Origin of the sequence: Yoonia rosea (assembly GCF_900156505.1) — a bacterium.
Taxonomy (GTDB): Bacteria; Pseudomonadota; Alphaproteobacteria; order Rhodobacterales; family Rhodobacteraceae; genus Yoonia; species Yoonia rosea.
The window spans coordinates 568439-624157 of the sequence record NZ_FTPR01000002.1 but is presented as its reverse complement, the minus strand read 5'-3'; the positions used below and the strand labels follow the sequence as shown (position 1 = coordinate 624157).

Genomic DNA, 55719 nt, shown 5'->3' with positions numbered 1-55719 from the left:
CGTGCGCGTTGGTGGTACCGACTTTGACCGCGCGATCAGTATTGCACAAGTCATGCCGCTATTGGGACGCGGTGCCGAGGTCCGCAATGCGATGGGCCAAGGCCGCCACACGGCCCCGAACGCAATTTTCAACGACCTTGCCACGTGGCAGAAAATTCCTTTTCTCTATACCCCCGAAAACCGGCGGATGGCGGCGGATTTTGCAAAGCTTGGCGTTGATCCCGCGCTATTCGCACGGCTCGATACGGTCCTTGAAATGGAGTTGGGCCATGACATTGCCTTTGCTGTCGAGGCGGGGAAAATCCAGCTCAACCAACCGGATCGCGCGGATGTGGGGATTGATCTGCGCGTGATCGAACCTGCGCTCTGGGCGCGTTTGACCCAAGAGGCGATGGAGAATGTGCTGGCAGATCAGGCCGCACAAATTGGGACCTGCGCGCGCGAAACGCTGGCAATGGCCGATATCGGGCCTGACCGGATTACCAAAATCGTCTTTGTGGGCGGGTCCAGCCTTCTGACGGTGGTCGAGGATACGATGACCGCAGTTTTCCCGCAGGCCGCGCATGAAAGGGCCGAGGCCTTTACCGCCGTTGCGGATGGTCTGGCGATTGCAGCATCCCGCGACTTGCCCCTTTCGGCGGACAGGCGTATCTGAGTCCCCATGTATACTGTCGCTGCGCTCTATCACTTTACCCGCTTTGATGATCCTGCCGCCCTGCGCGGCCCATTGTTGCATTTGTGCAAGTCCGGTGGGATCATGGGGACCCTGCTTTTGGCGAAAGAGGGGATCAACGGCACGATTGCAGGACCGCGCGCCGGCATTGACGCCGTGATTGCGCATATCCGTGCCCTGCCCGGCTGCGCCGATCTGGAGTGGAAGGAAAGCACGGCGTCCACACCGCCCTTCCACCGCATGAAAGTGCGGTTAAAAAAGGAAATTGTGACGATGGGCCAGCCCGATGTCGATCCGGTGGCGCGGGTTGGCAACTACGTGGACCCTGCCGATTGGAACGATCTGATCAGCGCGCCAGACGTGGCCGTCATTGATACACGTAACGATTACGAAGTGGCGATTGGCACCTTTGAAGGCGCCGTTGACCCCGAAACCAAAAGCTTTGGTGAATTCCCCGAATGGTGGGAAAAGAACAAGCACCGGTTCCATAACAAACGGATCGCGATGTTCTGCACCGGCGGGATTCGGTGCGAAAAATCAACAAATTATCTGATCGGTCAGGGTGTTGAAGATGTGTATCACCTAAAGGGCGGCATCCTCAAATACCTCGAAGAAGTCCCCCAAGAGCAAAGCAAATGGGACGGTGAATGTTTCGTTTTCGATGCGCGGGTGAGCGTCGGACATGGGCTGACGGAAGGTCCGCATGTCCTTTGCCACGCCTGCCGTCGTCCACTGCGCCCCGAAGACCGCGATAATCCGGCGTTCGAGCAAGGCGTGTCCTGCCACCAATGCATTCACGAGACATCAGAGGCGGATAAGGGCCGGTTCCGCGAGCGGCAGAAGCAAATGCAATTGGCCAAGGCGCGCGGCACGCATCATATCGGCGGAGTATAGATCCTCAGTATGCGCGTTTCCCACCCACTCATGCCGCAGGTGCTGGCGCTGACGATTGGGCTGTGCGGTGGATTGGCTGCTTATTTTTCGGGCCTGCCCTTGCCATGGATGCTGGGGCCGATGGTAGCAAACACAGTGGCCGCGATGCTGCGGGCGCCAATCGCTGGCCCCGACAGGCTCCGCCCTTATGTGATCCCTGTGATCGGCGTGATGCTGGGGTCCGGTGTATCGGCGGATGTGCTGGGCCTTTTGGGAAGCTGGCTGATCACTCTGCTTTTGCTGCCGCTGTTTTTGATTTGTGCAGCCGCAATTTCATATACCGTTTACCGCAGGCTTGGCCGCTATGATCCGGTCACCGCTTTCTATTCCGCGATGCCTGGGGGGATCAACGAAATGCTGATCCTCGGTGCAGCCGCAGGCGGAGACGAGCGCCGGATCGCTTTGGCCCATGCGGCGCGCGTGTTGATTATCATCGTATTCGTGGCGTTGTTCTTTGGTTTGGTGCTGGGCGTGACAAGTGGTGGGCGCGGTGCCGCACAGTGGATCGGGCTTTATCAGATTACCGCGCTTGATTACGTGATCCTTGGCATTTGCGCTGTACTGGGCGCGCTGTTGGGCAAGTGGCTGGGCCTGCCTGCCGCACCCATTTTCGGCCCGATGATCCTGAGCGGTGTGGCCCATGTCGCGGGCTGGGTGACGGTGGCGCCGCCGACGGTTTTTGTGATCGCCGCACAGGTGACGATTGGAACGATCATCGGCACACGGTTTGTCGGGGCAACTTTGCGGGAGGTCAGAACCGACATCGGGCTGTCCGCAGTCGCGTCATTGCTGATGCTGGTCGCCGCGGTCGGGTTTGCGGAGTTGATTGTCATCATCAGCGGAATCCCCCTTGCGCAGGCCTTTCTGGCCTTTTCGCCCGGTGGTTTGACCGAAATGTCTTTGCTGACGCTCGCGATGGGCCAGGACGTGGCCTATGTCTCGGTGATGCATATCATCCGCATTACCATGGTCATCGCGCTGGCGCCTTTCCTGTTCACACTGACGCGGAGCAGAAAAGGCTAGCAGACGCTAGAAATCCAGGTTTTCGACGTTCAGTGCGTTGTTCTGGATAAATTCGCGGCGCGGTTCGACGACGTCGCCCATCAGCTTGGTGAACAGGTCGTCCGCTTCGGAAAGATCCTCGACCTTAACCTGCAGCAGCGTGCGCGCGTCAGGGTCCAGCGTGGTTTCCCAAAGCTGATCCGGGTTCATTTCGCCCAACCCTTTGTAGCGCTGATAGGAGAGACCTTTTTCGCCCTCTTCAAGGATCGCCTTGAGCAGATCAAGGGGGCCGTGAATCGCTTGGCTGCGGTCCTTGCGGATCAGTGTGGCGGGCAGATTGTAGACGTCTTGCAGGCTTTGCGTGAAAGTACCTGTGCGCCGTGCTTCGCCACCGCGCAGCATCGGGCCATCAAGCGTGCGCACCTCTTCGACACCGCGCAGCATACGGGCAAGCCGCATCCCGTGGTCTTGCGTGATGCGCCCTTGCCAGCCGCGTTCCCATTCCAGCGCAATCAGGTTCAACCGTTCGGCCACGCGATCGGCGGTGCCTTGCAGGTCATTTTCAACAACACCGGGTACAAACGCGCCGGCGATGGCGGCCTGTTCAAGGATGTGGCGCGGGTAATGCGTCGGGAAGGCTTCCAGCACACGTCTGAGTTGGCGGGCCTCTTCCACGACACGGCGCAAATCAGCACCGGCGATTTCCTCGCCGTTGCCTTGGCGCAGCATCGCACCATCAATGCCCTGTTCGATCAGGTACTCATCCATCGCCTGCTGATCCTTGAGGTAAACCTCGGACCTGCCGCGCGAGACTTTGTAAAGCGGGGGCTGCGCGATGTAGAGGTAGCCACCTTCGATGAGCTGCGGCATCTGCCGGAAGAAGAAGGTCAGCAGCAAAGTACGGATGTGCGCGCCGTCAACGTCCGCGTCAGTCATGATGATGACTTTGTGGTAACGCAGCTTTTCGATGTTGAATTCGTCGCGGCCAATGCCGGTGCCCAGCGCCATGACAAGGTTGCCGATTTCCTGACTGCCAAGCATGCGGTCAAAACGGGCGCGTTCGACGTTCAGGATTTTACCCTTCAGCGGCAGGATTGCCTGTGTGCTGCGGTCGCGCCCTGTCTGGGCGGAACCGCCAGCCGAGTCACCCTCGACAAGGAAGACTTCGGTCTTGGAGGGGTCTTTTTCCGAGCAGTCCTTCAGCTTGGAAGCGTTGAAGTTCACGTCCATCGCCGATTTGCGGCGGATTTCGCGGGCCTTGCGCGCGGCTTCGCGGGCAGCGGCAGCTTCAACGATCTTCGAGATGATCGACTTGGCCATTTGCGGGTTCTCTTCGAACCATTCGTTGAGCTTTTCACCCATCAAATTCTCGACGGCGGGGCGGACCTCCGAACTGACCAGCTTGTCTTTCGTCTGGCTGGAGAACTTTGGATCAGGCACTTTCACGGACAAAACGCAGGTCAGACCTTCGCGCGCGTCGTCACCCGTAAGAGACACCTTTTCCTTTTTCGAAATCCCCGTCTCGGTCGCATATTTCGCAATGGCACGGGTCAGCGCGCCGCGGAAACCGGCCAAATGGGTGCCGCCATCACGCTGCGGGATGTTGTTTGTGAAGGGCAGCACCATTTCGTTATAGCTGTCGTTCCACCACATCGCGACTTCGACACCGATGTCATCGCGTTCACCAGTCACATAGATAGGTTCTTCCATCAGCGGGGTCTTGGAACGATCAAGGTATTTGACAAATTCCTTCACACCACCCTCATAAAACAGATCCGTTTTGAGCGGTTCGGCAGGGCGGAGGTCCTCAAGGATGATCCGCACGCCAGAGTTCAGAAACGCCAGTTCGCGCAGACGCTTTTCCAGAATGCTGAATTCAAAGTCACGGTTGCTGAAAGTTTCGGTCGAAGCAAGGAACGTCACCTCGGTGCCTTTGCGCCCGTTTGCGTCACCCACAACGCGCAGGTGTTCGGTGGTAAAGCCACCTTCGAAGCGTGCATAGTGTTCTTTGCCATCGCGCCAGATGCGCAGCTCAAGGAAATCCGAAAGCGCATTCACAACCGACACACCAACACCGTGCAGGCCGCCCGAAACCTTATAGGAGTTCTGGTCGAATTTACCACCCGCATGCAGCTGGGTCATGATGACCTCGGCCGCCGAAACGCCTTCGCCCTCGTGGATACCCACAGGAATACCGCGCCCGTTGTCGCCGACAGTGACCGATCCGTCAGCATTGATTTTCACATAGACATGATCGGCATGACCGGCCAGCGCCTCATCAATCCCGTTATCGACGACCTCATAAACCATGTGGTGCAGACCGGACCCATCATCGGTATCACCGATATACATGCCCGGCCGCTTGCGAACCGCCTCTAAGCCCTTAAGAACTTTGATAGAATCTGCGCCGTAGTCTTCTTGCTTCTGGGGCTCAATGGCCATGTCGAAAATCCTGTATTCTTCTGCCCAAAATATACGCTTTTGAGGGGCGCTTGTCACGCAAATGGCACAAGATTTTGTGGTTTTCGACCGACTTTCGTATCCACCCCCTATGCGGCCCTCTGGCCCAGTTTCGAGACCGTGTTACCCCATTTCAGGATCGTTGGCGCCGTCGCGTCGGAGGCGCCTGAAAAATAGGTGTAGCGCACCGGTTTGATACCCACAAAACCAAGGATTTGTTTGTCCAGCTGGCGCATGATTGCGTTGCGGTAAATCAGCCGCTCAAACCAGCGCGGCGTATCTGACGTCATGATCACGCGGGCCGTTTTTCCTGTCAGCATCGGGGTGGGCATACCCATTTTCAGAACCTTGGTATTGAAGGTACGGTTGGGCAAGAATGCGCGATCGAACAAGCCTTTCAATTTCGCTGGAAGACCACCCCACCACATCGGCGTCAACATCACGAAATGCTCGGCCCATTCCAGATCAGACAGGAATGCTTCGAGGACAGGTTCCAATGGCTTGAACTGGGAGTAATTGCCCTGACCAAAATCCATATCAAACACCATTTCCGGCAGATGATGAACGCGGACATCTGCGCCGGATTGCGCGGCGGATTGTACATACCGTTCCGCAAAGTGCCGCGAGAGAGAGGTTTCACCAGGATGTCCGTTCAGGACGAGGATGCGTTTCTGTGACATGTCGATTCCTTTAAATTGACCATGGTCATTTTTATATGCGGTGAAAGTGACCGTGGTCAATTGCTAAATTTGACCACGGTCACAAAACCTGCGAAATTGGTCACTATGGAAACGTACACCCCCCAGAAGCGTCGCCTCGCGACGCGCCAAAAACTGATTGATGCTGCCACGCAGATTATCGATGAACGTGGCTATGCCAGCCTGCGCGTCGAAGATGTCGTTTCGCGGGCCGCCGTGGCAAAGGGTACTTTCTTTTCGCATTTCGATGACAAGGACCGCCTGATGGCTTTGCTGATCGGGCAAGAGCTTGGGCGTATCCTCGACAAGATCGCCAAAGGACCGCCGCCTGCATCCATTCCAGAGTTTGCATCAAGATTGCAGCCGCTCATGGACGTCATGAGACAGGACCGCATTGTGTTTGACATCGTCTTACGGTTTTCGGGGGCAGCGTTGATTGAAACGACCGAACTGATATCGCTCAACTTTCTTCATCAGGTCGAATTGTATGCGGGCTGGATCAAGGCCCTTCAGGGAACGGTTGTGCGCGACGATGTGGACGCGATGCTTTTGGCCGAAGGCGTACAGGCCTTTGTCATTCAGGTGATCGCACTGGATTTCTGCGCCCTGCACAATACTGTCACGACACAGCAACGCCTTGTCCCCTATCTGGAACCATGGCTGGGCCCGGTCAGGTCAGTCCGATAACCACACCGACACCGATCAAGAGACAGCCCGCAATGATGTTCATCCGGCGCACCGCAGCGGGCGATTTCAGCACACCACGCACACGGTCTACAAAGGCGGCAAGAACCAGGTTTCCGACCAAGGGCACCAGGAAACTCAGCGTGCAAATTGCGACCATATCAAACGGCGTGATCCTGCTCAGATCAAAGAAACCGGGCAGGATGCCCATATAGAACAGTGCGGCTTTAGGGTTACCAACGATGACGGCGACACCGGCCAGAAACCCGGCCCATCTGCCTGGCCGCATTAGCCTGCTGTTGGCATCCAGCGCATGGTCGGCGTTGCGGATCAGTGCTGCGCCCATCAGCATAAAGACAAGGACGGCAACGTATTTCAGGACATCCATGAAGCCTGCAAATTCCGACACCAGCCAGGCCACCCCCAACACCGCGACCAGCGGCCAGAGGATATCGCCAATGGCCACACCGATTGCGAGCGGCCAAGCCGCTTGAAACCCGCCCGACAGTGATCGAGCGAGAAGCGCGACCCATACCGGGCCGGGTGTCATGAACAAGATGATCAGCGCTCCTGCGTAGAGCAGGAGTTCATAGCCTGTGATTGTCATGCGGTGGCCAGTGTCAGACTGCCATCCGCATTCAGCGTCCAGAACGGGTTTTGCGCCACTTCCCAGACGTGACCGTCCGGGTCGGCGTAGTAACCCGAGTAGCCACCCCAAAAGACCTTTTCCGGTGCTTTGAGCGGGGTTGCACCTGCTGCAAGGGCAGCGGCATAGGCAGCATCAACATCGGCATCTGTCGTGAAGTTTTGCGCCAGCGTGATAGCACCGGTGCCCAGTGTTGCATCAGGGCGGCCCTGATCTTTCGCCAAGGGAGCAAGACCAAACAGACCAAGCACCATGCCATTGATCTGGTAAAACACAACTTCGCCTTCGTCATTGGTTGGGGTCCAGCCAAGAGCCGCGTAGAAGGCTTTGGAACGGTCCAGATCAGCCACCCCGAGGGTGATCAGCGTGACGCGTTGTGGTGTCATGGGGCATTCCTTTGCATGACGGTCGATTGTCCATCTGTATCAGTGACTTCCGCGTATTGCGCGCGGGTGCCGAGTTCAGCAAACAGTTCGGGGCCCGTGCCGGTCATGAAAGCCTGCGCGCCCAAACTGCAGATTTCATCATAGAGGGCTGCGCGGCGGTCTGCGTCAAGATGCGCGGCAACCTCATCCAGCAAAAGGATGGGCGGCGCACCGAAATCGCGGGCAAGCGCACGACCATTGGCAAGGATCAGGCTGATCAGCAGCGCTTTTTGTTCACCGGTCGAGCAATCCTTGGCCGGCACGCCTTTGTCCGCGAAGACAGCGTCCAGATCGGCGCGGTGTGGGCCGATCAATGTCCGGCCCGCCGCCATGTCGCGGGCGCGATTGTCGGCAAGCGCGGACTGCAGGTCGTCCGGCACGGGGTCAGGCGACGTCAGCGCGAGCGTGGCGGTGGGAAACACCGTGGTCGCTGAGGCTTGTGCCGTCATCAGTGCGTCAATCGCATCATGGCGGTTGCGCTGGATGGTGGCGCCCGCCTCGGCCATTTGCGCCTCGATCGCGGTATACCAATGGGCGTCGCGCACCATGTCTTTGAGCAGGCGGTTGCGTTCGCGCATGGCTTTTTCATAGGTCAGGACGGCCTCTGCATGGGAGGGCTCGAAACTGAGCGTCGCACGATCCAGAAAGCGTCTGCGCCCTTCAGCTCCTTCAATCCAGAGCCTGTCCATTGAGGGTACCAACCACAAGACACGCCCGATCCGCCCCAATGCAGTTTGCGGGGCCGCCTTGCCGTCAATGCGCAACTGGCGCGGATTGCCCGCCTCGGCCCATGTTTCAACCTCGTGGGTTTGATGCAGGGATTTCAGGATACCGGTGATCTTCCAACCCAGAGCCTCTGGCCTGCGGGGCAGATCATCGGCCCCTGCGCGGCGCAGGCCACGCCCCGGCGAAAGAAGTGAGACCGCTTCAATGATATTGGTCTTGCCTGCGCCATTCGGTCCAAAAATCGCGATGGGGCGCGGATCAAGCGCGAGCGACGCGCGTTTGTGCGAGCGGAAATGCGACAGCGTCAGTTCTTGCAGCGCAAGCGTGGTCACGGGCGGTTGTCAGGATTTTGCAAAATCCTGCCTCCAAAATTTTGGAAAATTTTGGGCCCTGTCACACGCGCATCGGCATAACAACATAGACCGCCGAGGTGTCGTTGCCTTCGCGCATCAAGGTCGGGTCACCTGCGGTGTTGAACATGAACACTGCGTTTTCGCGGTCCACCTGACTTGCGATTTCCAGCAGGTATTTCGCGTTGAATCCGATCTCCAACCGCTCGTCGCTATAGGCAACAGCAAGCTCTTCTTCGGCGGCACCGCTGTCAGGAGCATTGACCGAAAGGATCAAGCGATCCTCATCTAGTGACAGCTTCACGGCGCGCGAACGCTCGGATGACACGGTCGCAACGCGGTCCACGGCGCGGGCAAACTCGCTGGCATCCACTTCAAGCTTGCGGGTGTTTCCTTGCGGGATAACACGGGTGTAATCGGGGAACGTCCCGTCAATCACCTTCGAGGTCAGCGTGATATCGGGTGTCGCAAAGCGTACTTTGGTTTCCGACACGGATACCGCGATTTGCATATCGTCATCGTCAAGCAGCTTGCGCAATTCGCCCACAGTCTTGCGTGGCACGATCACACCGGCCATTTCGGCTGCACCTGCGGGAAGATCGGCGTCGATCCGGGCAAGACGGTGGCCGTCAGTGGCCACACACCGCAGCACCTTGCCGCCTTCGCTATCGGCGACATGCATGTAGACGCCATTGAGGTAATACCGGGTTTCTTCGGTCGAGATCGCAAATTTGGATTTGTCGAACAGCCGGCGCAGCACGGGGGCAGGCGCCGAGAAATTGGCGGCATAATCAGAAGAGGCCATCACAGGGAAATCTTCTTTCGGCAATGTCGCCAGAGAGAAATTTGACCGCCCTGCCTCAATGCTCAACCGTCCGGATGCGCCATCTTCGGTCAAGGTGACCAATGCCCCATCAGGCAGCTTTCGCACGATTTCATTCAGGGTAACCGCAGCAACTGTTGTCGCCCCTGCGCGTTCCACCTTGGCAGGCGCGCGGTCGACGATCTCGATATCGAGATCGGTCGCGCGGAACTGCACAGTGTCGCCTTCTGCTTCGATCAGGACGTTGGCCAAAATCGGGATCGTGTTGCGCCGCTCGACCACGGACTGGGCTTGCGCCACAGCCTTAAGAAGCACCGCACGTTCAATGCTGAATTTCATATCCCAATCTCCGCATATCTTGGCATCCGACGCCATCGGGACGCAAAATGTACTCTATTTTGCGCCACCCTCAAGCATTTTCTGGACTGTTGACGATGGGGGTGTCCGCGTCAAGCTTCGGGCCTGTTTTGCAGGCTTATTCCTGCAGCGCGCGGCGCAAAAGTTCCAGATCATCGGCGATCTGGCTATCAAGCGCCTTGAGCTCTTCAATCCGCTTAACCCCGTGCATGACCGTTGTGTGATCACGCCCGCCGAAACGCCGCCCGATCTCAGGTAGTGACCGGCTGGTCATCTGCTTGGCCAGATACATCGCGATCTGGCGTGGGCGGGCATAGTTGCGTACGCGCTTGGGGCCGATCATGTCGGACAGGCGGATGTTGTAATGCTCGGACACTTTGCGCTGGATCTCTTCGACCGTCACCTTGCGGTCCGACGCCTTGAGCACGTCAGACAGACAATCCTGTGTCAGGTCCAGCGTAATTTCGCGGCCCACAAGCGACGCGAATGCGAAAAGACGTGTCAGCGCACCCTCGAGAACGCGCACGTTGGTGGAAATGCGGTGCGCGAGGAATTCCAGAACACCGTCGGCGATCTGAAGTTCGGGGTATTGGGCGGAGTAGACCTCAACCTTGGACTGCAGAATGCCGAGGCGCAGTTCATAATCTGTCGGGTGCAGGTCCACCACTAGACCGCATTGCAGGCGGGATTTGATCCGCTCTTCAAGGTCCTTGATCTCACCCGGTGCGCGATCAGCAGAAATAATGATCTGTTTCTGACCATCGACCAGCGCGTTGAAGGTGTGAAAAAACTCTTCCTGCGTGCTGTCTTTACCGCCGATAAATTGCACGTCGTCCACCATCAGCACATCGACCGAGCGGAACAGCTGTTTGAAGTCCATCATCTTGCGTTCACGCAAAGCAGTGATGAAGCGGTACATGAACTGTTCAGCCGAGAGATAAAGCACGTTCAATTCGGGCGAACGCAATTTCAGCTCATGCGCGATCGCATGCATCAGGTGCGTTTTCCCCAACCCGACGCCGCCATAAAGAAACAGCGGGTTGAAGGTAACAGGGCCACCTTCAGCGACACGGCGGGCGGCCGCATGGGCCAACTCATTTGGTTTGCCGACAACGAAGGTGTCAAAAGTGAAACGGCTATCAAGAGGTGCACCTGATCCGGCTTCCGGCTCTGCGGCCTTGCTGGTCGCTTTCGCCTTGGCCGTCGGGCGCGTTTGCGACGGGACGCGGAATTGCAGGCGCTGCACCTCTTGGCCCAGATTATTCATGTGGTAGAGAATCTGGTCGCCAAAGTTCTGTGAGACATAGTTCCCGATAAAGTTCGTGGGCACGTCAAATACAGCCACGCCATCTACCAGTTCCTTGAATTCGAGCGGCTCAATCCAGCTTGAAAAACTGTTCTTGCCCAATGCACTTTTCAGAGCAGCCAAAACCGTTGCCCAAATTTCATTCGTCATTTTATACCTTTGTCCCACATTCACAGCTACCACGTGAGACGCGAAAATCGCGCCTGCGCCACAATGCCCAGGACAAAAAAGATCGACTAGATCAAGTTGCCCAACCTGATCCCAGCGCCTTTTACCCAAAACCATAGACCGAGACGCGCACCTGCATCGCAACGATACAGACAGACGCCAAACGGCAGCTCAACGGGCCACGAACAGCGACCAGAAACCAAAGAGCAGACCTTGGCCCTGGCGCAGACACACAATGACATGGGTTCGCAGTTTACACTGAAATCTCCATGCCACCATCGCATGAGATCTGCCTTCTGGTGCGGTGAAAAAACCCGTCAACGACGATATTTTATCACCCGGCCATCCGCAAATCCCCTCATGTCCCCCCGGAACGATGTGAATCGCAGGGCCAAGTTAGCAAGGGCTTTGGGACCGCTTCAACATAACATCGTGCTTGACTCAGAGATTGTCAGAAAAGAATCTCTTGGCTCTTTGAAAAGTCACAATTTCTGCGCAGGCAGACCACAGTGAAACAAAAAAAGCGCGCCCAGTCTGGACGCGCTTGAACTTTTTCGTTTTTGCCGGTTAGCGCAGAATCAACCGACAGATTTGACGCGTGCCGCCAGACGAGACATTTTGCGCGAAGCTGTGTTCTTGTGCATGACACCCTTGGTCACACCGCGCATCAGCTCTGGCTGAGCCGCCTTCAGAGCCGCTGCTGCAGCTTTTGGATCGCCGGATGCAATCGCTTCTTCAACAGCGCGCAGGTATGTACGGATGCGCGAACGGCGCATTTTGTTAACAGCAAAACGCGCTGCGTTCTGACGGGCGCGTTTTTTTGCCTGAGGTGAGTTTGCCATGTGTTCGTTTCCTAGCTGGGCCTTGATTGGGCCAAATTGAATGTCATTCGCGCATTAAGCCCAAGCCCCGGGTTTTCGAACCGGTGATTCTGGCCAAAGCGGGCCTCACGCGCATGTATGGTGCCGCGTTTAAGCGAGACAACACAGCGTTTCAACCCCTAATTACAAGGCAACGATCCTGATAAAGGTAGAGCAGATCAAGCGAGACCACGTTCTCGTCAATCAGGTTTTAGCAGAGGTCAGATCGCTGTTGATCGGTGACCTCTTCATCCACAGCAACAAGATTAAGCGCCGGCTAATTTCGCGCCCAGATACTGCCAATCTCTTCCAGCCTATCCGCAATCCCGGGTGTCTACGGCAGCAGTGTGCTCATCTGCGGCAAACCATTGCTCAGGGCGCTTAACGTACCGCTATAAACCGGGATCGTCTGCTTGAGTTCATCAGCGATTGTCTGGTCCATCTCTTCCGACCAGAGCAGGCCGGACTGAAGTGCCATTTGCTGGTTCAAAGTCACCGGACCGCCCGCGCGTTGGATGAACATGATATCCCGCGCCTGGATTTCAGCTGCTCGCGAAGCTCATCCGATGCTTGCGTAAGGATCAAGGCCGCGTCAATCAGAGGGAACAGGCCTACTTATCGCGGAATTGTGCTTCACGTTTTTCGGTAAAGGCCGCCATGCCCTCGGCTTGGTCCTCGGTCGCAAAGAGCGACTGGAACAGCCGCCGCTCATAATTCAGACCTTCGGCAAGGGTCGTTTCATAAGCGCGGTCTACCGCATCTTTTGCGGCCATTGTCGCAATCTGGGATTTCTCGGCAATCTTTTCTGCGGCAGCTTTCGCTTCGCTCAGCAGTTTCTTGGCGGGGACAACACGGCTCACAAGCCCGCTGCGCTCGGCCTCTTCGGCGTCCATGAAGCGGCCTGTCAGATGCATGTCCATCGACTTGGATTTGCCTACATAACGGGTCAGGCGCTGTGTGCCGCCGATACCGGCAATCACACCAAGATTGATTTCGGGCTGGCCAAATTTGGCATTATCGGCAGCAATAATGAAGTCGCACATCATCGCCAGCTCGCATCCGCCGCCCAGCGCATAGCCCGCAACAGCCGCGATGATTGGTTTGCGGGTGCGATTGAAGCGGTCGGTTTCATTCTCGAAGAAGCGCTTGGTGTACATCTCGACGAATGTCTTGTCGGCCATCTCAGAGATATCGGCACCTGCGGCAAAGGCCTTCTCGGATCCGGTGATGATGATGCAGCGCACCTTCTCGCTCGCATCCGCCTCTTCCAATGCGGTGCAAAGTTCGCCCAGAAGTTCGCTGTTGAGCGCATTCATTGCGTCTGGTCGGTTCAGCGTAATCGTTGCGACACTGTCGCTGATATCTACGATGATCTTGTCAAAGGCCATTCTGCTCATCCTGTTGCGCCGGTCAGACCTCAAGGCTTAGCAAAGCAGGCGGGCGGATCAAGCTATCTTTGGCATTGCGGACAAAAGAAAGATGATCTTCCGGACTGCACGATTCGGGTGATTGTCTTGTCGCATCCGTGGGTTACGCAGGGTTTTCCTGCGCGGTCGTAGACCTGAAAAACATGCTGGAAATACCCAAGCTCTCCATCGGATTGCCGGTAATCGCGCAAGGATGACCCGCCCGCGGCAATCGCTTCGGACAACACATCGCGGATCAGCGGCACCAAAGAGGCAACACGCGCAGCACTGATGCGCCCTGCCTTGCGCGCGGGGTGAATACCGGCGCGAAACAGCACTTCGCAGACATATATATTGCCAAGCCCCGACACGATCCGCTGATCCAGCAGCGCCGATTTAATGGGCGTGTTGCGCCCTTTCAGGCGTTCTACGAGATAGGTTTCGTTGAACGCATTGCCCAAAGGCTCCGGCCCCAGATCACGGATCAGCCAGTGATCTTCCTGACGCGCTGTCTCCATCAGGTCCATCGCGCCAAAGCGGCGTGCATCGTTGAAGGTGATCCGCGCGCCGTTCTCCATATGGAAGACAACGTGATCGTGTTTGGCAGGCACCGGGTGCGGGTGATGGAATTCCCCCACCGTATGTCCAGAGATCAGCATGCGGCCCGACATGCCAAGATGGATCAAAAGTGTCTCGGCGCTTGCCAGATCAACAAGGATGTATTTCGAGCGCCGGCGTAGCCCCAGAACGCGCTGCCCTGTCAGCCGCTCGGCCATCCGCTCGGGAAACGGCCAGCGCAGATCGGGGCGGTTCACCTCGGCGCGCGCAATCACAAGACCCTCCATCACGGGGGCAATGCCGGCTTTGACAGTTTCGACTTCGGGCAGTTCGGGCATTTTATGTCATCTGTATTTTTACTGTGGCCCACTACATAGGCATTGCAGCGTCCCTTGTCGTCCCCATTCGTGCGCCGTGGCACATTGACAGTTTGTCTATTTCGCCGCTTGGGTATAACCCCTTTCGGGACAGTATTCAGGCGAAAGCATGACATGACCGACAAGGCAGACAATACCACACACTTCGGGTTCGAAACCGTCCGCGAGGATGAAAAAGCTGGCCGCGTGCAAGGCGTGTTCTCGTCCGTGGCGAGCAAGTACGACATTATGAATGACGTGATGTCGGGCGGTGTGCACCGGATCTGGAAAGATGCGATGATGGATTGGCTGGCCCCGCGTCCCGGACAGCGCCTTTTGGATGTGGCTGGCGGGACCGGTGACATCTCGTTCCGCTTTCTGAAACGTGCGGGGCGGGGGCACTCGACCGTGCTCGACATTACCGAATCCATGCTTGTCGAGGGTCGCAAACGGGCCGAGGCCGCGCAGATGTCGGACAGCCTTGATTGGGTTGTGGGCGATGCAATGGCCCTGCCTTTCGAAGCGAACACCTTTGACGTCTACACCATCAGCTTTGGCATCCGGAACGTGACGCGCCCGCAAGGGGCGCTGAACGAGGCCTACCGTGTCCTGAAACCCGGTGGCCGCTTGATGGTGTTGGAGTTCAGCCAACTGCCCAACCCGATGATGCAGGCGGCATATGATGCCTATTCGTTCAACGTGATCCCGCGCATGGGCCAGATGATCGCGGGGGATCGTGACAGCTACCAGTATCTGGTCGAATCAATCCGCAAATTCCCCGATCAGGAAACCTTCCTCGGGATGGTGCGTGAAGCTGGTTTCGGCAACGCCAAGTATCGCAACCTGACAATGGGCGTTGCGGCGCTGCATTCGGGGTGGAAGCTCTAGCATGCGCGGCCCTCACAATATCATCCGCCTGATCCGCACAGGTGCCACATTCGAACGCACGGGTGCGATGAAAGTCGTGCTGGATGCGTTTGATGCGGGGCCGCTGCTGCGCATTACGTTCCGGACATTGGTTTGGCCGTTTCAATGGCTTGGCTACAAAGGCGATGTGTCAATGCCGCCCGCGGTGCGTGCCCTGCAAGCGCTGGGTCCGGCCTATATTAAGTTCGGTCAAATCCTGTCGACCCGCCCCGATGTGGTGGGGGACGAACTGGCGGTGCAATTGCGCGTTCTACAGGACAAACTGCCACCGTTTTCCATGGCAGAGGCGAAAAAGGCGATCCAATCCGAGCTGGGCAGCAGTTTTGATAAACTCTTTTCGACCTTCTCCGAACCGGTCGCAGCTGCCTCGCTCGCCCAGGTGCACAAAGCGCATCTGGCCGACACGGGCGAGGCCGTTGCCGTCAAAATCCTGCGTCCCGGGATTGAGCGCGCGTTCCGGACCGACATTGACGCGTTCTACTTTGCTGCGCGGGCGATCGAGTTTCTGTCGCCCGCATCGCGCCGTTTGCGCCCGATGGATGTGATCACCCATTTCGAAGGCGTGGTCATGGGCGAATTGGACCTGCGATTGGAAAGTTCGGCCGCAGCCGAATTTGCCGCGAATACCGAAAGTGATCCCGGTTTTCAGGTCCCTAAGGTGTATTGGCATCTGTCGGGGCGCCGCGTGATGACGATGGAATGGGCCGAAGGCACGAACATCGGGATGAACGAAGCGCTTGATGCCGCGGGCCACGATCGCGTCGTGTTGGCCACGCGCGTGCTGCAACTTTTCCTGAACCATGCGCTGCGCGACGGCTACTTTCACGGCGACATGCACCAAGGCAACCTGAAGGTTGCGGCCAACGGGGATATCATCGCCTATGATTTCGGCATCATGGGGCGGATTGATGAATATACCCGCCGCGTCTATGCCGAGATCCTTTTCGGCTTTATCCGTAAGGATTACCAGCGCGTCGCAGAGGTGCATTTCGAGGCGGGCTATGTGCCAGCAAACCGCGATGTTGATGAATTCGCCCGCGCTTTGCGCGCAGTGGGCGAGCCGATTTTCGGCATGGACGCGAGCCGTATTTCGATGGCGCGCCTGCTAAGCTATCTGTTTGAAGTCACCGAACGTTTCGGCATGGAAACCCGCACCGAGCTGATTTTGCTCCAACGCACAATGGTGGTGGTCGAAGGTGTGGCCCGGTCACTCGATCCGCGTATGAACATTTGGCATGTCGCAAAACCGGTCGTCGAAGACTACATCAAAGAAAGCATTGGTCCCAAGGCGCTGATACGTGATCTGGCCAAGACCGTGCGGATTCTGTCGCGCTTTGGTCCGCAGTTGCCAAAGCTTGCCGAAGATGCGCTGATCCGGCTCAACAATCCGCCGCCACCGCCCAAACCGCAACGCCGCATCGCACGGTTATCTTGGATGGCGCTTGGCGCGGTTCTGGCAAGTGGCGCGATCTGGGGCATCTCGCTGCTTTAGCTGTCTGCATCACGGAGCGCTGTGACCTGATCGCTTGCCACAGTGATCCCCCCCGTCAGAACCAACATGGTGACGCCCCCCTCAAGCCGTACCTCGTTCACGGTATTATAGGTTGCGACGGGGTTCTGCGCGATCACCTGACCATTCGATTTCGACTGAATTTCGAATTGATAGACCCCCGCTGGCAAGGGCGTGCCATTGGGGCCAACGCCCGCCCATTGCACCGACTCTGCACCAGTCGGGACCGCCTGCCGCTGCACCTCTCCGCCTGCGGCATTGCGCACGACAAGCTCTGCGCTGTCAGAAGCCACGGTTCTGGTCGCAAGCAGTGTCATTGGCTGGCCATTGAAGTAGGCAGGCCCTTCTGTGCGCACCTCTTTGCCGACAAGTGCTGCCATTTCAACCAAACCCCCCGTCGTCATCTGGGTGCTGAGGGACCGCAACAAATCATTCGTCAGCACCGCCTGTTCGACCCCTGAGAAGGTTGCCAGCTGCGTCGCATAGTCGGTCGAATCAATCGGGTTCAGCGGGTCTTGGTACTGCATTTGCGCCGTCAGCATCTTCAAGAAGGTTTCAAAATCAGAACTGATCTGCGCGGTCGCACCTGTCACGCCCGGGTTGGGCGGTGTGACCGTCGTTTGTGAAAGTTGCGTGATATCCATGATTGCTCCTTAAATGCGCAGATCGAGACCACCTGCGGCAACAGCAGGTGTGACTTGGGGGATTGGAACGGTGTCGTGTGTCTCTTGCTCGGCAGGTTGCGCGTCAGGGCTGGCCTCAGGCCGCGCCTGCCCCTTTTGTTCGCCAAACGAGAATGAAATTGACGTATAGCCAAGCTGACGGAACTCCTGCGCCAGCATATCAATGTGCCGCCGCAGCAGATCCTGTGTTTCGGGGCGATCAGCCAACAGGTTCACCGTGATAACACCGTCAGCCGCAGACAGGCTGAGTTTTACCCGCCCTAGTTCTTCCGGATTAAGCGCAATTTCCGTTGTCTTGCCGTTGCTATTCGTGACAGCCACCGCTAACTGCGCGGCCGCCTGCCGCGCTGTTTCTGGTGTCGCAGCAGCAGCCACAGGGACCGAAGTGCCGGCTGCCGTGGTATGCCGTTCGGCAGGCATAGCCGACAAAATACTATCCACATCCGCCGGTTTAAGTGCCTTTTCTGTTATCTCGCGCTGCGCCTGCGTCGCGGCCTGCGCCAAAGCAACGGCTGGCGGCTGTGCCGCAACAACATGCGCGATCGCGGGCGCCGTCGTGTTTGGCGTGGCCCGTGGTGTCGCCTCTTCACGCCGGCGCCGTGGCTGTTCTTCCACGAATTGGAACTGTGGCTTTCGCGTATCTTTGGCCTGATCCACGCTTTCAGCCTTGGGTTTGTCCGGCGTAAGCAAAGGTGTCGCAGCTGGCGGCGCATCCGCCTTTGGGGCGTTGGCCCGTGTTGGCCGTGCCGGTTGCACAGGTGGCGTCTCGGCAAGTCCCTTGAGCGGCAAGCGCCCCTCAATCACAGATTGCGCGATGGACGCGCCTGTTGATTTACTTTCGCGCACCACCGGCGCGGGCTGATCGGGCTGTTTTTCTATGTTCCCTTCGCGTGCAGCCGCGGGCAGCGTCGCGCCCTCACGTAGCAACATGGGCGTTTTTTCTGCCTTTGGGACCGGCAATGCAGGCGCACGATCCTGATCCACTTCTGCCACGTTCACCGGCACGGAAGTTGGCAAAGGGGTTGGCACAGAAATGGGCTGCTCGGCCGCGCGCTGAGCAGCCTTTGTCAGCGCAGGTGCAGGCGCTGCTTCATCAGCGGGCACGTCAGCGTCAACAACAACAGCGGCACCCAAGACGCCGTCACCCGCATCGCTTTGGGCGTCATCGCCCGCCTGCGCTGCCGCCAGCATCATCTCATCGAAGGTCGGGCCATCCGCAGCGGCCATACCGGCCGAGGTTACAGGCAGCGCTTGTGCGGTGGTCGTTCCCGACTGGGAAAGGATCAAGGGAATCATCGGTTCTCCGATTGTGTCTGTTCGATCCTCTGTTTGACGCAAAAAACTTACTGAATGTTTAGGAACGTCAGGCAAATTGCGCGGATCACTAACCGGAGAATCCGATGACAATGATTACTGATCTGCCACCGCCACGGCCCGCGCCCAACCTGCCGGACTTTATTCAGGCTGATGAGAAACTGCGTGATGCCGCCCAAAAGATGGAGGCTACTTTTCTCGCGGAAATGTTGAAATCCGCAGGCGTCGGTAAACCGCGTGACACATTTGGTGGCGGCGCAGGCGAAGAACATTTTGCTTCGTTCCTGAGAGAAGCGCAGGCGCAGGAAATGGTGAAGACGGGGGGAATCGGCTTGGCCGAAGCGCTGTTCGAGGCCATGAAGGTCCGAAGCATTGCTTAATACGGTCGTCACCCAACTACATAAGTTACTGGATCAGGAACGCGAAGCGCTGATTTCGGCGGATTTCGAGGTGTTGGCCACGTTCGTGCAGCAAAAAGAAGACCTGCTGGTACAGCTGGAAAGCACGATTCCAACGAAAGACGTTTTGCGGCCTCTGCGTCAAAAGATGGACGAGAATCTTGCGCTGTTGGCGGCTGCAATCAAAGGGGTCGCCGCCGCGGGCGAGCGTCTTGCCGCACTTCAGAACGTGAAAAGCGGTTTGAGCGTTTATGACAACGCAGGCCGTCTTGAACATGTCCGCACCCAGAACCCAGCACTCGAGAGAAAGGCCTGATTTCAGTCAAATTCTCTTTATTTTGAAGGGTTGAGTTAAGAGGTTGTTCAGCCTGGATTGGCTATTCATGCCCCATCGCCACAAAGGCGCACCGGTACGAAGTCACCGGTGATTTCCGTCAGAATGACGCATCGCACCGCAGTAAATTTGCGGAGTTTCCAACCAACCCGGTGCAAAGCGCCACACATGAAGGACCATAACTTATGTCCAGTATTTTGACCAACAACAGCGCAATGGTTGCGCTGCAAACGCTCAAGTCGATCAACAACGATCTCTCCAAAACACAATCAATGATCTCAACCGGTAAAGATGTCGCTTCGGCCAAGGACAATTCGGCCGTTTGGGCGATTTCCAAGGTGATGGAATCAGACGTCAAAGGCTTTAAAGCCATTTCCGAGAGCCTGTCTTTGGGTGAATCCTCTGTCGCAGTTGCCCGCAACGGGGCAGAAACGGTGACAGACCTGCTCAACAACATGAAAGAAAAGATCGTTGCAGCGCAGGGCGAGAACGTCGATCGCACAAAACTCCAGTCGGATGTAAAGGCGATCTCTGACCAGATCGCATCGGTGGTTGGTGCGGCGCAGTTCAACGGGTTGAACATGCTGTCCGGCACGCAAAGCGTGAATATTCTGTCCTCACTGGATCGTTCCAGCGATGGCACGGTCGCACCGTCCAACATCACAGTCGACCGCCAGGACCTGAGCACCGATGCGGGTGTCTACGGGACCGGGGCAACGCTGGCTGACAACGTGACAACCACACTTGGGGGCAACCTTGCCGCTGACGGCACCGGCGACGCATTCTCGAATGGTGCAAACATTCTGGAAGCAACAGTTGCAGGTACAATTGTTGCCGGCCAGACTTATAACTTCCAGATCGCGGGCGAAACCGTCAGCTTTACAACCACGACGACAGCCACCGATGACTTGGCGGCCGGCTTGACTGCCGCGATCAACGCAGCAGGCATTGAAGACATCACAGCAGATGTAACCGCATCAGTGATTTCGATCAGCTCGACCTCGAAGTTCGATGACGTCCAAGTCAATACAAGCGGCAACGGCGCTGCGACTTTTGCCCTCCAGGCAAATGGCGTGACAGCGGCGGCGGCAACAACAAATACGCAGACGATCAACGCCCGCGCGTCCGAGCTCGCGTTTTCAACGACGGCAGGTGTTTCCGAAGGTGACAGCTACCGCGCGAGCATTGGTGGCGTAAGCTATGACTATATCGCAGGCCCGAACGAGACCTTCGAAGATGTCGCGCGTGGTTTGAAGACTGTCATTGACGGAGCGGGTATTGAAAATATCTCGACACGCGTGACGCAGGATGAAGCAACAGGCGCATGGATCCTGCAAATCGACAATGATGGCGCCGCTCAGACCCTCACAGACGATGGTGCTGCAGGTGGTACAGCAACTGGTGGGCTCGTTGGGCTGGATAAACTGGACGTGACGACAGATGAAGGCGTGGCTGCGGCCCTTGCCAACATCGAAACATATATCGACACAACAATTGATGCCGCTGCATCTTTTGGTTCCAGCCAAGGCCGGATCGAAACCCAGTCAGACTTTATCTCGAAGCTGACAGATTCGCTCCGGTCCGGCATCGGTGCGTTGGTTGACGCTGATATGGAAGAAACATCAGCACGCCTGCAGGCGTTGCAGGTCCAGCAGCAGTTGGGTGTGCAATCACTCTCGATTGCGAACCAGGCGCCGCAGACCATCTTGTCTTTGTTCCGGTAAAAACAAGCGGTGGCGCCATCACATTGGCGCCACCCTTATCCTCATGGCCACGATAAAATCGGGCCTCGTCCACATTGCGCCGGAAAGGACCCACGCGTGAACGTTATTGAACAAGCCCAGCAAGGCTATGCCCCTACACAATTTGCCATCCGCACGACGCGCTCAGTCGAGGCACAACTGATTACACAGATTACGTCACGCCTCCAAAAGCTGCGCAACGCCAGTCGCCAGGATTTCCCGAAACTGATGGCCGCGCTGCATGACAACCGCCGCATGTGGAACACGATGGCGATTGACGTGGCTGACAAGGGCAATGCCCTTCCAAAGGAATTGCGCGCCCAGATCTTCTATCTCGCTGAGTTTACCGACCTGCACACCCAGCAGATTATTCGCAAAAAAGCCGACATTGCTGCGCTGATTGATATCAACATGGCTGTACTCCGCGGCCTTAATGGGCAGGAGCGGGTTTGATGTCGGGCCTTGTGCTCAAATTGAACCCAAGAGAGCGGGTTTTGGTGAATGGTGCCGTCATTGAAAACGGCGACCGTCGGAGCAGGCTATCGATCCTGACGCCGAACGCGAATATCTTGCGCCTGCGCGATGCGATCCGCCCGGATGAGGTCAACACACCTGTGCGCCGGGTCTGTTACATCGCACAACTCGTATTGTCTGGTGACGTGGAAGAGGAAGATGCGAAATTGCAAATCCTACGCGGAATCGAGCAATTGAGCCAAGCACTCCGTGATGATGACAGCCGCACCCATCTTGATCATGCGACCGAGGCGGTTGGCCGTCTGGATTTCTATCGCGCTCTCAAATCACTGCGCAATCTGCTGCAACGTGAGGCGCGTCTTTTGGGGACAGCACCACAATGAGTTTCCAACCTGTCCTCCCCCTGACGGGCTATGTTGGCTGGCGTTTTTTGGAAAGGACTGCCGAGGCGCAAGAAACAGCCTTTGCCGAAAGCCGCCCGATCCAGCGCGCAACCGATTACTTTCGCGAAAACATCGGATCAGTGCGCACCGCCGCTGATCTGGTCGGCGACCGCCAGCTTTTGGCGGTCGCCCTTGGTGCCTTTGGACTGGATGAAGATATCAACAACCGTGCGTTCATCCAGAAAATATTGGAAGATGGCACCACGGCAGATGACGCACTTGCCAATCGTCTGGCCGATAACCGCTATGCGGACTTCAGCCGCGCGTTCGGTTTCGGGGACAGCGCCATACCGAACACCGTATTCAGCAGTTTTGCCGGAGATATCGTTGACCGGTTCGAAAGCCAGCAATTCGCCCGCGCGATCGGCGATCAGAACAACGACCTGCGTCTGGCGCGCAATGTCAATTCCGGCCTTGCGGATGTCCTTGATCGGACGTCAACCAACAACGGCCAATGGTTTGCGATCATGGGAAACGCCCCGCTTCGGTCTGTTTTTCAAACGGCGCTCGGGCTGCCTGAAAGCATTTCAAGCATTGATATTGATAGGCAGCGCGAGATTTTCCAAGAGCGGGCAAGGTCGGTTCTTGGGACAGATGATTTGTCACAGATTGCGACCCCTGCAGAAGAGGAAAAGCTGATCCGCTTGTTTCTGATCCGCTCGGAAGCCAATGCAATCGCGACCACCTCGGCGGGGGCGACGGCTCTGGCGTTGTTGCAAGCAGCGCCAAGGCTTTTCGGTTAGGGCGTTTCGGACCGCATGGGCGATGCTGTAATCGCCTGCCGCAGCTTGGCGAAATGCGCCAGCGTACCGCGTGCATCCTTGATCTTCTGAAAATCCTCTAGCGCTGGTGCTGTCGCAATCGCTGCATCCAGCGCCGCGTCAGACCCAGCCACATAAAGCCCTGCCTGCACCATCATTTCAGAGCGTGCATAGGTCCCCAGAAGCGATCGTGCCTTGGCAATAATCTCATTCTCTTTGTCGTTCGCTGCCGCGGGCAAAGCGCGTGAGACCGACCTGACCACATCGACAGCGGGAAAGCGCCCGCGTTCGGCAATCGTCCGGTCCAGCACAATGTGCCCGTCCAAGACTCCACGCAGCATATCCGCCACGGGTTCATCCATATCTGAGCCTGCGACCAAGACTGAGAAAACCGCAGTAATATCGCCCGCATCCCCAACACCGGGCCCCGCCCGTTCGCAAAGCCGCGCAATTGCCGGACCGGTCGAGGCGGGGTATCCGCGCAAATTGGCGTTTTCGCCGCTTGCGACCGCCAGTTCGCGATGGGCTTCGCAGAACCGCGTCACCGAATCAATCAAAAGCAGGACGTGCTGGCCTGCGTCTCGAAAGTGTTCCGCGACAGCCATCGCCGAAAGCGCACAGCGCCGCCGCACCTGCGGACCAGTATCCGAGGTGGCCGCCACGACAACAGCGCGCTTCATACCCTCTGGGCCCAACACCTCTTGCACGAAATGCCCCACCTCTCGCCCGCGTTCACCAACAAGTGCGATGACGATGACATCGGCCTCAACCCCGCGCGCAAGGTCAGCCAGCAGTGTGGATTTCCCCACACCGGAGCCTGCAAAAAGCCCGATCCGTTGGCCGCGCACCAAGGGCAGCAGCGTGTTAAACACCGCCAGCCCCGTTTCCAGCCGCGCACCCAATGGCCGCCGCAGATGGGACGCAGGTGGTGCTGCGTTGAGATCGCAAGCCTGCAAACCAGGCAACAATGGCCACCCATCAAGTGGCTGACCATCTGGGTCAATGACGCGCCCGATCCATCCACGATGTGGCGCGAGTTGCGGTGCGGGAAAAAAAACCACCGGATCGTTTATTGACACGCCATCGGTCGTACCATCCAGCATCAGATGCGCCCCGCTTTGATCAAGTTTCACCACCTCGCCGCGCCGCCGGGTCTTTTGGGTATGAATGACGCCACGGTCACCAACACGCAGATCGTTCGCCGCACGCGCGCAATGCACAGTCCCGGAGGAGACCCCGACGACATGCCCCGCTTTATGCGTTTGTGCGCAGGCTTCAATCGCCTGACGCATCTGATCGAGAAGGTTTTCTTGCATTAAGGTTATCCGATTAAATGCCACACACTTCTTTTTAAGGAATCACCCTTAATCCTTCGTTGAAACCAAACGAGGGAGAATCCCCGATGTACAATTCCCTGGATATTTTCCAGACAGCGGGCGCCATGGCGCGTCACGCAGGTGCCAGACAGGCCGTGGTCGCGCGCAATATTGCAAACGCAGACACGCCTGATTTTCAGGCGCAATCAATTGCTGCTTTCAAAGATGTCTATGCCGGGACTGCCACGACGACCATGCGTGTCACGCGCCCCGGGCATATTGGTGGCCAGATGGGACAACCCGCAATGGATCTGCGGCATACCGTGACCGGTGAACCCTCACCCAACGGCAACAGCGTCTCCATTGAGGATGAAATGCTGCGCGCCGTTGAAGTGAGCCGTGAACACAACCGCGCCCTGACCATCTATCGCCACGCGATGACAGTCCTGCGCACCAGTCTTGGCAGAAATTAAGGAGGCAAAATGACCGATTTCAGTGATGCCATTTCCGTTGCAACCAGCGGAATGAAAGCACAGGCCAGCCGTTTGCGGCACGTGTCCGAGAATATCGCCAATACCGACACACCCGGTTACCGGCGCAAGGCGATTACCTTTGAAGAGATGGTCAATCTGGGCCGCCCTACCGGTGAAGTCGCAGTTGGCCAGGTCAGGCTGGACCGATCCGAGCTGAGCCGGATTTATGACCCTGCCCACCCCATGGCCGACGCGGCAGGATATTACCAAGGCTCAAACGTCAATCTGCTGATTGAAATCGCCGACGCGCGTGAAGCGCAGCGCAGCTATGAAGCCAACCTCAAAATGTTTGATCAGGTGCGACAGATGTCAACGGCCCTGATGGATCTCTTGCGTAGATAAGGAAAATACCATGGATATCAGTGCACTCGTCGCCCAGAATTATGCCGCGAGCAAATCCGTCACCGCGCCCGAGGCCGGTGGCGCAGGGGCCGCTTTTGGTGCTGCCGCCGATAGCTTTCTCGCCACCATGCAGGCAAGCGAAAACACCGCAATGCAGGCGATGACCAGCGGGGCTGATCCCCATGCGCTGGTCGAGGCTTTGGCGCAAACCGAATTGGCCGTGCAAACGGCAGTAACGGTGCGGGACCGCGTGGTCGAAGCCTATCAAGAAATCCTGCGGATGCCTGTCTGATGAGTGATGCGCTTTTCTATGACACCCTGCGACAGGGGCTTTGGGTGACCTTTGTTATCTCTGTGCCGATTCTGACAGTGGCGCTGGCTTCGGGGTTGATTGTGGGTCTGTTTCAGGCCCTGACGTCCATTCAGGAAATGACGCTTACATTTGTGCCGAAACTGGCGGCAATCGTCGTGACCTTCTGGGTCACTATGGCGTTCATGACAGAGGCCCTCGTCGCACTGTTTCAAACAACACTGATCCCGATCATTTCAAGGGGCTTCTGATGGACAATGCGTCATATACCGCGCTGACGCGGCAGTCAGGCTTGCTGCAGGAAATGCAATTGCTGGCCAACAATATCGCCAACGCATCCACCACGGGCTTTCGGGCCGAGGGCATCTTGTTTGCCGAACATATCAAAGCGCTGGGGCCAGACAGCCCTTCGCTTTCGATGGCGAGCGCCGGAGTGCGCAACACAGTGATGACACAAGGCACATTGGCGCAAACCGGCGGCACCTTCGATCTGGCGATTGAAGGGGATGGGTTCTTTCTGGTTGAAACACCGGATGGCCCGCGCCTGACACGGGCCGGCGCCTTTGGACCCGACGCAAACGGGACACTTGTCACACCCGAGGGCCATGCCGTTCTGGATGCAGGCGGCGCGCCTGTTTTCGTCCCTCAGGGGCTTGGTCCTGTTGGCATTGGTGCTGACGGCATCATCAGCGCAGGTGGGCAACCGGTGGGACAAATAGGATTGGTCCTGCCCGTTGATCCGACACAAATGGTCCGCGAAGGCAGCGTGCTGTTCGACGCGCAGGGCGGATTTGAACAGGCCGTCGATGGCCGCGTGCTGCAAGGGTTTCTGGAGGGCTCAAACGTGAACCCGATCCTTCAGGTCGGTCGGATGATCGAAGTCCAGCGCGCCTATGAGTTGGGCCAGAGCTTTCTCGACAAAGAAGATGAACGCATCCGCAGCGTCATTCAGGCCATTCGCACATAAAGGAGACGATTGATGCGCGCACTACAGATTGCAGCGGCAGGCATGACTGCCCAGCAAATGCGGGTTGAAGTGATTTCAAACAACCTCGCGAATATGAACACCACGGGGTATAATGCACGACGGGCGGAATTCGCGGACCTGCATTATCAACAAGTGGCTCGGCCCGGCACGATCAATGCCTCTGACGGCACAGTCCTGCCCACCGGCGTGCAGCTTGGGCTGGGCGTCCGGGCAAGCGCGGTTTCGGTGATGCTCAGCCAAGGCGCGCTGGGGGCCACAGGTGGCGATCTCGACCTTGCGATTGAGGGCGATGGTTATCTGGAAGTGACCCTGCCGTCCGGTGCGTCGGCCTATACGCGCGATGGCGCGCTGAAGCTTACAGGCGACGGGCTGATTGTGACGTCCGATGGGTATCCTGTTGTGCCCGATCTGACGATCCCGCGCGATACACGGTCGATCTCGATCAATGCCGACGGCGAGGTTTACGGCTATTTCATTGATGAAATCCAGCCGCAACTCTTGGGCCAATTCAGCTTGGCAGGCTTTACCAACCCAAAGGGACTTGAGGCGATTGGATCAAACCTGTTTTTGGAAACCCCCGCATCAGGCCCTTCGGTCGTTGCGGCACCGGGTGAGGACGGATTGGGCGTCTTGCGTCAGGGCTATCTTGAGGACAGTTCGGTCGATCCCGTGCGCGAAGTCACCGACCTGATCGAGGCACAGCGCGGGTATGAGCTCAATTCCAAGGTTATCACCGCCGCCGACCAAATGCTGAGTGCGATGGTGCAGTTGCGGTGATCCGGCTGGCTTTCATATCCGCGATGATCGCAGCCCCTGTAGCGGCCGAGACCGTGGTCGCAACCCGCACGATCCCCGCGCAAACCGTGATTTCAGCCGACGATATCCGCATCGTCGGTGATCCCACCGGCGAGGCGCTACAAGAGGCGCAAAACATGATTGGCATGGAGGCACGCGTGGCCCTTTTTGCAAACCGGCCCATCCAGTCCGGCAACATCGGCCCGCCCGCTGTTGTCGAGCGCAATGAAATCATCCCGCTTCTGTTTGAAAGAAACGGTCTGACGATCTCGACCGATGGCAGGGCGCTGGGGCGGGCCGGGCCCGGTGATATTATTCGGGTCATGAACCTTGGATCGCGCACAACAGTCACGGCGCGGATCAGCAGTGATGGGGTGGCATATGTTCAAAGGTAAATCGGCAGCGGCGCTTCTTGCGGTACTGATCGCGGGCTGCGGTAGCAGCGATATCGGCCAACCCCCACGGTTTTCACCCTCGGCCGAAAACACCGAACGCGCAGCCATTCTGAACCCCGCCATGCCAATACCGGTTTCGGCACGGGTTCTGGGGCCATCCTCGCATGCCTCACTCTGGACCGGTGCGCGCGGGTCGCTGCTCGGTGATCGCCGTGCAATGCAACGCGGTGACATCATGACGGTCGTTATTGAAATTGATGACCGTGCGGAAATCTCGAACTCAAGCGATCGGTCGCGCTCGGCGTCGCAACAAGCGGGCGTGCCCCAGCTCTTGGGTATCCCACAGCGGCTTGATGCGCGGCTGCCGGAGGGCGCGTCATCTGCGGCTATCGTCGACCTGAATTCGCAAAGTTCCGCGTCAGGCGACGGCACGGTGCGCCGCAACGAAAGGCTGACGTTGCGGGTTGCTGTCACGGTCACGGACGTCCTGCCAAACGGTGTATTGGCGATTGTGGGCCAGCAAGAAGTGCGGGTGAATTTCGAACTGCGCGAACTGATCGTGACGGGCTATGTGCGCCCCGAAGACATCACACGGCAGAACGAAATCACTTATGATAAAATCGCCTCGGCAAGGATTTCCTACGGGGGGCGCGGCCAGATCACGGACATGCAACAACCCCGCCTTGGACATCAGTTGCTTGAATCCATCCTGCCATTTTAACAAAGGTCAAAGCATCACATGAAAGCTATTTTGATTCCTGTCATTCTGCTGCTCGGCGGAACCGGCGCCGGTGCCGGCGCTGGGTTCTTTCTGATGCCGCCGAAACAGGAGGATGCAGAAAGCGCACTTGACTGTCCAACACCCGAAGCGGCAATCGAGACATCTGCTGTGCCAGATCCTGCTGCCGCTTCGCCCGAGCGGGAATATGTGAAACTGAACAACCAGTTCATTATCCCCGTTGTGGAAGACGAGTTGGTTGCCGCTCTGGTCGTCATGTCGCTGAACCTTGAGGTGACCATGGGAAGCCGCACCGCCATTTTTGCCGCAGAACCTAAATTGCGAGACCGCTTTCTGCAGGTGATGTTTGATCATGCCAACAACGGTGGCTTTTCAGGGAATTTTACGACGGGTACAAAGATGCGTTCCTTGCGCAACGAATTGCTGCGTGTGGCCCAAGATGTCAGTGGTCCCGACGTCACAGACGTTTTGGTCATCGATCTTGTCCGTCAGGATTCGTAGCGCGGGCGCCGTTGCGTTAACTGCACCTTTTTCAATAGCTGTTGGGCCGCCTGATCCTGGCCGAAGGACCTCTTCACCCTTGCCAGACAGTCAGACTTCTGCGCCAAAATCTGGGCAAGTTCGGTGTTGATCGCCTTGCGCCGTTGATCCACCCAGGCATGCCATTGCACATCGGCCCCTGCGATCGTAGCGGGATCATCCGCTTTGATCACAGATGCCACACGCGCATTACGTTGCTGCACCAGGTCTTGCAGGTTCTTGCGTAGATCGCGTTCTTTTGCGTGCAGCTGCGCCAATCGCGCCTGATCGGCCTGAAACCGCAGTGCGGAAATCTCTACCAATGCCTTGATGCGATCTTCCTGCATTACCTGCGGGTAGCCTTTCTGCGCATGCCTTCGGCAAACCGGATTGCCGCAGCCACGGCGCGATAGTGATCTTGCGAAATCTCCTGCCCCAGATCGACCTCTGCATGGAGCGCACGGGCCGTGGGGGGGTCCGAATGTACCGGCACGCCATGTTCCTGCGCCAGTTCACGGATGCGCGCGGCGACCTCGTCAACGCCTTTGGCCACACAGATGGGCGCGCGTCCTGTGGACTGATCCCATTTGAGTGCGACAGCATAGTGTGTCGGGTTCACGACCACGACATCCGCGGTCGCGACATCCTGCAGCATCTTGTTTGTTGCAATCTCCTGTCCGCGCTGGCGGCGCTGTTGTTTGATAAAGGGATCACCCTCGGATTGCTTGAGTTCATCCATCAATTCCTTGCGGCTCATCCGGTTTTTCCGGATGTGTTCAGCGCTTTGCCACATGAAATCAACACCGCCCAAAACCAGCGCAACAAGCAAGACAATCGCCATGATCACAACGAGCATACGACCCAATTCCGCCAGAATAAGACGCGGCGGCAACTGCATGCTGCCAATGATCTGCTCAATCTGGCCCACCAGAAAAAAACCCAGGATCACACAGTAAATGATCAGTTTCGAACTGCTCTTGGCAAACTCGAACAGGCCTTGCCGCCCGAGTTTATTCTTGACGCCCGAAATCGGTGAGATCCGGTCTAGCTTGGGCGCGACTTTGCTGGCTGTGAACAAAAAACCGCGCTGCAAAGCCACGCTGACAAGCGCAAAAATTGCGGGCACCCCGAACCACGGGGCGACCGCCCAAATGATCTGCTGTTGAATGCCACCATGCAGGGCCGCACCACCGCCCGCAAAGATGACCGCAGACAGGTCGTTGGACTGTCCCAGAAGAACCGTAAGTGTCGTGGCAAGATCGTCCAGCACCGGCGGCCCAATCGTCAGCATCACCAACAAAAGCCCCCCATAGGCCGCCGCTGTTGTCAGATCGGCCGAGCGCGCGATTTCACCCTTCTTGCGCGCATCATCGAGCTTTTTCTGTGTCGGCTCGTATTGTTTGTCGCTGTCTTCTTCCTCGCTCATGGCATGGACCCGAAGGGCATTTCCATGAAGGCGGAAAAGGCTGCCAGCCAAATGGCCAACATGATCGGCGCAGCAAGGAAGAACAGCAAAAGCCCCCCAGCGGTCAGTGCAGGCGCGCCGACAAATGACACCATCAACTGGGGCATGGCGCGGTTGATGACGCCCAGCACAACATTATACACCAGCGAGGCAATCAGAAAGGGTGCCGCCAGAATAAAGCCCAAGGTAAACGTGCGCGCCACTTCGGCCACCCCGACCTCGGCCACCAGAGCGGGCTGCAAGGCAACACCAAAGGGAACCAAGACATAACTATGGATCATGTAACTGGCCACCTGCACATGCAGCCCGGACAAAGCAGCAAGCGCAGTACCTGCAACCACCAGCATATGGCCAATCGCAGGTTGCGGATCGACGACCGCAGTCCCACCGAAAATCTGTGACAACGATGTCGCCTGCGCCGCAATTGACCCTGCAATCTGGAGAACCAGAATAAAGAACCGCAGGAAGAGACCAAAAAACAGCCCCGTCAGCGCCTCCATACCCAACAAACCGAAGGCGGCCAACATGGATGCGGGCGGCGCCGGGATCGTCTGCACCACGGTAGGCGCAACAATCAGGGTGAACATGACTGCCAGAACCAAACGCACGCGTGTGGGCACCGGCTGATCCCCGAAGGCGGGCAAAACAGCCATGAACGCCCCCAGACGGGTGAAGACAGCAAAGCCGCTCCAGAGCGCGGATTGCGAATAGGGCAGCAATTCTAACAAGAGCTCCATCACGCAGGGACCAGTCCAACAAGCGCGGGCCGCGCATCAATGCCGATTTCCTCAAAGGATAGAACCGGGTTCATAATTCCCTTGGCCGCCATAACCGTACGCAAAAAACGCCTCCGGCGTGTCGATGTCACGACTGCGGCATAAGCACCGGCATTCGCGGCCTGCCCCAGCTTTTCCGCGATCCCGTCGGCCAGCCGGTTAAAGCTCTCGGGCGGCAGGGCCACGTCACCGCCGCCGCGGTCGGTGCGTATTTCATAGGTGGCAAAGGTATCTTCCCACTCAGGTGCCAGCTGCACCAAAGGGATTGTCCCGTCTGGTCTGCGCATCTTGGCCACAAGCTGAAACCCAAGCCGCTGGCGCACATGTTCAGCAATCGCATCGGCGCTTTGGAACAGCTGCCGTCCCTCCGCGACAGCCTCGATGATAAGCCCGAGATTGCGGATCGAAACCCGCTCTTCCAGCAGCAAGCGCAAGACCGACAACAGCACATCAAGCGGTACTTTGTCAGGAACCAGTTCATCCAGCATCCGTCGATTAGCTGCCGCACGATCCGGATCGCTCAGGTTCGTCATTTCATCCAGCCGCCGCCGCAGGGCCTTGAATGTCAGCAAGCGGGCGAAATTTCGTTTCACGATTTCAAGCAGATGCGTCGCCAGTACTTCTGCCGGTTGCACCGTGGTCAAGCCAGCAACAGCCGCCTTTTCCTGATCCGATGGATCAATCCACCGTGCGGGCGCACCATAAACCGGCTCATTCACCACCTCCCCCGGCATATCGCTGGCACCGCTATCGTTCATCAATGCCAGGATCTGGTTTGGTTGCAGCCGATCACGTACCTGCTCAACACCCTGAATATGAACGACGTAGTATCCGGGCGGCAGTGCGGGATTATCGGTCAACCTGATTTCAGGCAACATGACCCCGAATTCGCTGGCAACGTGGCTGCGCATATTCGCGATCCGCGCATCCAGTCCGGTACCCGGATCAAGCACCATATCAACAAGGTCTGGGGCGAATTCGACGTGAATATCATCAAGATCGAGCATATCACCGAGCGAATTCTGAACAGGTTTTTCGGCGGCCGGCTGCTCAATATCCGCAAGCCCATCGGCCTTGCGTTGAGCAGAGGATGCCATCGCAAAAGCGCAACCGCCCAACGCAATTGCGCCAAGCATGAACGGAATAAATGGCAGACCCGGCACAAGGGCGAGCAGCGCCATCAGGATGCCCACAGTCATCAGCGCCGCCGGATGACGACCAAGCTGTGTCACCAGTGCAAGGTCTGTCGCACCCGTTGCACCACCGCGGGCCAAAAGCAGCGCAGACGCAATGGAAATCACCACTGCAGGGATTTGTGAGACGAGACCATCGCCCACCGTCAAAATGGAATATGTCTCGAATGCACGACCGACCGGCATATCATGGACGGTAATACCGACAATCAGCCCCACAATCAGGTTGAGCGCTGTGATCAAAAGGCCTGCGATTGCATCGCCTTTCACAAATTTCGATGCCCCGTCCAATGAGCCAAAGAACGTTGTTTCGGCCTGTTCGCGCTCGCGTCTTTCTTTGGCTTCATTGTGGTCGATCGCGCCGGCAGCCACATCGCTATCAATCGCGAGCTGCTTGCCCGGCATCGCATCAAGTGCAAAACGCGCACCGACTTCGGCCATGCGCGTGGCCCCTTTGTTGATTACTACAAAGTTGACAATCAACAGGACACAAAAAATCACGATACCAAGGATAACGCTGCCTCCCATGACAAACATAGCGAAGCCTTCAATCACTTCGCCGGCAGCATCTGTACCGGTATGGCCTTCACCGATGATCAGTTTTGTCGAGGAAACGTTCAACGATAGACGCAGGATCAATGAAGCAAGAAGGACCGTCGGGAAAGCCGAGAAATCAAGTGGTCGATCGATAAATAGCGTTACCGTGAACATCAGGATCGCCAGCGCGAAAGACGCCGCAAGACCGATATCCAAAACCCAGGACGGCATGGGCAGGATCATCATCACGATCACAGCCATAAGGGCCACCGCCAGCAGGATCGTTGGCTGAAAAACACTTTTGAAAGACAGACCGTTCACGTCCTGTCACCTGTCAACAAGCGTCGCTGGATCGCGCGCAAAACTTCACAGGTTTGACTGAGATGCGATAGTGTCACTGGCATTCTGCCGGCCTCGGTTTGGGGGAACTTCTGTCACTCCCCAACCGTGTTAGGTCGAATTGCTTTACAAACTGTAAGCAGCCATCAGAAGTTCGAGGGTGCCGGTACACTTTGCAGAAGTGCGCGAATGCTCTCACGCGACTGCGCAGCGGTGTCGACCAAGGTACGGCTGTCACGCAATGTTGGCCGATCAATCGGGTTAAACGCCTGCGTCATTGCACCTTCAAAACCATCCAAATCACCGTCACCAGATGGAAGCGTATTTCCAAGTTCTACCATGACCGGCCGGGTCGCCGCGATGGCCTGCAGTGCGTCTGCGATAAGCAGATCCCTTTGTGCGGCGTCCTCTCCTTCAGCAGGTGAAGTCAGCACCGCGATGGCGCGGTCCGGAAAGCCCAGTTCAACCAATCGCTCTGCAATCACATTCTGCGTTTCTGCATCCTGCCGCGAAAGATCTACTTGCCAGACGAATTCCAGAAATGCCGCATCCGGCATGCGCCGAGCTGCTTGCTGATAGACATCAGATTCCCGCGTGACATATGCGTCGTCCGAAAGCGTATTCCGCCGCGATATCAGCAGGCTGCGCGCATCCTCAAAGCGATCAACAGACAGATAGCCAACAAACTGGGCATCAGCGAGTTCGGTTGCCGCAGGCAAATCTGCGGTCTCGAATCGCAGCGCATCGGCAAGCAAGAAATCCTCATCAGAAAAACCGATGCCACGCGATGCGCCTTCACGGAAAAAACGCGCCATCGCTTCTGGACCCGTGCGAGGATCATTTCGTGCCGCGTCTTTTATCTTATCCATTGCAAGCGTGTCCTCGCCCAAAGCTTCGGCCAGCGATGCCTCGGCAAGGACGCGTGCAATGTCACCACTTGCCACTGCGGTCTGAGGAGCTAGCACTTGCAGCGCCTCGTCCTCTGCCCCAATCGCCAAGAGCGCCTGAGAAAGGCGGGAAACGATGGCCTGCTGCACAAAAATCGGCAACGCGCGATAACCATTCACAACAGCAGCACGGTTCACCTGTGCATCTGTCGGCGCTGCCGGGTGCGCCAAAAGCGCCCAAAGCGCGACATTTGTCGGACAGCTGACCTGGCCCGCAAAGACCGCGTGGGCGACAGGTTCATCATCAATTATTTGCGCAATTGCACGCAAAAGCATCCGATCCTGCGATTGCACACCCTCAAGCTCAAGCGCCTGCTGCGCTTCGCGACCGAAGCCTAAAAACACATAGAGGCGCGCCAAAGTGAGCAAGGAGCCTTCTGCAAACCGGCCATCCTCTGCAGCCAACCCATTGCGTATCAGGTTGAGCTGCTGGCCGGGCGGGCTATCGTTGCCCCACGATGCAACATCAAATGCGGCTTCCGGCAAACACCTCTGTCCGTCTTGCGTCTGCGGCGCAGGTGCAGCGCTTTCAACTGCGAGCGGATCAATACTGGTTCTCGCCGTCACGCCGGGCAAGTCTGCGCGCGCCTGCAGCGGCGGACGGCCAAGATCATCACTGGTTGTGGAAGTCGGAGATGCTGTGCTTAACCCCTCCTGTAGCAACCCTTCGGTCAGGCCGCGTCCAACGCTTTCTGTCAGCGACTGTGCAATCCGGCGCAGCGCGTCATCTGCGGACACGGTCGATACAACGGGGGCAGGACTATCTGCAACGTCTTCATTTTGCTCCGCAGTGTTTGCAGGCGGCTCCAATTCCGCCCCCAGAAAACGAGGGGTGACCAGTGGCAGAAGCCGGTTCTGCGCTGGTCGGTAAGGGAACCCCAAAAGTCCAGTTAAGGAAGGATCCGGCGTCACCGTGTTCGACGAAACCAGAGCCCCCTCAAACGGCGAATTTAACGGAGCAGGTCCGTCGCGGATATCAACCACCAGAAAATTTGAAAGGTAGACACTGGCAATCGCATGACAGTCACAATCAACGATCAGCTGCAACTCTCCCGCCTCGGGGTCTTGGGAGACTTCTGAAATGCGGTCCCGCGGGATCAGCGTGAAGAAATCGTCAAGCATGAAACCATCGGTGGCGGACACGCGAACCGCATAGCCGGCTGACACGCGCCCAAGTTGCCAATCAGCGCCGGACGGCAGGCCAATGACCACCCGCGTAAAATTCGCATGTTCGCCCGTCTGGACACGCAAGGGCGCCGCAGCCACCAAATGCGGCCAAAAAACCAGCAATGACAGCAATAGACGGTATCTCATGCGGCGTCCTGTTTGGTCGCCTTCAACGCATCTTCCATCTCGGCAAAGCTGGGCCGGTAATGGCCCGGCATGTTCTGGCGCCCGACTTCGACACAGATATTTGGGGCATGCGCATGCAGGTTAGCGATCAGCACTTCACGAATAAGCTGGTGAAAATGGGCGTCTTCTTCAATCACGGCCTTCACCTTGGCCGAAAACGGACCAACGAACCCATAGGCGAGGAACACCCCCAGGAATGTCCCGACGAGCGCGCCGCCAATCAGCTTGCCAAGCACCTCGGGCGGCTGGTCAATCGAAGCCATGGTCTTGATCACGCCCAACACCGCCGCCACGATGCCCAGCGCTGGCAAACCGTCAGCAACCGTTTGCAGTGCATGGGTCGAGTGAAGTTTGTGATGCAATGTCGCCTCGATCCGCTTTTCGAGGATTTCTTCGACCTGATGCGGATCGTCATAGTTCATCGAGGCCGAGCGCAGCGTATCGCAGATCAGGGCAATCGCCTCACCATCATCGAGTATTTTGGAGTACTTGCCAAAAATCGTTGAGGAATCGGGCGCCTCAATATGGCTTTCCAATGCAACCGGATTTGTTTTTGCGACGCGCAGCAGTTCGAACAGCAAGCACAACAGATCGCGATAATCCTGCGCCTTCCATTTCGGCCCTTTCACGACCTTGCCCAGATCCTTGAGCGTGGCCTTGATCGCAAAGCCATCATTACTGATTGCGAATGCGCCGATCGCGGCCCCACAAATCATGATCATCTCATAGGGCAAGGCGGCGATGATAATACCCATCTTTCCGCCAGCCAAAAGGTATCCGCCAAAGACCGTGACGAAGACAAAGACGATACCGAATAGACCGACCATTGGGCGCGGCTCCCTGCTCAAAAGAAGTGGATGTTACCGAATCCCTTCTAGTGCGAAGGGATTAATGATTTCTCTGCAGCTACTCGGTCGGCACTTCCGCGTTGCGGCCAGCGAGGACAACGCTGAACGAATAGGCGATTTCCGGGTCCAGTTCGGTCATGATCGACGCGGCAGCATCCGGCCGCATCAGCCCCAGAAACCCGGCAGCAAACTGTGGGGGCATCTGCGCAAAGAGATCGGCTGCTTCGCGCGGTTTCATATTTTCATAAACCGTCGTTAACTGCGCAAGATCAGATTCCGCAGCCGTATCAGCCAAGGCGATTGTCGCGCTCAGGCGGGCCTCTGCTGCAACAAGTTCCTCCAGTTTTTGATCTATCTCACCTTCTGCAACGCGCAGCGCCTCCAGACGGGCAGTCAACTGAGCTTCCCGCTCTGTCAGGCGCCGTTCACGCGCCTGCAACGCCGACAAAAGAGAATCTGTTGCGCCCGTATCCGAGGGCGCGCTTGCCTCGTCATAAGGGATCTCCGCACCTTCATTGGCCATCGCGGGCCCTACTTCTGTTGCAAGGCGCAACACGGCAGAGGCCACTAGCAAACAGGTAATAACCTGAAGAACGCCGGGGCCCGTTTTCTTGCGGCGCGACTGTTTCATTGTTTCGCAACGTCCCCGGTCTGCCTGCGCACAAAGAAGGGGCTTTGGGTCACGTTTGGCTGCACTTTTTGCGGAAGATCATGCATCGACGCGATCGACAGCTCGAGCCGCTTATGCGCGACCTCGGCCCGCTCGCTGACCGCATCAAGCTGCGCGACCGAGGCCTTAGCGGTCGTCTGGGCCTGTGTCAGGATCGCAGTCAGATCATCAACCTGCACGGACAGGACTGCCACCGCGCCACCGACGCCTTTTTCAAGGTCGGTAAAACGCCGCAAACGGCGTGACAGCACAAGGCAATAGAGCGCAGCGCCCAATGCGCCGGCCACCAGTAAAACATCGGCAATCATGGTCATAAACGGCACCTTTCTAGCTCAGAACAAATTCCATAATCAGCAGATCGGTCACCCGACCCGGCCCCGTGACAACCTGAATGCGGCGGAGCATTTGTGCGCGCAGCCGGACCAGAGCGTCTGGATCTTCTAAAGATGCGATTTCAACGGCGCGCAGATATCCGTTCAAGACATCAACGATGCGCGGTTTAATCGCCTCAACTTCGGCAGCGTAAGCAGGCGGCACCTCTAACTGCGCGGAAAAGCGCAGAAAATTACGCCCGCCTTCACCGGGCAGCGAAATGACAAGGGGATCAATCGGGACAAAGGAAACGTCAACATCCCGTGCATCCTCAGCGCCTGACGCGACTTCGACCTCTTCCACTTCGGAAGAAGCGCCGCCACCCAGCATCCCTGATTGGACCGCAAAAAAACCGCCACCACCACCAAGCAAAGCCAGAACCAGCCCCAAAAGCAAAGGCAGCTTTGACGCCTTGCGCGGTGCATCCTGGTCCACATCGGCATCGGTTGTCATGAGACTGCTCCTGAAATTTCCATGACATGGTGAATAAACCGAAAAGCCCTAACCGATTGTTAAGTCTCATCAGCCAAACACGACACATCGGCAGAATGCCAACGGAATGGAGAAACCAACTTGGAAAACTTTGGCAAGCTCTGGTCCGCGCTCAGTGTGCAGCGGCGGATCGTAGTAATATTTGTCACAGTGGCCGTATTTGCGGCCGTTCTTTTGCTGGCCCGCGGTGCGGGTACACGGGACATGTCCCTGCTTTTTGGCGGCTTAGAGGCAGCAGCTGCGGGCGATGTCATCACGGCGTTGGATCAACAGGGTGTCGCCTATGAAGTGCGGGGCAGTGCGATCTATGTGCCCACGACAGAACGCGATTCGCTGCGGATGGCGCTGGCCGGTCAGGGGCTGCCTGCGACGGGTCGACAGGGGTACGAGTTGCTCGATTCGCTATCAGGGTTCAGCACGACTGCGCAAATGTTTGACGCCGCCTATTGGCGCGCCAAAGAGGGTGAACTTGCACGCACAATCCTTGCCAATCCGCAGATCCGCGCGGCGCGCGTCCATATCTCGACGCCTTCCCAACGGCCCTTTCAACGCGAACAGGGCCAGACAGCGGCGGTCACCGTCACCACGGACGGGGCAGGGCTTTCAGCACAACAAATCAAGGCGTTGCAGTACCTGATCGGCGCGGCAGTACCAGGCCTTTCCCCGAATGATGTCGCCGTGATTGATGATGCGGGCGGGTTGCTGTCGCAAGGCGATGCCGCACAAGATGGTGCGAGCGGCGATGAGCAGGCCGAAAACCTGCGCCAACGCGCAGAGCGGCTTTTGGCGGCACGGGTGGGCGCAGGAAACGCTGTCGTCGAAGTCTCGGTTGATCAGGTGACAGAGACCGAAATGATTACCGAACGCCGGGTCGATCCGGACAGTCGCATCGCCATCAGTACCGATGTGACCGAAAGTGCCGGCACATCCACCGATAGCCGCGGCGGCGATGTGACCGTGGCATCGAACCTGCCCGAAGGCGATGCGGGGGCGAATACCGGCTCATCCAGCAATGAAAACACCGAAAGCCGGACTTTGACCAACTATGAAGTCTCCCAGACCGAACGCCAATTGACGCGCGCGCCGGGCGCAATCCGGCGGTTGACCGTCGCAGTGCTTGTCAACGATGTGGTCGAGACCACCGATGACGGCACGGTCACGATCACCCCACGATCTGCCGAAGAACTCGCGGCTCTTGAAGCGCTGGTTGCTTCTGCCGTCGGGCTGAATCCAGAGCGCGGGGATATTCTCACGCTCAGATCAATGCCATTTGAACCTTTCGAGGCACTGGGAACTGCAGCCGTTAGTCCGATCGCGGCGCGTCCGCTCGACATGATGCAACTGATCCAGATCGGTGTACTTGCGATTGTTGCTCTGATCCTCGGCCTCTTTGTCGTACTCCCGATTTTGACATCCGCAGGCGCGCAATCACGACCGTTGGAACTGGAAGACCGCGCCGAACCGATCGACATCAATCCGCCGATGGCCATGGCAATGGATGATTCGGAATTTGGCGGATTCATGGGGGGCAATATGCTCGGGGCTGAGGAAGACAACGATCCCGTCGCGCGGCTCAAGCGCATTATCTCCGAGCGCGAAACCGAAACGCTTCAGGTGTTGCAGGACTGGATTGAAGAACCCTCTGCAAAGGCGAACACGTAAGCCATGCAAAAGGTGCAGCTTGAATCATTTGACGATGACACGGTGCAAGAGGCGCATACCCCAGAAGGGTATGAACAAGGTTTTGCCGAGGGCTATGCCGAAGGACTTGCTGCGGCAAAATCTGTGCATGCGACCTTGCAACAAGAGTTTGTCCAAAATATCGCCGATCTGGAATTCAAATACCAAGAGGTGCGCGGCGAACTCACCCGGTCGCTTGGGCCACTTTTTGATATCCTGTGCAACAAGCTGTTCCCACACCTAGTGGAGGAAGGGTTTGCCAGCCAGATTGCCCATATCCTCTTGCAGACTGCGGCCCAAAACCCCGCATTGGAGTTCACCTTGGCAATTCATCCTGAACAGTACGATGCCGTAACCTCAGCACTTGAAGCGAGCTCCATCAATGTCGCGCTCACATCTGATCCAGAGCTTACAAAAAATGAAGCGTGGGTACGTTGCGGGCAGGATGCCCAGCATGTCGATCTTGATCACATGCTGAACGACATCCGCCTGATCCTTTCAGCCGTCGATTTCATAGAAATGAGGACCACACCGCATGGATAACCCTGCCGAAACCGCCAACAAGACGCACCCGCTTCACAATATCCCGATCGAGGTGACTGTGACCGTTGGGAAAGCACGCCCCTTGGTGCGCGACCTGCTACAACTTGGCGAAAACGCTGTTCTACCGCTTGACAGCAAGATCGAAGACCCCGTCGAACTCTACATTGGCGATAGGCTCATCGCGCGCGGTGAACTGCAAGAAGCAGAAGGCGCAGAGCCAGGTCAGCTTGCCGTGCGTTTGACCGAAGTGGCGCATGACAAGGGTGACCTGTCCTAGGATGGGTCGCCTGCTTGTCATCGCCGTGCTTCTGTCTGGGGCGTTCGCAGGTCCCGCGCTCGCGCAAGAGGTCTCGGTCACCTTTGGCGATGACGGATCATTAGCAACGCGATCCGTTCAGTTGCTTGTCCTGATTACCGTGCTGAGCCTTGTCCCCGGCATCGCGATTATGGTGACCTGCTTTCCCTTTATTGTGACGGTCTTTGCTATTCTCAGGCAGGCCATCGGCCTGCAGCAATCCCCACCAAATATGCTGATTGTCAGCCTCGCCATGTTCCTTACGTATTTCGTGATGGAACCTGTGTTTCGCGCGGCATGGGATCAAGGGATCAATCCCCTGATCCAAGGCAACATCGCACTTGAAGAGGCCTTTTCGAGAGCGATCGTTCCCCTTCAGGAGTTCATGCTGACCCGGATCAACGCAGATACATTCATGGCTTTGGCTGATCTGCGCCCCGATATCACAAGCAGTCTTCCGGCGCAGGATGCACCTTTATCGATTGTGGTGCCATCCTTCTTGCTCAGCGAAATGGAACGCGCTTTTCAGGTCGGCTTTCTGATTTTCATGCCCTTTCTGATCATAGATCTGGTCGTTGCAGCGGTGTTGATGTCGATGGGTATGATGATGGTGCCGCCTGCGATCGTATCACTGCCATTCAAACTGGCATTCTTTGTGGTGGCGGACGGCTGGACCTTGATCGCAACAAGCCTTGTACAGGGCTATGGCGTCTGAGCCACGCCGTCTTTGTATCCTTGCAATGATGAACGCGGACATGGTTCAACCGCGCGGCAAATGATTCAAGGCATATGCCCATACCCCATTGCCAAACGATGATCACCCAATCATCCGCGCGACGGTCCCGCATCTTGAAGAAAGTACAATCGGCTTGGGCAGTCCAGCAGCAGTTTCAAGATCATAGGCATAAAAACAGCCGAACAATTATGCACAGAGAAGGTCGTGCTCACATTTGAACCATGCATCATGCTTCACCTTCAAAATTAGCCACAAACACGCGCCCTCTATCTCACGATAAATTCTGCATGCAATGCACCGCTGGCTTTAATACTTTTGAGGATATCAATCATATCACGCGGTGCGACGCCCAGTGCGTTCAAGCCGGCAACAACTTCGCTCAAAGATGTGCCACCGTTGACTTCTGCGAGGCCAATGCCCGGCTCCTCAATGATGTCCACATCGGTCCGAGGCACGACAACGGTTTCACCCTCAGCAAAGGGGTTGGGTTGCGAAACGAGCGGCGCCTCCTGAATGCGCAGCGTCAGGTTGCCCTGGCTGACAGCCACACGGCTGATCCGTACATCTTCACCCATGACAATAGTGCCAGAGCGCTGATCCACCACAACTCTTGCACGTCTTTCGGGTTCAACCATGATATTCTCGACGCGCCCCAGCGCATGTGCCGGAGAACGCATTTGTGTGGCATGGATGTCCAGCTCGACGGTGCCAGCGTCCAACATCACAGCCACATGGCGCGAAAACGCCGCATTGATTGCGCGCTCGATCCGTTCTGCTGTCGTGAAATCCGGCGTACGCAACGCCAAACGCACGGTCGAAAGGCCAGAAAAATCAAATGCCACTTCCCGCTCTATCGTAGCGCCGGAAGGGATAACACCAGCCGTCGGTACCCCTTGGATAACAGCCGCACCATCACCTGCGGCAGATGCACCACCTGCAATGATCGTTCCCTGGGCGACGGCATAGATATCACCGTCAGCAGCTTTCAACGGGGTCATAATCAATGTGCCGCCAAGCAAGCTACTGGCATCACCGATCGCCGAGACAGTCACATCAAGAGAACTGCCAGTGCGCGCAAAGGGCGGCAACGCGCCAGTCACCAAGACAGCCGCTACATTGTTGGGGCGGAACTGCTCTCCAGTGACGTTGACACCGAGGCGCTCAAGAATATTCCCCAGAATATCCTCGGTGAAAGGAGAGTTACGCAACCCATCGCCCGTCCCATTCAAACCCACGACAAGGCCGTAGCCTACGAGATCATTTGATCGCACACCGTCAAACTCAACCAAATCCTTTATGCGGATCGGGTTTGCCTGCGCCAAATGTGGCAAGAGCAACGTCGCAAGAACGCAAATCAGTTTTACCATTTTCATCTAGATGTACCGCAGCAGGCTGAGCTGGGACATACGCGCGGTCAGGCTAAAGAAAGTTTCCAATTGGACCTGTGTCGCCTGAATGCGCGATGCTGTTTCAAAGGGATCCGCAAGAGCGAGATTGTTTTCCGCGAGTTTTAGGGTCGTCTGTTGCGCGTTGGTTTCCGCCAATGCTCTCTCAACGCCGGCCTCTGCAAAGCCGACGCGCGCTTGCACCGCAACCAAGTCGCTTGCGCTGCCATAAAGTCGGGCCGCAGCTTCCTGCAGGAGGCTGGATTTCGTTTCGCGGCTCAGGCCGGGTAGATCATTGGCAAGCGCGGCGAGGGCCGCACCTTTCAGCACATCCCGGATTGCCGGATCATCAGCCCGCGCATCCAGCGCGACGGTACGATTGTCGGCCACGCGCCGTTCCAGCAGCGCACCTGTATCACCTTGATAACCAAGCGTTGCAAAGCCTCCGGCAGGATCATCGAACCAAGTGTCGACGGTCGCACTTATCGTCGCTTGATCCACCGCGCCGCCAATTGCGACCGTCAATTGGGCCAGCATTTCTGTGCCAGAGGCAAGCGGTGCTGTGTCGACACGCGTGCCGCCCATCAAAGCGCGGTTCGCGACCTGTGTGTTCAATGCCAGAACCATATCCTCAAAGGCACTCCGCGATGCCATTGCCGCCTCGTCAATTTGGGCGGATGTACTGGTATCATTTACCAAGAGCAGCCGCTCTGCAGTGGCACCGCGCGCACTGTCAACCTTACCCAGAATGATTTGCATATTGGCGAGTGTTTGAAGCGTTTCCGATGCAATCTGACCATATCCATCAAGCTGTGTCAGACTATACCGGATCCCGGAAAATCGCGCGGTCTCGCCGTCAAGGCTCTTGGTCAGATCCGCAACCTTCCCAGAGGACAGGCTATCGACCAGTTCCGCAAGTTCCGTCTTGATGGCATTTCCATTGCGCAGCGACGTAAACTGGCGTGCCATATCGCCTACTGAAACTACTGACATCTAAAGCTCCATCAGTCTTTGCATCATAAAATCTACAGTCTGGATCACCTTTGCGTTTGCAGCATAGGCCTGCTCGATTTGCAGCAATGTTTGCAGTTCAACGTCCGTATCCACACCATCGGCAAGTTCAGTTTCGCGGAGCGTTTCCCACCGTGCAGAAGTGAAGCTGAGCTGTTCTTGCGCCAAAAGCCGGGTCGAACCAACTTCGGAGACAAAGCTTGCGATACGCCCGGACGCAGATTGTGCAGCAGTGCCCGGCACGTCGGCACGGGGCGCACCGAGCGCTGCAATCCAGCGGTTCAACTGCGTTGCATCGCCTGAAGGGCCAGGCACTGCAGCATTCAGACCATCGCGCAACAAGGCCGCATTGCCGCCATTGGCCGGCGCAATAAGCGGGTTCAGTGCAATGCGACCCGCAAGCCCCGGTAGATCAGCAAGGTCCAGCCCCCCGCCTTCATCAGTCAAAAGTCCAAGATCGCCAGCCGTGAGCGACGGATCATTGGCTGTGTCTTGAAAACGTGCGATCAAATCCGCCGCGATCAGATCAAGGGATTCCTGCGATTCAACCAGTGTTTTGTCCCGCAACGCAAAAGCCGCGCCAAGAGAACCGCCGTCGAGCCGTCCAATCCCGGTCGCGGCATCTACGATGTCACCATCAATTGTAATGACGCCAAGCGCACCGCCTGCCAAAGTCATATCAGCCGTGATTGTCGGTGTGCGTTGAAAACCGAATTCAACTGGTCGCGATTCCAGAAGCGGGGTGCCACGCGTTGTTTGCAGTGCGATCGTGCCGTTATCGCGCGGAATCTCACGGATTGGCACGATTTTCGCGATTTGGTCAACGGCCCGCTGTCGGGCATCAAGAAGCGCAGACGGATCATCACCAGACCCTTTGATCCGCAAGATGTCCGCATTGAGCGTGGCGACCTGTTTCAACGCAGCATTCAGCACATCAATATCACGGGCAATTGAGCCATCAGCCTCTTGTCTCAGAGACTGGATACTTTTGGTGTTGGACTGCAGTGTGTCTGCGACATCCTGCAAACGGCTGACCACTGATGCGAGCCGCGTCTCGGATGCGGGGTCACTACTCGCGCTGATCAAAGCGCGTTCAAACTCGGCCAGTCGTGCGCCCAAACCTGCGGCATCGTCAGGACCACCGATTGCCTGCTCGAGCCGCACCACCATCGTGGCGCTGCGATCTTGCCCACTAAGCGATGCATCCGCCAAGCGCCGGTCGGCCAAAAGCCCCGCATCGACAAACCGGTTGATCGCATCAATACGCACCCCGCCACCACGACCGCCGACTTGCACAGAAGAAAGCTCGACCGAGCGTCGCCCATAGCCGTCTGTCATGACATTCGACAGATTTGACGACACGACCTCGGCCATGCGCGCGTTGGTCGTCAGACCGGTGACTGCGTTATTGAGGGCGCTCGACATGCTCATATCAGGTCAATCCAATCTGCCTTAGCGTTTGATGTTGGTGGTTTCTTGCAACATCTCGTCCACAGTCTGAATGACCTTGGCATTTGACGAATAGGCCCGCTGTGTCTGGATCAGTTCTGTGAGCTCACCGGCAACATCGGTGGCAGATTCCTCGCGTGCAAAGCCGACGATATCGCCTGTCGGCCCGTCACCCGCGTCCCACAGGAAGAAAGAGCCACTGTCAGGCGTCACACGGTAACTCTGTTGATCAAGCGTTTCCAATCCGTTCACGTTTGGCACGTCCACCAGCGGAATTTGATAGAGAACACGGTTGATCCCGATGTCAAAGGACGCCCGTACGAAACCGTTCTGGTCCACCTCGATTGAGGTCAGGCTACCCACGGGCGTACCATTCTTGGAAATGGAAACAGGCGCGAAGGCATCCGACAGTTGGGTCAGTCCGATCGAACTGCCCAATTCGCCGATATTGATTTCCATCGGTCCGCCATCGACCGCAATGGTCAGTGCCCCAGTGAGCGGGTCGTAGGCCCCGCCAACCGGGTTGGCAGGATCTGCAAAATCGACGCTTGCAAGCGTACCACCGCCGCCACGTGTCGCATCAAAAATCAGCGTGTATTCGCCAACAACATCGGGAATACCGTTGAGATCAACATCGGATTCACTGTCGCGAATCTCCATCGTCCATGTATTTGATGACCCGTTTGCCGGCACAGTTGGCGTAAACAGGAAGCTTAGGTTCGAAGACGCGCCCAGGTTGTCAAAATATTCAACCGAAAGCGTTTCAGAATCACCCGGTGATCCTTCCCGCGTTGAAGTGGCCGGCAGATTGACCGAGAGATCAACACGTGTCGTCGCCTCGCCCGCGAATTGGTTGGCGTTGATCTGGACAGGTACCAAACCGTCGATGGAATCGCGCGGATAGTTGGGGATTGTTCCGTCAGGCGCCGCTGGCACACCAAGCAAAACCAACCCGCCGGGCGTGCGCAGATATCCTTGGGCATCAGGGCGGAAAGATCCGGTTGTGGTCAGGAACAAAGGATTGTCGCCATTGTTAACGGCCACAGATGTTTCCGACGTGACCGGCAGCATCCCGCGGCCGCGGACGGCAAGATCGGTGGGGTTCGACGTCGACACCAGCGCACCACGTTCATCAATCAAGCGAGAGGTCGTTGTGCGCACCCCACCCGCAGAATAGGTTCCCTGGCCGCTTTCGATCACCATCGACTGAAAGTCGGTCACCGCCCTTTTGTAGCCATAGGTTGATGAGTTCGAAATATTGTCCGAGATCGTGGCCAACCGAGAGGCATTTGCGGCCAAACCGGCAACGCTGGCGTTCAGGGAAGAGGAAATCGTCATATAGATGAGCCTTTCTGCGTCAGAGATGACTAATGTTCTCACCACCCCTAAGCCCCGCGCCTTAACACCCTCCTAACGGCTAAAATTCGAATGATATCACCCTAGCGGTCCGATCGCAGCAGGATGACTTCAATGCGATTGTTGCGCGGGGCGGTCGCGTCGCGCATGGCAGGCTCACGATCGCCGGCACCCGTCTGGCGAACAATGCGCATTGGATCGAGACCACCACTTTGCAGCATGAGACGCATCTGGGCGGCCCTGCCAGTTGAGAGTTCCCATACAGGGTTGTCGACCTTCAGGACGGACTCGGCGCTGAGATGCCCTTCAATAGCGACACCGTTACGAACAGTCTGAAACAGCCGCGCCATAATCGCGGCAATCTCGGCGATCACCGGATTGGGGACGACCGTGTCATCAACAAAGAGCGTGACATCAGGCAGATCAAATATCTCGATCACGAGACCCTCATCCGTGAGCCGCGTGATGATATGGCGCAGCGCCTGATCGGATAGCATGCTTTCACCACCCTGCCCCAGAAGTGCCGCCTCGATTTCGCGCAGTGCGGCGACTTGGGCCGCTGCCAAGGCATCTGCCTCGGTTTCGCTTTCACTGCGCGATGGCGCGCTGATACCAGTGCCGCTTTGTGCCAGTGTCTCTTCGGTGAAGATATTGTCGCCACCAAAGGCACCGGACCCACCGCCTGAAATACGGTTGACGGGAATCGTTGGCGAAAAGTAATCCGCCAGACCTTTGCGCTGCTGTTCAGTCGTGGCGTTGAGCAACCACATCAGCATAAAGAAAGCCATCATCGCCGTGACGAAATCAGCATAGGCGACCTTCCAGGCACCACCATGGTGGCCGCCGCCAGCCACTACTTTCTTGCGTTTGATAATTGTCGGTGCGTTTGATCCTGCGCTCATCTCACTACCTCTTGTTGTCACCCGTAACGGGCATAGAGGGGCAGAAATGAAAGCAGGCTTAACGCGACAATTCGATGAAAAACACGCGCGTATTCCGGGCATCGCTGTCGCGTTCATGCGACGACCAAGCCGAGCGACAAGATGGCGCAGTGTCAACAGACCTTTACACTTGCCCAAACGCCATATGTCACACTAAACTGACAGAATGAGTGTAACGTCAGACTTACAGATTGAACCAGTCATACGCCGCTGGCCCGAACCGCGCGCGATGCTGCGGCTCATCAAACCTGTAACATGGTTCCCTCCGATGTGGGCCTATCTTTGCGGCGTCGTTTCATCCGGCATAAGCCCTTCTGGCCAATGGTTTTTCGTGGTCTTGGGCGTCGTGCTTGCCGGCCCGATCGTCTGCGGCATGTCGCAGGCCGCGAATGATTGGTGCGACCGGCATGTTGACGCGATCAACGAGCCAGACCGCCCGATTCCTTCAGGGCGCATTCCCGGACGTTGGGGGCTCTATATCGCACTCGCAATGACTGTGTTGGGGCTGGCGGTTGGGTATCAGCTGGGCCCTTGGGGCTTCGGCGCCACTCTACTGGCTGTTGCCGCAGCTTGGGCCTATTCGGCCGAGCCGATCCGCGCCAAAAAATCCGGTTGGTGGGGCCCGGGGCTTTGCGGCCTCGCTTATGAGACCTTGCCATGGATCACTGGTGCTGCTGTTGTCGCCGCTGGCGCGCCCAGCCCGCAGGTGATCGTGATTGCCGTGCTTTACGGCATCGGGGCGCACGGAATCATGACACTCAACGATTTCAAAGCGATTGAAGGCGACCGCGCCACTGGCCTGCGGTCGCTGCCTGTCACACTTGGGCCCGCGCGCGCAGCACAGGTCGCCTGCTGGATCATGGCGGTGCCACAGGTCATCGTCATCGGCCTGCTGACCTATTGGGGCAAACCCGGCTTTGCCCTGGGCGTTATGGCGATGCTGGCGGTGCAATTGGGCGCGATGCGCGTTCTGCTGCGCGACCCCGAAGGCAAGACGCCCTGGTATCAGGGCATGGGTATTCTGTTCTACATCAGCGGCATGATGATCAGCGCCGTTGCTTTGCGGAGCATTGGAGGCTGATATGACACTCTCATGGTTTCAGATTGTCCGGCTTGGTTTTGTGCAAATGGCACTGGGGGCGATTGTCGTCCTGACAACGTCGACACTGAACCGGCTGATGGTAGTTGAGCTTTCGCTGCCAGCGATCCTGCCGGGTCTTTTGGTCGGCTTGCACTACGGTATTCAACTGACACGCCCTCATTGGGGGTTCTATTCCGACACAGGTGGGCACCGGACACGCTGGATTATCGGCGGTATGGTGGCGCTGGCGCTCGGTGCTTTCGCTGCGGCCTGTGGGGTCTTGGCTTTCGCGCAATCCTTTGCGCTTGGCCTGACCGTTTCAATCGTCGCCTATACGCTGATCGGCCTTGGCGTTGGCGCGTCGGGCACATCATTGCTGGCGCTGTTGGCCACGACGACCTCACCGCACCGCCGTGCTGCCGCCGCCACGATCACTTGGTTGATGATGATTTTCGGGATCGCAATGACCGCAGGGATCGTGGGGCAGTTGATTGACCCCTATACGCCGCTGCTCTTGATCAGGATTGTCGGGTGCGTTGTGACAATCGCAACACTCGTGACCTGTCTTGCCGTCTGGCGGATCGAACGCAATCTGATTGCCGTGCGCGAGCCGGATCCAACACCCTTCATGGAGGGGCTGAAAGAGGTCTGGTCCGAACGCAAAGCGCGCAATTTCACGATCTTCGTTTTCCTGTCGATGACCGCCTATTTCATGCAGGAACTGATCCTTGAACCCTACGCCGGCCTCGTCTTCGGCTTCACGCCTGGGCAATCGACCTCGCTTTCGGGCGCGCAAAACGGTGGTGTGTTCATCGGCATGCTCGCCGTCGGCATCTTGGCCACTGGTTTTAAGATCGGCGCATTGCGCAACTGGGTAATGACGGGCTGTGTCGGCTCTGCCGCATCGCTGATCCTCATCACATTCCTCGGACCCATCGGCCCAAGTGCTCCGCTCGTCCCCGCAGTCGTCCTGCTGGGGTTCTTTAACGGCATGTTTGCTGTCGCGGCGATTGGCTCAATGATGGCGCTGGCCGCCGCAGGGGCCGCGCGCCGCGAAGGCACCCGCATGGGGCTTTGGGGTGCGGCACAGGCCATCGCCGCCGGTTTCGGCGGATTGGTTGGCGCAGGCATGGTTGATGCCTTGCGCGTCACCATGACCGACACCCAGGCCTTCGGGATCGTGTTCATCGCTGAAGCCGCCATCTTTATCGCCGCCGCCACAATGGCAGCCAAAATCATGGATCGCAAAATGCCGTCCGCCACGCTCGTTCCAGGAGAATAGCACATGCAATATGATGTCGTTGTCGTGGGCGGAGGCCCGTCAGGGGCCACTGCCGCAGAAGACCTCGCACGGTCCGGTCACAAGGTCGCCTTTATCGACCGTGACGGGCGGATCAAACCTTGCGGTGGCGCTGTTCCTCCGCGTTTGATCGAAGATTTCTTTATCCCCGACGCCCAGATCGTGGCCAAAGTGAACACCGCGCGCATGATCTCGCCCACAGGACGGCAGGTCGATATCCCGATCGAGAACGGCTATGTCGGCATGGTTGACCGCGAACACTTCGACGAATTCCTGCGCAAACGGGCCAAGGACGCCGGCGCGCATCGCTACACGGGAACTTTCACCAAGATCGAACGTGACGCAGAGGGCACCCATGTGATGTACCGCGACAAGGTCAGCGGGAATGAGATGAAACTGACCACAAAGCTGGTCATCGGCGCTGATGGGGCGCGCTCCAACGTGGCGCGGGCCGAAATCAAAGACGGCGATAAAATCCCCTACGTGATTGCCTACCACGAAATCATCGAAGCGCCGGCAGCGACCGCCACCTACGATCCCGCACGGTGTGACGTGATCTATGATGGCAGGATTTCACCCGATTTCTATGGCTGGGTCTTCCCCCACGGCGGGCAAGCCAGCGTCGGCATGGGGTCCTTGATCAAATCCGTTGACGTTAAGAAAGCCACTGCCGATCTGCGTGCGGCCTCTGGCCTGACCGATTGCAAGACGATCCGTAAAGAAGGCGCGCCCATTCCGCTCAAACCGCTTGATTGCTGGGACAACGGCAAAGATGTGGTGCTGGCAGGCGATGCGGCGGGCGTTGTGGCGCCGTCATCGGGCGAAGGGATCTACTATGCGATGGTTGGCGGACGCGTTGCCGCGACCGCAGCAGCGGCCACTTTGGCATCAGGTCGCGTAAAGGATTTGCAACTGGCCCGCAAACTCTTCATGCGCGAACACAAACAGGTTTTCCGGGTTTTGGGTGCGATGCAAAACGCCTATTACCGCAGCGACGAACGACGCGAGCGGTTTGTGTCCCTGTGTCATGATGTCGACGTGCAAAAGCTCACGTTTGAGGCTTATATGAACAAGAAACTGGTAAAGGCGCGTCCCATGGCACACCTGAAAATCGGCATTAAGAACCTCGCGCATCTGACGCGACTGGTATCACCGTTGCGGACATGACGATCATGATCCCGGCCTGGGAGAACGGCAAACTCAAACCGGTCGAGAAACTGGATGCGCATGTGCGGGGCCTCAAGCACAAGGCGGTCAGTGTCTTTGTGATCAACCGTGGCCGCGTCTTGATCCAGCAGCGCGCGATGGGCAAATACCACACACCCGGGCTTTGGGCGAACACCTGCTGCACCCACCCCGAATGGGACGAAGACCCCACCGATTGCGCGATGCGCCGTCTGGACGAAGAATTGGGGATCAAGGGGCTTTATCCATCCCACCGTGACCAGATCGAGTATCGGGCCGATGTGGGTGGCGGGCTGATCGAACACGAGGTTGTCGAGGTCTTCGTCGCTGACGCCCCCAATAATCTGGTGGTCAAGCCCAACCCCGAAGAAGTGATGGACACCCGCTGGGTCGACTTTTACGAACTCTCTGCCGATGTGGCGCGGCACCCTGCGCAATACACACCCTGGCTGCGGATTTACCTGCAAGATCACACTGCTGCGATCTTTGGCGATCTGCTCCGCGCGGTCTAGTTCCGTTTCCTCCAAACCGGTGTTATGGGCGTGTTCAAGGAAGGGACACGCACCATGGCACTTTGGGTTTTCGGATACGGTTCACTTTTGTGGAACCCCGGCTTCACGCCGGTACGTCAAGTCAAGGCGCGGCTGCCTGACTATCACCGCAGTTTTTGCATGCTCAGCATCCATCACCGCGGCACCGAGGATGACCCCGGCCTTGTGCTTGCGCTTGATGCGCAAGCGGGCGGGCAATGTACCGGCGTGGCCTTTCAGGTGGCCGAGAACGAGACCGACACTGTTCTGGCGCAACTGCGTGAACGCGAGTTGATCTCATCTGCCTATTACGAAGAAACCGTTACACTGATCGACGATCAAGGCGCACCATTGCAGGCGCTGACCTATGTGATTGACCGCGATCATGTGCAGTATTGCCAGTTCGACCTTGAAAAACAGGCGCAGATGATTGCAGGTGCGGTCGGCGGACGCGGGCCGAACACCGAATATCTGTTCAATACGGCCAACCACCTCGCGGAGCTCGGCATAAAAGACACCGACATGGACTGGTTGGTTGCGCGTGTGCGTGCTTTGACGGCAACAGACTGAAGGCCCGAATTTGTTTGGGTTTGTGTAAGTTCAGCCATATGGTGTTATGCGAGCGAAGCAGTCACACAATATGAGGCCCCAATCCGTGTCGGACAAACGGGAACCCAAATCGCAACCGCAGTTCACACTGCCCATTCGTCAGCTTCTTTTCATGCTGACCGTGATCGGGCTGGTCGGCGCGGGCTTTTACCTTGGGCTGGAGCAGATCACAGCGATCTATCAGTCAAACCCCTACCTGAACGGGGTCATTCTTGGCGTGTTTGTGCTGGGCGTGCTGTCCTGCTTTAATCAAGTCTTTCTACTGATGAATTCGGTCCGCTGGATCGAACGGTTTGCGCGGGAACAAGGCGGGCATTCGTATAGTGCGGCTCCCTCGCTTCTTGCCCCGCTTGCCACGCTCTTGCGCTCACGCGGGGCGCGCACGCAGGTGTCCTCAACCTCTGGCCGGTCTATCCTTGATTCTGTCGCACAGCGGATCGACGAAGATCGCGAAATCACACGCTATATCGGCAACGTCCTTATTTTCCTTGGTCTATTGGGCACATTCTATGGTCTGGCCACGACCGTGCCTGCGCTGGTTGAAACCATCCGGTCGCTGAACCCCGGCGAGGGGGAAAGTGGTGCCGATATTTTCGCCCGCCTGCAATCAGGGCTCGAAGCGCAACTGGGCGGCATGGGCACGGCGTTTTCCAGCTCGCTGCTCGGGCTTGCCGGATCTTTGATCGTGGGGCTTTTAGAGCTTTTTGCCGGCCATGGCCAAAACCGTTTCTACCGCGAACTCGAAGAGTGGCTATCCACGATCACCCGCGTCGGGATTGATGGCGAAGAGGGGGCCATTGGTGCCGACCTCAGCGCGATGGGCCCCTTTGTGGAACAATTGGGCGAGCTGATGGACACCATCCAGATGATGATGGGCCAGACAGACGCCGACCGCGAAGAGAATGACAAGAAATTCAATGCGCTGGCAACGGCGATTGAGAAGATGGCGCAAAGCTCCGCGGCCAATGCGACATCGGAAATGCTCGAACGTGTTGCCATCGGCCAAGAAGCGCTGATCCAGAAACTGGACGACAGCGGGATGGAAGGCATCGATGCCGAAAGCCGGATGCGCCTGCGGTCCATTGACGTGCAACTGCTCCGCATCCTCGAAGAGATGTCCGCAGGCCGTCAGGAAAGCGTCGGCGACCTGCGCAGCGAGATTGCAAATCTGGCAAATGCGATCAAGGACAGAGGCTGATCCATGGCGCTGAGCCGCAGATCATCGAACCGTTTCCAAAACGCCATCTGGCCGGGTTTTGTGGATGCGATGACCGGGCTTTTGCTGGTCCTGATGTTCGTGTTGACGATCTTTATGGTCATCCAGTTCGTGCTACGCCAACAAATCACCGGGCAGGAAACCGAGCTGGACGCCCTGAACAATGAGGTCGCAGCGCTGACAGCCACGCTCGGGCTTGCACGTGATACCAACGCGTCGCTGACCGCCGATCTTGATGCCGCCAACGCAGAGGCCACACGGCAGGCCGGAAGGATTGCCGCACTGATCGCCGAACGGGACGCGCAGGATCAGGCACTGGCGCAGGCGCAAACCCAAATCACGCAATTCGAGGCACAGGTCGCGGGGCTTCTGAGCGCACGCAGTGACGCGCTTGCCAATATTGCGGGGTTGGAAGCCGAGCAGGAACGACTGCTGTCAGAGCAGGAAGCACTCAACCTCGCCCTTGCACAGGCCCGCACTGAAATCGACGCGGGCGCAGAGGCCGCGCGACTTGCCGCCGCCCGCCGCGAAGCGCTGGAGGCACTGGTCGCCGATCTGGAAAGCGAGAATGACGCCAATACCGCGCGGATCACGGCGCTGGAGGCCGATCAACTGACCAGCGCCGCCGCCGCCGAAGCGCTGCGCGAGCGGCTAGCAAATGCAGACACCGAACTGACAGCGATGACACTTAATCTCGAACGGCAGCGGCAAGAAGCAGAGGACACGCTGACGCTGCTGGCCGCCGCACGCGCAGCACAGGCCGAACTTGACGCGCGGAACGCTACGCTGACCGCCGAGCTGGAAGCCCTGCAAGGCAATCTGGGCGACGAGGAAAGCGAAGCAGAACGACAGGCGGCCCTTCTTGCGCTTGCGAATGAGGAACTTGCGGCGCAAGAGGCGCTGTCTGCCGAAAGCCAGCGTCAGGTGGCTTTGCTAAATGAACAGATCACCGAATTGCGCACACAGGTGGGCAACCTGCAATCGATGCTCAACCTCGCAGAAGAAGCCGACCGCGAGGCGCAAGTCCAGATCGAAACCTTGGGCGCACAGCTGAACACTGCCCTTGCCCGGGTCGTTACAGAGGAACGCCGCAGGCGCGCCTTGGAAGAGGCTGAACGCATCAGGCTCGAGGCCGAGGCCGCGCGACTGGAGGAAGAAGCCGAAAGGTTGGCCGCCGAGGCCGAGAACCTGTCACGCTTCAAATCCGACTTTTTTGGCGAGTTGCGCCAGATCCTCGAAGGTCAGGACCGGATTCGCATCGAGGGTGATCGGTTTATCTTTGCTTCCGAGGTGCTTTTTGAGCCCGGCAGTGCCGATCTGTCGCCAGCAGGCGAAGCAGAAATCGCCAATATCGCCGATATACTGCGCAGTATTGCGGACGATATTCCCGAAGGCATTGATTGGGTGATCCGTGTTGACGGCCACACCGACAATATTCCTGTCGGAGCCGGATCGCGTTTCGCAGACAACTGGGAGCTAAGCCAGGCCCGCGCGCTTTCGGTCGTGCGCTTTATGAGCAGCGATCTGGGGATTGATCCACGCCGTCTGGCCGCAAACGGATTTGGCGAATATCAACCGCTGAACCCTGCCGACACGCCAGAAGCACGCGCCCAGAATCGCCGGATCGAGCTGAAACTTACCGAGCGCTAGACGCGACGTAGCGTGCGAAATATCCCGACATGTCCAACTGTGCGCCCAGCTGGCTGGCCAACAGGAACATGCCCCCGAATTTGCGTTGCAACAGCAAGACATCAATCGGCAAGGGCGGTGGAATAAACCCGTCTTCGGCCAGTGCTATCCCGGCCGTCTGCATCGCACGCGGGAGGGTCTTGTCGGTGAAATCGAACGGCCCGTTCGCGCGCAAGGCGTCAAAGGCCATCTGCATCATGTCCATAATTGCCTTGCGGTGACGGTCGGCGGTATCGGGCGCGACAAACCCGATTTCTTGCGCAATCCGCGCGAGCGCTGCGCGATCATCAACCAAACCAGCAGCCAGTAACGCGCGATATTGCGCCACGACCGTCGGGTTCAATTCACAGGTCGCGCCGAAATCCAGCAAGATGATCCGGCCCGTCTGTGGATCATAGCGATAGTTGGCGAAATTCGGGTCTGACTGCATCAGCCCTTCGTCGAACAGCTCGCGCAAGGTCAGCCCGATCAGCGCATCGGCAATCCGGTGTCTTTCCGCCTCGGGCTGGGTGAAGGCCGCTTCAATCGGCACACTTTCCACATAGGACATCGCCAATACCTGCGGCGTGCTCCATTCAGGGATAAACGCAGGCACATCAAATGCCGGTGCGTCCGCCAAAAGCGCGCCAAACCGCGCCAGATATTGCCCTTCGCGGGTATAATCCGTTTCCTGATGAAGCTGCTTGCGCGCTTCTTCCAGATAAGGCGCAAGCGCGAACCCCTTGGGGATCAGCCCTGACATGCGCAGAAGCGCGCCGACATTTGCC

General features: G+C 57.6%; 61 protein-coding genes (2 of these 61 only partly in view). 32 read left to right on the top strand and 29 right to left on the bottom strand.

From position 1 onward, the window contains the following. The 3 genes in view from B0B09_RS14325 to B0B09_RS14315 are tightly spaced (at most 9 nt apart) and all read left to right on the top strand, a layout consistent with a single transcriptional unit that may run on beyond the window. Positions 1-655: the 3' portion of an Hsp70 family protein gene (locus B0B09_RS14325; RefSeq protein WP_076660613.1), read on the top strand. 611 nt of this gene lie to the left of the window's left edge; only the last 655 of its 1266 coding nucleotides appear in the window; its start codon lies off the left edge, out of view; it ends in the stop codon at positions 653-655. A 6-nt stretch (positions 656-661) separates the two neighbouring features. Next, positions 662-1567 carry an oxygen-dependent tRNA uridine(34) hydroxylase TrhO gene (gene trhO / locus B0B09_RS14320; protein ID WP_076660612.1) on the top strand — a complete coding sequence of 302 codons (906 nt, stop codon included), beginning with the start codon at positions 662-664 and terminating at the stop codon, positions 1565-1567. 9 nt (positions 1568-1576) lie between these two features. Then, complete coding sequence (locus B0B09_RS14315; RefSeq protein ID WP_076660611.1) at positions 1577-2629, top strand: AbrB family protein; 1053 nt, start codon at positions 1577-1579, stop codon at positions 2627-2629. 6 nt (positions 2630-2635) lie between these two features. On the opposite strand, the gene gyrB is transcribed toward B0B09_RS14315, so the two are convergent. Beyond that, positions 2636-5050 carry a DNA topoisomerase (ATP-hydrolyzing) subunit B gene (gene gyrB / locus B0B09_RS14310; RefSeq protein WP_076660610.1) on the bottom strand — a complete coding sequence of 805 codons (2415 nt, stop codon included), beginning with the start codon at positions 5048-5050 and terminating at the stop codon, positions 2636-2638. A 107-nt stretch (positions 5051-5157) separates the two neighbouring features. Further along, positions 5158-5748, bottom strand: a complete 591-nt coding sequence (locus B0B09_RS14305) for an NAD(P)H-dependent oxidoreductase (RefSeq protein ID WP_055296938.1) — start codon at positions 5746-5748, stop codon at positions 5158-5160. Between the two features lie 105 nt (positions 5749-5853). On the opposite strand from B0B09_RS14305, the gene B0B09_RS14300 reads away from it, so the two are divergent. After that, positions 5854-6453 (top strand): TetR/AcrR family transcriptional regulator, encoded by a 600-nt coding sequence (locus B0B09_RS14300; protein WP_076660698.1) that lies wholly within the window; start codon positions 5854-5856, stop codon positions 6451-6453. Here the strand turns inward: B0B09_RS14300 and B0B09_RS14295 are convergent. From B0B09_RS14295 to mutM, 9 genes are all read right to left on the bottom strand, one after another. After that, on the bottom strand, positions 6437-7057 hold the full coding sequence (locus B0B09_RS14295) for a LysE family translocator (RefSeq protein WP_076660609.1): 621 nt from the start codon (positions 7055-7057) through the stop codon (positions 6437-6439). The genes B0B09_RS14300 and B0B09_RS14295 overlap by 17 nt on opposite strands. Next, positions 7054-7482, bottom strand: coding sequence for a VOC family protein (locus tag B0B09_RS14290; protein ID WP_076660608.1), 429 nt, complete (start codon positions 7480-7482; stop codon positions 7054-7056). Before B0B09_RS14290 ends, B0B09_RS14295 begins: the two co-directional genes overlap by 4 nt. Further along, entirely contained in the window at positions 7479-8579 is a 1101-nt protein-coding gene (recF, locus tag B0B09_RS14285) for a DNA replication/repair protein RecF (protein WP_076660607.1), read from the bottom strand. Before recF ends, B0B09_RS14290 begins: the two co-directional genes overlap by 4 nt. Before the next feature lie 61 nt (positions 8580-8640). Continuing rightward, complete coding sequence (dnaN, locus tag B0B09_RS14280) at positions 8641-9759, bottom strand: DNA polymerase III subunit beta (protein WP_055297029.1); 1119 nt, start codon at positions 9757-9759, stop codon at positions 8641-8643. Between the two features lie 136 nt (positions 9760-9895). Next, entirely contained in the window at positions 9896-11233 is a 1338-nt protein-coding gene (gene dnaA / locus B0B09_RS14275; RefSeq protein WP_076660606.1) for a chromosomal replication initiator protein DnaA, read from the bottom strand. Positions 11234-11829: 596 nt separating this feature from the next. Continuing rightward, positions 11830-12093: a 30S ribosomal protein S20 gene (gene rpsT / locus B0B09_RS14270; protein ID WP_055296927.1), complete on the bottom strand. Its 264-nt coding sequence runs from the start codon at positions 12091-12093 to the stop codon at positions 11830-11832. Between the two features lie 352 nt (positions 12094-12445). Continuing rightward, the gene (locus tag B0B09_RS14265; protein ID WP_076660605.1) at positions 12446-12634 is read right to left on the bottom strand and encodes a hypothetical protein; all 189 of its coding nucleotides are present in this window, start codon (positions 12632-12634) and stop codon (positions 12446-12448) included. 88 nt (positions 12635-12722) lie between these two features. Beyond that, positions 12723-13499, bottom strand: a complete 777-nt coding sequence (locus tag B0B09_RS14260; protein ID WP_055296925.1) for an enoyl-CoA hydratase — start codon at positions 13497-13499, stop codon at positions 12723-12725. Between the two features lie 62 nt (positions 13500-13561). Next, positions 13562-14413 (bottom strand): bifunctional DNA-formamidopyrimidine glycosylase/DNA-(apurinic or apyrimidinic site) lyase, encoded by an 852-nt coding sequence (gene mutM / locus B0B09_RS14255; RefSeq protein WP_076660604.1) that lies wholly within the window; start codon positions 14411-14413, stop codon positions 13562-13564. Between the two features lie 153 nt (positions 14414-14566). On the opposite strand from mutM, the gene ubiE reads away from it, so the two are divergent. Both ubiE and ubiB read left to right on the top strand, forming a co-directional pair. Then, positions 14567-15319, top strand: a complete 753-nt coding sequence (gene ubiE / locus B0B09_RS14250; RefSeq protein ID WP_076660603.1) for a bifunctional demethylmenaquinone methyltransferase/2-methoxy-6-polyprenyl-1,4-benzoquinol methylase UbiE — start codon at positions 14567-14569, stop codon at positions 15317-15319. Between the two features lies 1 nt (position 15320). Further along, positions 15321-16850 carry a 2-polyprenylphenol 6-hydroxylase gene (gene ubiB / locus B0B09_RS14245; RefSeq protein WP_055296919.1) on the top strand — a complete coding sequence of 510 codons (1530 nt, stop codon included), beginning with the start codon at positions 15321-15323 and terminating at the stop codon, positions 16848-16850. Here ubiB and B0B09_RS14240 read toward each other — a convergent pair. Beyond that, on the bottom strand, positions 16847-17512 hold the full coding sequence (locus tag B0B09_RS14240; RefSeq protein ID WP_076660602.1) for a flagellar hook capping FlgD N-terminal domain-containing protein: 666 nt from the start codon (positions 17510-17512) through the stop codon (positions 16847-16849). The two genes, ubiB and B0B09_RS14240, sit on opposite strands and share 4 nt — an antisense overlap. Before the next feature lie 9 nt (positions 17513-17521). Further along, positions 17522-18847, bottom strand: a complete 1326-nt coding sequence (gene fliK / locus B0B09_RS14235) for a flagellar hook-length control protein FliK (RefSeq protein ID WP_076660601.1) — start codon at positions 18845-18847, stop codon at positions 17522-17524. Between the two features lie 104 nt (positions 18848-18951). Between fliK and B0B09_RS14230 the strand changes: the two genes are divergently transcribed. From B0B09_RS14230 to B0B09_RS14205, 6 genes are all read left to right on the top strand, one after another. Then, positions 18952-19245, top strand: a complete 294-nt coding sequence (locus B0B09_RS14230) for a rod-binding protein (protein ID WP_055296913.1) — start codon at positions 18952-18954, stop codon at positions 19243-19245. Then, positions 19238-19579, top strand: a complete 342-nt coding sequence (locus B0B09_RS14225; RefSeq protein ID WP_076660600.1) for a hypothetical protein — start codon at positions 19238-19240, stop codon at positions 19577-19579. The genes B0B09_RS14230 and B0B09_RS14225 overlap by 8 nt, the downstream gene beginning before the upstream one ends. A 203-nt stretch (positions 19580-19782) precedes the next feature. Further along, complete coding sequence (locus B0B09_RS14220; protein ID WP_076660599.1) at positions 19783-21321, top strand: flagellin N-terminal helical domain-containing protein; 1539 nt, start codon at positions 19783-19785, stop codon at positions 21319-21321. A 96-nt stretch (positions 21322-21417) separates the two neighbouring features. Then, positions 21418-21792, top strand: coding sequence for a flagellar biosynthesis regulator FlaF (flaF, locus tag B0B09_RS14215; RefSeq protein WP_076660598.1), 375 nt, complete (start codon positions 21418-21420; stop codon positions 21790-21792). Then, positions 21792-22196, top strand: a complete 405-nt coding sequence (gene flbT / locus B0B09_RS14210) for a flagellar biosynthesis repressor FlbT (RefSeq protein ID WP_076660597.1) — start codon at positions 21792-21794, stop codon at positions 22194-22196. The genes flaF and flbT overlap by 1 nt, the downstream gene beginning before the upstream one ends. Further along, positions 22193-22999, top strand: coding sequence for a DUF1217 domain-containing protein (locus B0B09_RS14205; RefSeq protein WP_076660596.1), 807 nt, complete (start codon positions 22193-22195; stop codon positions 22997-22999). The genes flbT and B0B09_RS14205 overlap by 4 nt, the downstream gene beginning before the upstream one ends. On the opposite strand, the gene B0B09_RS14200 is transcribed toward B0B09_RS14205, so the two are convergent. Beyond that, on the bottom strand, positions 22996-24333 hold the full coding sequence (locus tag B0B09_RS14200; protein ID WP_076660595.1) for a FliI/YscN family ATPase: 1338 nt from the start codon (positions 24331-24333) through the stop codon (positions 22996-22998). The two genes, B0B09_RS14205 and B0B09_RS14200, sit on opposite strands and share 4 nt — an antisense overlap. An 86-nt stretch (positions 24334-24419) precedes the next feature. On the opposite strand from B0B09_RS14200, the gene B0B09_RS14195 reads away from it, so the two are divergent. From B0B09_RS14195 to B0B09_RS14155, 9 genes are read left to right on the top strand one after another with little or no spacing between them, the layout of a single operon-like run. Then, positions 24420-24806 (top strand): FlgB family protein, encoded by a 387-nt coding sequence (locus B0B09_RS14195; RefSeq protein ID WP_084190850.1) that lies wholly within the window; start codon positions 24420-24422, stop codon positions 24804-24806. 9 nt (positions 24807-24815) lie between these two features. After that, positions 24816-25208 (top strand): flagellar basal body rod protein FlgC, encoded by a 393-nt coding sequence (gene flgC / locus B0B09_RS14190; protein WP_076660593.1) that lies wholly within the window; start codon positions 24816-24818, stop codon positions 25206-25208. Between the two features lie 10 nt (positions 25209-25218). Then, a complete protein-coding gene (fliE, locus tag B0B09_RS14185) occupies positions 25219-25500 on the top strand; it encodes a flagellar hook-basal body complex protein FliE (RefSeq protein WP_076660592.1) in 282 nt (93 codons plus the stop codon). Beyond that, complete coding sequence (locus tag B0B09_RS14180; RefSeq protein WP_110549962.1) at positions 25500-25769, top strand: flagellar biosynthetic protein FliQ; 270 nt, start codon at positions 25500-25502, stop codon at positions 25767-25769. Before fliE ends, B0B09_RS14180 begins: the two co-directional genes overlap by 1 nt. Beyond that, complete coding sequence (locus tag B0B09_RS14175; RefSeq protein ID WP_076660590.1) at positions 25769-26485, top strand: flagellar hook-basal body complex protein; 717 nt, start codon at positions 25769-25771, stop codon at positions 26483-26485. Before B0B09_RS14180 ends, B0B09_RS14175 begins: the two co-directional genes overlap by 1 nt. Before the next feature lie 12 nt (positions 26486-26497). Beyond that, positions 26498-27283 (top strand): flagellar basal-body rod protein FlgG, encoded by a 786-nt coding sequence (flgG, locus tag B0B09_RS14170; RefSeq protein WP_076660589.1) that lies wholly within the window; start codon positions 26498-26500, stop codon positions 27281-27283. Further along, positions 27280-27696 (top strand): flagellar basal body P-ring formation chaperone FlgA, encoded by a 417-nt coding sequence (gene flgA, locus B0B09_RS14165; protein ID WP_311135461.1) that lies wholly within the window; start codon positions 27280-27282, stop codon positions 27694-27696. Before flgG ends, flgA begins: the two co-directional genes overlap by 4 nt. After that, a complete protein-coding gene (gene flgH / locus B0B09_RS14160; RefSeq protein WP_076660588.1) occupies positions 27683-28417 on the top strand; it encodes a flagellar basal body L-ring protein FlgH in 735 nt (244 codons plus the stop codon). Before flgA ends, flgH begins: the two co-directional genes overlap by 14 nt. Positions 28418-28435: 18 nt before the next feature. Continuing rightward, positions 28436-28936, top strand: coding sequence for a flagellar basal body-associated protein FliL (locus B0B09_RS14155; RefSeq protein WP_076660587.1), 501 nt, complete (start codon positions 28436-28438; stop codon positions 28934-28936). On the opposite strand, the gene B0B09_RS14150 is transcribed toward B0B09_RS14155, so the two are convergent. The 9 genes from B0B09_RS14150 to B0B09_RS14110 form a co-directional block, all read right to left on the bottom strand. Beyond that, positions 28924-29301, bottom strand: a complete 378-nt coding sequence (locus B0B09_RS14150) for a hypothetical protein (RefSeq protein WP_076660586.1) — start codon at positions 29299-29301, stop codon at positions 28924-28926. The two genes, B0B09_RS14155 and B0B09_RS14150, sit on opposite strands and share 13 nt — an antisense overlap. Next, entirely contained in the window at positions 29301-30380 is a 1080-nt protein-coding gene (locus B0B09_RS14145) for an EscU/YscU/HrcU family type III secretion system export apparatus switch protein (RefSeq protein ID WP_076660585.1), read from the bottom strand. Before B0B09_RS14145 ends, B0B09_RS14150 begins: the two co-directional genes overlap by 1 nt. Further along, positions 30377-31156, bottom strand: a complete 780-nt coding sequence (locus B0B09_RS14140) for a flagellar biosynthetic protein FliR (protein WP_076660584.1) — start codon at positions 31154-31156, stop codon at positions 30377-30379. The genes B0B09_RS14145 and B0B09_RS14140 overlap by 4 nt, the downstream gene beginning before the upstream one ends. Further along, positions 31156-33186, bottom strand: coding sequence for a flagellar biosynthesis protein FlhA (flhA, locus tag B0B09_RS14135; RefSeq protein WP_084190866.1), 2031 nt, complete (start codon positions 33184-33186; stop codon positions 31156-31158). Before flhA ends, B0B09_RS14140 begins: the two co-directional genes overlap by 1 nt. Before the next feature lie 224 nt (positions 33187-33410). Further along, entirely contained in the window at positions 33411-35525 is a 2115-nt protein-coding gene (locus tag B0B09_RS14130; RefSeq protein ID WP_076660582.1) for a hypothetical protein, read from the bottom strand. Next, positions 35522-36391, bottom strand: a complete 870-nt coding sequence (gene motA, locus B0B09_RS14125; RefSeq protein WP_076660581.1) for a flagellar motor stator protein MotA — start codon at positions 36389-36391, stop codon at positions 35522-35524. Before motA ends, B0B09_RS14130 begins: the two co-directional genes overlap by 4 nt. 79 nt (positions 36392-36470) lie before the next feature. Continuing rightward, positions 36471-37043: a MotE family protein gene (locus B0B09_RS14120; protein ID WP_076660580.1), complete on the bottom strand. Its 573-nt coding sequence runs from the start codon at positions 37041-37043 to the stop codon at positions 36471-36473. Further along, positions 37040-37396, bottom strand: coding sequence for a hypothetical protein (locus tag B0B09_RS14115; RefSeq protein WP_076660579.1), 357 nt, complete (start codon positions 37394-37396; stop codon positions 37040-37042). The genes B0B09_RS14120 and B0B09_RS14115 overlap by 4 nt, the downstream gene beginning before the upstream one ends. A gap of 13 nt (positions 37397-37409) precedes the next feature. Further along, positions 37410-37907 carry a flagellar basal body-associated FliL family protein gene (locus B0B09_RS14110; protein ID WP_076660578.1) on the bottom strand — a complete coding sequence of 166 codons (498 nt, stop codon included), beginning with the start codon at positions 37905-37907 and terminating at the stop codon, positions 37410-37412. Positions 37908-38027: 120 nt separating this feature from the next. Between B0B09_RS14110 and fliF the strand changes: the two genes are divergently transcribed. Genes fliF through fliP form a run of 4 tightly spaced genes read left to right on the top strand, consistent with a single transcriptional unit; the run spans position 38028 to position 41179 of the window. Then, positions 38028-39608, top strand: coding sequence for a flagellar basal-body MS-ring/collar protein FliF (fliF, locus tag B0B09_RS14105; RefSeq protein ID WP_076660577.1), 1581 nt, complete (start codon positions 38028-38030; stop codon positions 39606-39608). Positions 39609-39611: 3 nt separating this feature from the next. Continuing rightward, positions 39612-40169 (top strand): FliH/SctL family protein, encoded by a 558-nt coding sequence (locus B0B09_RS14100; protein WP_076660576.1) that lies wholly within the window; start codon positions 39612-39614, stop codon positions 40167-40169. Next, the gene (locus B0B09_RS14095; protein ID WP_076660575.1) at positions 40162-40446 is read left to right on the top strand and encodes a FliM/FliN family flagellar motor switch protein; all 285 of its coding nucleotides are present in this window, start codon (positions 40162-40164) and stop codon (positions 40444-40446) included. The genes B0B09_RS14100 and B0B09_RS14095 overlap by 8 nt, the downstream gene beginning before the upstream one ends. Position 40447: 1 nt before the next feature. Beyond that, positions 40448-41179, top strand: coding sequence for a flagellar type III secretion system pore protein FliP (gene fliP, locus B0B09_RS14090; protein ID WP_076660574.1), 732 nt, complete (start codon positions 40448-40450; stop codon positions 41177-41179). Positions 41180-41466: 287 nt separating this feature from the next. On the opposite strand, the gene B0B09_RS14085 is transcribed toward fliP, so the two are convergent. The 5 genes from B0B09_RS14085 to B0B09_RS14065 all read right to left on the bottom strand — a co-directional run bounded on the left by B0B09_RS14085 (position 41467) and on the right by B0B09_RS14065 (position 47303). After that, the gene (locus tag B0B09_RS14085) at positions 41467-42567 is read right to left on the bottom strand and encodes a flagellar basal body P-ring protein FlgI (RefSeq protein ID WP_076660695.1); all 1101 of its coding nucleotides are present in this window, start codon (positions 42565-42567) and stop codon (positions 41467-41469) included. Positions 42568-42573: 6 nt separating this feature from the next. Continuing rightward, positions 42574-43578, bottom strand: a complete 1005-nt coding sequence (locus tag B0B09_RS14080) for a flagellin (RefSeq protein ID WP_242654450.1) — start codon at positions 43576-43578, stop codon at positions 42574-42576. Next, positions 43579-45021: a flagellar hook-associated protein FlgK gene (gene flgK / locus B0B09_RS14075; RefSeq protein WP_084190865.1), complete on the bottom strand. Its 1443-nt coding sequence runs from the start codon at positions 45019-45021 to the stop codon at positions 43579-43581. It lies immediately after the preceding gene. A gap of 27 nt (positions 45022-45048) precedes the next feature. Beyond that, on the bottom strand, positions 45049-46383 hold the full coding sequence (locus B0B09_RS14070; RefSeq protein ID WP_076660572.1) for a flagellar hook protein FlgE: 1335 nt from the start codon (positions 46381-46383) through the stop codon (positions 45049-45051). A 101-nt stretch (positions 46384-46484) separates the two neighbouring features. Beyond that, positions 46485-47303, bottom strand: coding sequence for a flagellar motor protein MotB (locus B0B09_RS14065; RefSeq protein ID WP_076660571.1), 819 nt, complete (start codon positions 47301-47303; stop codon positions 46485-46487). 205 nt (positions 47304-47508) lie between these two features. Between B0B09_RS14065 and chlG the strand changes: the two genes are divergently transcribed. The 7 genes from chlG to B0B09_RS14030 all read left to right on the top strand — a co-directional run bounded on the left by chlG (position 47509) and on the right by B0B09_RS14030 (position 54913). Next, positions 47509-48423 (top strand): chlorophyll synthase ChlG, encoded by a 915-nt coding sequence (gene chlG / locus B0B09_RS14060; RefSeq protein ID WP_076660570.1) that lies wholly within the window; start codon positions 47509-47511, stop codon positions 48421-48423. 1 nt (position 48424) lies between these two features. Continuing rightward, positions 48425-49705, top strand: coding sequence for a BCD family MFS transporter (locus tag B0B09_RS14055; protein WP_076660694.1), 1281 nt, complete (start codon positions 48425-48427; stop codon positions 49703-49705). Positions 49706-49708: 3 nt separating this feature from the next. Then, a complete protein-coding gene (locus tag B0B09_RS14050) occupies positions 49709-50890 on the top strand; it encodes a geranylgeranyl diphosphate reductase (RefSeq protein WP_076660569.1) in 1182 nt (393 codons plus the stop codon). Continuing rightward, positions 50887-51420 (top strand): isopentenyl-diphosphate Delta-isomerase, encoded by a 534-nt coding sequence (gene idi / locus B0B09_RS14045; RefSeq protein WP_055296903.1) that lies wholly within the window; start codon positions 50887-50889, stop codon positions 51418-51420. The genes B0B09_RS14050 and idi overlap by 4 nt, the downstream gene beginning before the upstream one ends. A gap of 54 nt (positions 51421-51474) precedes the next feature. Continuing rightward, the gene (locus tag B0B09_RS14040) at positions 51475-52008 is read left to right on the top strand and encodes a gamma-glutamylcyclotransferase (RefSeq protein ID WP_076660693.1); all 534 of its coding nucleotides are present in this window, start codon (positions 51475-51477) and stop codon (positions 52006-52008) included. Between the two features lie 151 nt (positions 52009-52159). Beyond that, positions 52160-53245 carry a biopolymer transporter ExbB gene (locus tag B0B09_RS14035; protein WP_076660692.1) on the top strand — a complete coding sequence of 362 codons (1086 nt, stop codon included), beginning with the start codon at positions 52160-52162 and terminating at the stop codon, positions 53243-53245. A 3-nt stretch (positions 53246-53248) separates the two neighbouring features. Beyond that, complete coding sequence (locus B0B09_RS14030; protein WP_076660568.1) at positions 53249-54913, top strand: peptidoglycan -binding protein; 1665 nt, start codon at positions 53249-53251, stop codon at positions 54911-54913. On the opposite strand, the gene B0B09_RS14025 is transcribed toward B0B09_RS14030, so the two are convergent. Next, a protein-coding gene (locus B0B09_RS14025; protein WP_076660567.1) for an ABC1 kinase family protein crosses the window boundary here: on the bottom strand, positions 54900-55719 show its 3' portion. It continues 518 nt past the right edge of the window; the window shows 820 of its 1338 coding nt (coding positions 519-1338); its start codon lies beyond the right edge, outside the window; its stop codon occupies positions 54900-54902. The genes B0B09_RS14030 and B0B09_RS14025 overlap by 14 nt on opposite strands.

Excerpts from the sequence above, each read along its gene's own strand:
- B0B09_RS14100 (WP_076660576.1), top strand. The coding sequence starts at position 39,612 with ATGCAAAAGGTGCAGCTTGAATCATTTGACGATGACACGGTGCAAGAG.
- fliK (WP_076660601.1), bottom strand. The coding sequence starts at position 18,847 with ATGATTCCCTTGATCCTTTCCCAGTCGGGAACGACCACCGCACAAGCG.
- chlG (WP_076660570.1), top strand. The coding sequence starts at position 47,509 with ATGAGTGTAACGTCAGACTTACAGATTGAACCAGTCATACGCCGCTGG.
- B0B09_RS14030 (WP_076660568.1), top strand. The coding sequence starts at position 53,249 with ATGGCGCTGAGCCGCAGATCATCGAACCGTTTCCAAAACGCCATCTGG.
- B0B09_RS14055 (WP_076660694.1), top strand. The coding sequence starts at position 48,425 with ATGACACTCTCATGGTTTCAGATTGTCCGGCTTGGTTTTGTGCAAATG.
- idi (WP_055296903.1), top strand. The coding sequence starts at position 50,887 with ATGACGATCATGATCCCGGCCTGGGAGAACGGCAAACTCAAACCGGTC.
- B0B09_RS14290 (WP_076660608.1), bottom strand. The coding sequence starts at position 7,482 with ATGACACCACAACGCGTCACGCTGATCACCCTCGGGGTGGCTGATCTG.
- gyrB (WP_076660610.1), bottom strand. The coding sequence starts at position 5,050 with ATGGCCATTGAGCCCCAGAAGCAAGAAGACTACGGCGCAGATTCTATC.
- B0B09_RS14145 (WP_076660585.1), bottom strand. The coding sequence starts at position 30,380 with ATGAGCGAGGAAGAAGACAGCGACAAACAATACGAGCCGACACAGAAA.
- B0B09_RS14155 (WP_076660587.1), top strand. The coding sequence starts at position 28,436 with ATGAAAGCTATTTTGATTCCTGTCATTCTGCTGCTCGGCGGAACCGGC.
- dnaN (WP_055297029.1), bottom strand. The coding sequence starts at position 9,759 with ATGAAATTCAGCATTGAACGTGCGGTGCTTCTTAAGGCTGTGGCGCAA.
- dnaA (WP_076660606.1), bottom strand. The coding sequence starts at position 11,233 with ATGACGAATGAAATTTGGGCAACGGTTTTGGCTGCTCTGAAAAGTGCA.
- mutM (WP_076660604.1), bottom strand. The coding sequence starts at position 14,413 with ATGCCCGAACTGCCCGAAGTCGAAACTGTCAAAGCCGGCATTGCCCCC.
- B0B09_RS14240 (WP_076660602.1), bottom strand. The coding sequence starts at position 17,512 with ATGGATATCACGCAACTTTCACAAACGACGGTCACACCGCCCAACCCG.
- B0B09_RS14300 (WP_076660698.1), top strand. The coding sequence starts at position 5,854 with ATGGAAACGTACACCCCCCAGAAGCGTCGCCTCGCGACGCGCCAAAAA.
- B0B09_RS14050 (WP_076660569.1), top strand. The coding sequence starts at position 49,709 with ATGCAATATGATGTCGTTGTCGTGGGCGGAGGCCCGTCAGGGGCCACT.
- B0B09_RS14220 (WP_076660599.1), top strand. The coding sequence starts at position 19,783 with ATGTCCAGTATTTTGACCAACAACAGCGCAATGGTTGCGCTGCAAACG.
- trhO (WP_076660612.1), top strand. The coding sequence starts at position 662 with ATGTATACTGTCGCTGCGCTCTATCACTTTACCCGCTTTGATGATCCT.
- B0B09_RS14070 (WP_076660572.1), bottom strand. The coding sequence starts at position 46,383 with ATGACGATTTCCTCTTCCCTGAACGCCAGCGTTGCCGGTTTGGCCGCA.
- B0B09_RS14175 (WP_076660590.1), top strand. The coding sequence starts at position 25,769 with ATGGACAATGCGTCATATACCGCGCTGACGCGGCAGTCAGGCTTGCTG.
- B0B09_RS14305 (WP_055296938.1), bottom strand. The coding sequence starts at position 5,748 with ATGTCACAGAAACGCATCCTCGTCCTGAACGGACATCCTGGTGAAACC.
- B0B09_RS14065 (WP_076660571.1), bottom strand. The coding sequence starts at position 47,303 with ATGAGCGCAGGATCAAACGCACCGACAATTATCAAACGCAAGAAAGTA.
- rpsT (WP_055296927.1), bottom strand. The coding sequence starts at position 12,093 with ATGGCAAACTCACCTCAGGCAAAAAAACGCGCCCGTCAGAACGCAGCG.
- flgG (WP_076660589.1), top strand. The coding sequence starts at position 26,498 with ATGCGCGCACTACAGATTGCAGCGGCAGGCATGACTGCCCAGCAAATG.
- motA (WP_076660581.1), bottom strand. The coding sequence starts at position 36,391 with ATGGTCGGTCTATTCGGTATCGTCTTTGTCTTCGTCACGGTCTTTGGC.
- B0B09_RS14180 (WP_110549962.1), top strand. The coding sequence starts at position 25,500 with ATGAGTGATGCGCTTTTCTATGACACCCTGCGACAGGGGCTTTGGGTG.
- B0B09_RS14130 (WP_076660582.1), bottom strand. The coding sequence starts at position 35,525 with ATGAGATACCGTCTATTGCTGTCATTGCTGGTTTTTTGGCCGCATTTG.
- B0B09_RS14150 (WP_076660586.1), bottom strand. The coding sequence starts at position 29,301 with ATGCAGGAAGATCGCATCAAGGCATTGGTAGAGATTTCCGCACTGCGG.
- flgC (WP_076660593.1), top strand. The coding sequence starts at position 24,816 with ATGACCGATTTCAGTGATGCCATTTCCGTTGCAACCAGCGGAATGAAA.
- B0B09_RS14040 (WP_076660693.1), top strand. The coding sequence starts at position 51,475 with ATGGCACTTTGGGTTTTCGGATACGGTTCACTTTTGTGGAACCCCGGC.
- fliP (WP_076660574.1), top strand. The coding sequence starts at position 40,448 with ATGGGTCGCCTGCTTGTCATCGCCGTGCTTCTGTCTGGGGCGTTCGCA.
- B0B09_RS14085 (WP_076660695.1), bottom strand. The coding sequence starts at position 42,567 with ATGGTAAAACTGATTTGCGTTCTTGCGACGTTGCTCTTGCCACATTTG.
- B0B09_RS14095 (WP_076660575.1), top strand. The coding sequence starts at position 40,162 with ATGGATAACCCTGCCGAAACCGCCAACAAGACGCACCCGCTTCACAAT.
- B0B09_RS14315 (WP_076660611.1), top strand. The coding sequence starts at position 1,577 with ATGCGCGTTTCCCACCCACTCATGCCGCAGGTGCTGGCGCTGACGATT.
- B0B09_RS14140 (WP_076660584.1), bottom strand. The coding sequence starts at position 31,156 with ATGGAGCTCTTGTTAGAATTGCTGCCCTATTCGCAATCCGCGCTCTGG.
- B0B09_RS14200 (WP_076660595.1), bottom strand. The coding sequence starts at position 24,333 with ATGCAAGAAAACCTTCTCGATCAGATGCGTCAGGCGATTGAAGCCTGC.
- B0B09_RS14120 (WP_076660580.1), bottom strand. The coding sequence starts at position 37,043 with ATGAAACAGTCGCGCCGCAAGAAAACGGGCCCCGGCGTTCTTCAGGTT.
- B0B09_RS14110 (WP_076660578.1), bottom strand. The coding sequence starts at position 37,907 with ATGACAACCGATGCCGATGTGGACCAGGATGCACCGCGCAAGGCGTCA.
- B0B09_RS14080 (WP_242654450.1), bottom strand. The coding sequence starts at position 43,578 with ATGTCAGTAGTTTCAGTAGGCGATATGGCACGCCAGTTTACGTCGCTG.
- fliE (WP_076660592.1), top strand. The coding sequence starts at position 25,219 with ATGGATATCAGTGCACTCGTCGCCCAGAATTATGCCGCGAGCAAATCC.
- B0B09_RS14035 (WP_076660692.1), top strand. The coding sequence starts at position 52,160 with ATGCTGACCGTGATCGGGCTGGTCGGCGCGGGCTTTTACCTTGGGCTG.
- flgH (WP_076660588.1), top strand. The coding sequence starts at position 27,683 with ATGTTCAAAGGTAAATCGGCAGCGGCGCTTCTTGCGGTACTGATCGCG.
- ubiE (WP_076660603.1), top strand. The coding sequence starts at position 14,567 with ATGACCGACAAGGCAGACAATACCACACACTTCGGGTTCGAAACCGTC.
- flhA (WP_084190866.1), bottom strand. The coding sequence starts at position 33,186 with ATGGCTGTGATCGTGATGATGATCCTGCCCATGCCGTCCTGGGTTTTG.
- B0B09_RS14205 (WP_076660596.1), top strand. The coding sequence starts at position 22,193 with ATGAGTTTCCAACCTGTCCTCCCCCTGACGGGCTATGTTGGCTGGCGT.
- ubiB (WP_055296919.1), top strand. The coding sequence starts at position 15,321 with ATGCGCGGCCCTCACAATATCATCCGCCTGATCCGCACAGGTGCCACA.
- B0B09_RS14260 (WP_055296925.1), bottom strand. The coding sequence starts at position 13,499 with ATGGCCTTTGACAAGATCATCGTAGATATCAGCGACAGTGTCGCAACG.
- B0B09_RS14265 (WP_076660605.1), bottom strand. The coding sequence starts at position 12,634 with ATGTTCATCCAACGCGCGGGCGGTCCGGTGACTTTGAACCAGCAAATG.
- B0B09_RS14295 (WP_076660609.1), bottom strand. The coding sequence starts at position 7,057 with ATGACAATCACAGGCTATGAACTCCTGCTCTACGCAGGAGCGCTGATC.
- flbT (WP_076660597.1), top strand. The coding sequence starts at position 21,792 with ATGTCGGGCCTTGTGCTCAAATTGAACCCAAGAGAGCGGGTTTTGGTG.
- flgK (WP_084190865.1), bottom strand. The coding sequence starts at position 45,021 with ATGTCGAGCGCCCTCAATAACGCAGTCACCGGTCTGACGACCAACGCG.
- B0B09_RS14115 (WP_076660579.1), bottom strand. The coding sequence starts at position 37,396 with ATGACCATGATTGCCGATGTTTTACTGGTGGCCGGCGCATTGGGCGCT.
- B0B09_RS14230 (WP_055296913.1), top strand. The coding sequence starts at position 18,952 with ATGACAATGATTACTGATCTGCCACCGCCACGGCCCGCGCCCAACCTG.
- B0B09_RS14195 (WP_084190850.1), top strand. The coding sequence starts at position 24,420 with ATGTACAATTCCCTGGATATTTTCCAGACAGCGGGCGCCATGGCGCGT.